Raw genomic sequence first — 50,090 nt, forward strand, 5'->3', positions numbered from 1 at the left:
TGCTCATTATAGGGCAATTTCTTACACGCGCAAGTGCTTTTCACTCACAAAGAACACGAGTGTTTTATTTTTATGCACCATTATGGTTCAAAAAACACACTTTACACACATAAATACATGATATTTATTACAAATATCATGTAAAATATTTTTCCTATTTTGTGCGCTTAGTTTTTTACAGGTGCTGCTTTAATCACCACACTCTGTATAACTACTGGGTTTACAGGGACATTCTGATGCATTCCATAGTTCGCAGTTGGAACTTTTACGATTTTATCGACGATGTCCATACCTTTAGTGACCTTACCAAAAACAGCATATCCCGCATTCATTGCACTTTTATTGAGAAAGTCATTGTCTGCAACATTAATAAAGAACTGACTACTTGCTGAATCAGGATGATTCATCCGTGCCATTGCCAATGTGCCGCGTTTATTGCTCAAGCCATTACTTGATTCATTCTTAATCGCCGCTTTTGTTGGCTTCTCCTGCATTTTGACATCCATGCCCCCACCCTGAACCATAAATCCAGGAATCACGCGATGAAAGATTGTACCGTTATAAAATTTTTCTTTTGCATAGCTTTCAAAGTTTTTTGCTGAGATAGGTGCCTTGTCATTGAATAGTTCAATTTCAATATTGCCTTGAGAGGTTTTCATTTCGACAATAGTATTGGCAGCAAAACTGCTTAAGCTCACACAGCCAAGTGCTACAGTAAATAAAATCTGTTTTAACATTTGCTAACTCTTCTGATTGATCTCGTACTTGTTATTGACTGTATATTAGTCTTTGATGATTAAAAAGTAATTATTCTGCCATTATTAAAACGAGAACAATGATGACGCAAATAATACCGTCGGACACTCCATTAACACATTTACCACCTTGGCAACTGCGTGGCGATGCTTTTATTTTAAATTATTGGCTCTCTCCGAGTTTTATCCAACAAGCGCAAATGTTCCGTTTAGCGACATCAGCTTTGGGTCGTGTGGTTCAGGTGTTATTGGTCCGATACCATGATTCGCCTGTGGGTCCTTATGACGAATTGCTGATTTTAGATCACCCTTTATGGAGTAAGAAAAGGTTAAGTTCGATACCTAAGATTTATGTTTCGACAGATATCTCTGTCATTCATGGCCAAAAACTCTGGGGTATTCCTAAAGAGTTGGCAAAGTTTGAATGGCAACAACATGACAATGAAGTAGTCTGTACTATAGAAGTTGAACAACAAAAGATGCAGATCCGTTTAAAAAAATCACGTTTACAGCGTTCTTTCTATATTAATAGTCATCATATCCCAGCAGCGATGTTGCAAATCAGACAAGCGTGGGAAGGTAAGCGCTATCAATTTTCACCGAAGTTTCGTGGACGGCTCTCTAAACTGAAACAGGTAGAATGGCACAACACGCAGGAGATTTTTCCTAATTTTGCCGAAGCACGATTATTGCAAAGCTTTTATGTCCCCGAATTTAGCCTCGTTTTTCCTGCTGCAAAAATCCAAGATAAATAACCCAATAAATAAAAACCCAGTGTTTCACGTGAAACACTGGGTTTACTTTATATAAAGGAATGATTAACTACGTTTATCCCAAAATTTACGGAACTTCGTACTGATCTCAATCACGTATTTTTTAGCTCGGTGCGAAACCGGGGTTAAGTTAATAAAGCCATGGGTTTGATCGGTATATTCTTGATAAAACACTTTTACCCCTTGCTGACGGAGTTTATGCGAATAAATTTCACCTTCGTCATGTAAAACGTCATGCCTTGCCGTCACGATATACGCAGGTGCGATACCTGCCAATTTTCCATAGGTTGGTGAAATTAATGGATCATCTAAGGCCACTGCATGTTGTTTCGCATATAAAGCCGTTACGACATCAATATCTTTTTCAGTCAGAACTAGACCATCTTTATAAGCATAGAAAGATGGGTGGCGACTCTTGAAATCCACTACTGGGTAAATTAATAGTTGAGCTTGCGGGGCAAAAACTTTTTGAGCACTGCGCTGTGCAACCGCAGTAGCAATATTGCCGCCTGCACTATCCCCTGCCACCGCAATTCGATTTTTTAGAATTTTAAACTGACGACTATTTTGATAAGTCCAAGCCAAGGCATCTTCACAACTTTGCATTAATTGAGCTGGGCTGGCCTCTGGCGTGAGTGGATAATCAATACTTAAAACTTGTGCTTTGGCATGCACGGCCAATAAACGACAAACTTCATCATGCGTGTCTAGACCACCCACCACAAAACCACCACCGTGATAGAACACGATCATCGGTAATTTTTTATTTGGAGCAGGATGATAATGACGCGCAAACAGCGTAGCACTTTGTAAAGGTAGACGTATATCTTGCACTTGTTTCACAAAGGTCGGATTGGTCTTGATCGACTCCATCTGTAAATCAAATAATTTACGAGACTTCACATAGTCTTCAGTCACAAAGCCTGACTTACCTTGCTTGAGTTGAGCCGCCATCATGCATTTCACCAGCGGATCTAATTCTGGAAAAATAAACGGATAATCGAGACGTTTTGCGAGGCTTTCTTTGGCAAAGTTAGGAAGACGATCAAGTAACCGAGCAGCCGTACCTTGGCCTTTATCTTTCATATTTTTAAGTGATTCATTCAATGCAAACATGCTCTATCCTTCGAATTATGCTCTTCATACTTTCTACATGATCTAGGTCAAATGTGACCATATTCACATATAAGTCTCAACATCGACATACATAGTACAAACCTAGTTAAGCTAATCTTCTTTTATAGAGTTGTCATTGACAATTTACCCAAGTTTTATGGGTTGATTATGCTAACCCATTCTCGATAAAGGATACTCACCATGGCTAAAAAGATCATCCTTCTGTCTTTTGCGACTGCTTTTTTGGCTGTAGGCTGCGTAGCATTCCCTGAAGATGGTTACTACGATGGACGTTATGATCAACGTTATGACCGCCGTTATGATCATAATGATCGACGCTATGACAATCGTTATGATCGCCGTTACGACAGTCGTTATGAACAAGACCGCCGTACATGGGAACGTCAGCAACAACAACGTAATCGTTTAGAGCTCGAACGTAGAAAGCAGCAACTTGACCAGCGTAACTGGGAACAAAATCGTAAAAATCAACAAGAGTGGGATCGTCGTAAAAACGAACTCGAACGTCAACGTCTAGAACAACAGCGTAAATACTCTGAAGCTGAACGTCGTAAACGTGCTGAACAAGATCGTCAAAAAGTCAGCAAAGAGCGTCAGCGCTTAGAAGAACAGCGCCGTAAAGCCAGTCAAGATCGTAGAAAACAAATTGAGCAAGAGCGCAAAAAAAATATTCAAGATTTAAGAAAGGCATCAGATCAACAACGTAAAGCGGCTGAAGAACGTCGTCGCGCGTGGGAAAATCGCCGTTAATTGTTGTTTTTGCAGATCGGTTAAAAGTAGAAAGCTCATCTACATGATGGGCTTTTTTTTCGTTCACTAAAAATAGAAAAGGTAAAAAAAAGCAATAGAAAAGAAAATAGACAGAAGAGGCATCCTATCTTCTGTCTATTCTTGACTGCCTGTTGTTACAGGTCAGAGAGCATTAAACAATCTTATTGCTGAACTGTAGGTTGCGGTGCAGGCGCAGATTGAACTTCAGCACCTTGAGCTGATGGATCTGCTTGAACCACAGCACCCGATTGCTCTGTCGTTACAGATGCTTCAGTTGCAGACGTTACTTGTGCGGTTTCTGGAGATTCTACAGTTTCTTGAGAAGTACAACCTACCGCAGCTAAACCAAAACCTAAAACTGCAACAGCGAATAAACCAATTTTTTTCATCTTCATTATTTCCTTCATTGAATCATTAAAAGCAAAGCTCAACTTTGCCCGAGTCATAATGGAAAATAATTCTGTGAAGTTCCCACCTTCTGAGTTGTACTTTGTACGAGGCACGGTACAGCTTATGAAATGTTTTATTAATTAGGCGGTTTTCTTTCATTTTAAGGCTTTACATCATTTTTTTAACTCAAGTGCTTTGTTTTTTATTAAAAAAATAACTATACATGGTTTTAAATAAAGCGTGATCTCAGCTTTTGAATACAACAAAGTCCAACAAAACTTGCAGCTCAGTTACTTAAGTGGCTGTTTTTATAAATTTCATGCAAAAAAAAGCCTGCTTATGAGAGAAGCAGGCCATGAAAAACACATTTGAAATAAATTAAGAAACTACAGCGATAGAATCTGAAATAAAGAATACTGTGCTGATCATTTTTTGTGAAATATTTAATAAAACTGATACTAAGAGTTTTTATGTATAAATATTAACCACTATTTTTTTGAGGCAAAAAAAATGCTGATTCTTGGGAAATCAGCATGGAAAAGTGTTTCTAAAATCTAGAGGTAGTCACCATATCCCTCTCTCCAGTGGATATGGTCACTTCCGATAGATAAATTATGCAAATTTTCAGGCACAAAGAGAAACCGTTAAAATTTATGATGAAAATCTATAAATCCGATCAAAATATGATTATACATTCAAATCAATAATTTATATTTTCATAGAATTTAATTTTGCAGTCGATATTTGGCTGAAAAACCATTTATTTGAATAAAAAATTGCATTTAATCGCTGACTTCGCTTGAATTTTTATACCCTGCCCCGATTTCTTTTATTAATCATGAATTCAAAACGCATGGCAGTTACGCATCGATGTCGTTTGAACGCACAGCTATAAGGACTGAACATGTTTAAGAACCCATTTAAACGGAGTAAATCAATGGCGACTGAGCAAAACCAAGACGCTCAAGATCTTCAACAAGAGCAAGCAGAACAGCAAACTCAAGCTGAAAACGAGCAAGCTGAAGTTTCAGTTGAAGATTTACAAGCACAAATCACCAATTTAGAAGAAAGCTTAAAACTTGAAAAAGCACGTACTGCAAATGCCGTATATGAAGCGCAAAAAAGTGTAGAGCGCATTCAACGCGAATCTGAAAAGCATAAAGATACTGTGCTGGAAAAATTTGCAAAACAATTACTTGAGTCAGTTGATAACCTTGAACGCGCGATTGCTGCGGCAGGTGATGAAAAATCAGGTTTATCTGAAGGTGTAGAACTTACACTGAAATCATTGCTCAGCACTTTAGAAAAATTTGGTGTGGTTGCTGTGGATACTGCAAATGGTTTCAATGCAGATCTTCATCAGGCTGTGGGCATCGATCCAAATGCCAAATCGAATGAAATTGGGACAGTATTGCAAAAAGGCTATAGTTTAAACGGTCGCCTATTACGCCCTGCTATGGTTATGGTTGGTGCATAAAGACAAATTTTATGAGACGAATTAAAAATTTTAACCAATATTACTTGAAAATTTTTGATTGGCTCTCATATCGGATAACAAGCGAAAACATCGTAAAAGAATTTTAGAGGAAACATCCAAATGGCGAAAATCATTGGTATTGACTTAGGTACTACAAACTCTTGCGTAGCAGTACTTGAAGGCGACAAAGTAAAAGTAATCGACAACGCTGAAGGCGCTCGTACAACCCCATCTATTATTGCGTATAAAGACGGCGAGATCCTTGTCGGTCAATCTGCTAAGCGTCAAGCAGTGACTAACCCTAAAAACACATTATTTGCAATCAAACGTTTGATCGGTCGTAAGTACCAAGACCAAGCTGTGCAAAAAGATATCGGCCTTGTACCTTACAAAATCATCAAAGCTGACAATGGCGATGCTTGGGTTGATGTAAACGACAAGAAACTTGCACCACAACAAATCTCTGCTGAAATCTTGAAAAAGATGAAAAAAACAGCTGAAGACTACCTTGGTGAAACAGTAACTGAAGCGGTAATTACTGTTCCTGCGTACTTTAACGATGCTCAACGTCAAGCGACTAAAGATGCAGGTAAAATTGCTGGTTTAGATGTTAAACGTATCATCAACGAACCAACAGCTGCTGCACTTGCGTTCGGTATGGACAAAAAAGAAGGCGACCGTAAAGTTGCGGTTTACGACTTAGGTGGTGGTACTTTCGACGTATCAATCATTGAAATCGCTGACCTTGATGGCGACCAACAAATCGAAGTGTTGTCTACAAACGGTGATACATTCCTTGGTGGTGAAGACTTCGATAATGCATTAATTGAATACTTGGTTGAAGAGTTCAAGAAAGAACAAAGCGTAAACTTGAAACAAGATCCGCTTGCACTTCAACGTTTAAAAGAAGCTGCTGAAAAAGCAAAAATCGAGCTTTCTTCTTCGAATGCAACAGAAATCAACCTTCCATACATCACAGCAGATGCGACTGGTCCTAAACACTTAGTGATCAACGTGACTCGCTCTAAACTTGAAGGTTTAGTTGCTGAATTGGTTGCTCGTACAATTGAACCATGTAAGATTGCACTTAAAGATGCAGGTCTTTCAACCTCTGACATCTCTGACGTAATCTTGGTGGGTGGTCAGTCTCGTATGCCACTTGTACAACAAAAAGTACAAGAGTTCTTCGGCCGTGAGCCACGTAAAGACGTGAACCCAGATGAAGCTGTAGCGATGGGTGCTGCGATTCAAGGTGCAGTACTTTCAGGTGATAAAACTGACGTACTTCTTCTTGACGTAACTCCGCTTACACTTGGTATTGAAACAATGGGTGGCGTGTTAACAGCGATCATTGAGAAAAACACGACGATTCCTGCGAAGAAATCTCAAGTGTTCTCAACTGCTGCAGACAACCAACCAGCTGTAGACATTTCAGTTTACCAAGGTGAACGTAAAATGGCTCAACAAAACAAATTGTTGGGTAACTTCCAATTGGGCGATATTCCACCTGCTCCACGTGGTGTACCACAAATTGAAGTATCATTTGACATCAACGCTGATGGTATCTTGAAAGTATCTGCAAAAGATAAGAGCACAGGTAAAGAGCAATCAATTCAAATTAAAGCTAACTCTGGTTTGAGCGATGCTGAAATTGAAGCGATGATCAAAGATGCTGAAGCGAATGCTGAAGAAGATCGTAAATTTGAAGAATTAGCGAAAGCACGTAACGAAGCTGATGCACTTGTTTCTTCTGCTCAAAAAGCAGTAAAAGATCTTGGTGAACAGGTAACTGCTGATGAGAAATCTGCAATCGATGCTGCTGTAGCTGAGCTCGAAGCAGCGACTAAAGAAAACGATGTAGATGCAATCAAAGCGAAAACTGAAGCACTTCAAAACATCATTATGCCGATCACTCAACGTGCTTATGAAGCTGCACAAGGTCAAGGCGGTGCTGAAGGTTTTGATCCTAACGCTTTCCAAGGCGCTGAAGGTCAAGCTCAAAAAGCAGATGACGGCGTTGTAGATGCTGAGTTCACTGAAGTAAAAGATGACAAAAAATAATTTGTCGCTTTAACTGAGTTTTTCAAAGCTCAAAAAGACCGCGCGAAAGCGCGGTTTTTTTTGTGGATGATTTTGTCTGCATCAGGCAATATTCAAATAACACGCTTAAGCTCAAACAGCCACATTCTTCTCGACTGCCAATCTGTCTAAACTTAGATTTGCATAGCACTAAATTTCAGTTAAATTAATGCAAAATAATCAAGTTTTGCGACGCTATGCGTTTGATTTTAATTATTGTTGTCATCGTTTTGAGTACTTGGTGGATCTTTCAAACCAAGCAGCATCCTCAACTGAAATTTAATTCAATTTCAGATCGAATTTTACACCCTCTCGATACCCGTTTGCGTTATCGGGTTGCTGATGTCGATCCGCGTTTTGGATTAAGCCAGCAACAAGTCATTCAACTTAGCGAAGAAGCCGCAGAGATATGGCATAAAGGGACACTCAAACCGTTATTTATCTATGACCCAAATGCACAACTGGCGATCCATCTAATTTATGATGATCGCCAAGAACAATACAATGCCTATAAGCAAGTCCAAAAGACCTTAGCCGCAGATAAAGCCCGTAATGATTTATATGCCGAGAACTTAGCAAATTCGAGAAAAGGTCTGGAGATGAATGAGCAACAGCTCCGATCAAAACAAGCCATGATCCGTGCGGAAATCGCACAGCTGTCGCAAGAACGTATGAATTGGAGCCGAATAGAGCATGCACAAGGCCCCAATATGCAACGCGTTGAAAGAGAACTTGAGCAAGTTAAAGCACAAGCGATGCAATTAGACCAAGAAATAGATCGATTTAATCAGCAAAATGATCAATTTAACCAACAAGTCTTAAGCTATAACCAGCAAATCGATCAATATAATGCAGGCGTGATACAAGCCAGTCAGCGCTTTCCTGCTCGAGAGTTTCATAAAGGTGTCTTTATGGGCGATCAGATTCAGATTTATCAATTTGATGCCGAAGATGATTTACGCCTTACCCTTGCCCACGAACTCGGACATGCTCTCGGCTTATCTCACCATAATGACCCTGCTGCATTAATGTACCCAATTTTAGGCGCGCAACAATTAGAAAACTTTAAACTGATGCCAGCAGACCAAGGCTTACTATATTATCGTTAGAACACCCTGAGCAAAAAAACCATACAATCTATAAGGATATTATAGGATTCACCAACAATAATTAGCATTTCATGTTATTGTTGATTTGCAATAATTCCCTTATATCAATGACATCTTACGTGGAGAGCAATGTGAGTTACTACCATATCTTAATTGAAGTGAATGACCACATCAGCACGATTGAACAAACCCGTGATATTGAGATTTTTGATATTACAGACATTCAACCTTATCTCCATGCGGTACTTTTACCCTTTTTTAATGAGCAATTAATTGAGCTCGAAGACGAAAATCTTGAGTTTAAAGATGTCTTGCATTTACAGGTCAAACAAACCCTATTGCCGATCCGTGACCTCATCGAAGAAGAACAACGCCTGCTTCCGAGTGATACCGATGTCACCATTACGGCATATGAAATTTTTAATAATTATCAATTGACTCAAGACGTGACTACCGTAATTTTAGATCTATTAGAAGCACTAAAATTTGAAGCCTAATATCGATTTTAAACATTAAAAAAGCCCTCTAAATGAGGGCTTTTTTATGGCTCAATTCATCATCGCGATTAGATCGAGAATGAAGATCCACATCCACACGTGGTTGTCGCATTCGGGTTTTGAACCACAAATCGAGAACCTTCAAGACCTTCAATATAGTCGACTGTTGAACCAACTAAATATTGATAGCTCAGTGAATCAACCAACATCTTCACATCACCATTGATAAATTCAGCATCATCTTCGTTTTGGCTTTCAGCAAAATTAAACCCATATGAGAAACCTGAACAACCACCACCAGTCACATATACACGTAACATAAGGTCTTGATTACCTTCACTCTCACGCAATTGGCGTACTTTATTGGCAGCATTGTCAGTCAGCACAAGTGCTTGAGCATTCATGATGGATTCCTCTGAGTCATTGGGGTGTCTTTAAAAAGAAAAGACCATATTTCAAGTATAACATACTCAATATATGGTCAGTCTTCACAGTTTAAAGTTAAATCAGAGTATTTTTCTCAAGATTCATTTAAAACTTATTTATAGTTTTCTTCCTGTAATGCGCATTCGAAGTTTTTAGGGTCTTGTTTACAGCGGAATTGCCATAATAATTTCATCATTCGCTTATCGTAGATACCACGTTTAGTCAAATCGATACGCGCTTCACGCATCATTTTTTGATAACCAGCTTTGTCTGCTGTTGGAACATCCATCCAATATTTGGCTGGAATTTCTGACTTCATTTTTCCTAAAATGGTGAATGCACGAGGTAATTGTGTTTTGACCCAATCACGTGATTTTTGTCCATAACCTGCAGGGAATTTATCTGGGCGAATAATGATATTTCCCGTGACTTGTAAAATTGGATAATTGACGATTGCGCCTTTGCTGCCTAAACCTTTATGTAATTCTAATGGTTTGAACACCGCAGCAGGTGCCCCAATTATATCTACCTGACCATTGTTAAATTTGGCGCCAAAATTGGTTACATCAGCACTGACTGCTTGAGCTCCGACCTGCTGCACCATAATTTTCTGTGCTTCATCGTAGTCAAGCACCGCAATTTTTTTACCTGCGGCTTTAGCGACAGTATTAATACTTCGGTCATTCACTAACAGATAGGCATCACCAACAGGTATCACACCTGCCACTTCATATTTACTATTGACCATGCTCTTAGCAAATGTTGGACTTGCAAGGCCTTGCATAACTTTTACGGCCAATTTCAAATCTGGAATCGCACCAATGGCATCTAAAGAACCGGTAAAATTATTGAATTGGCGACCACGCATACCAGTAACACTAATCCCATCACATTTACCGGCTTTAAAATCTTCTGCAATCACCGCTTCATTTTGACCGACGCGGAGCTCAATGTCTGCGCCCCAGTTTTTTGCCGCCAATTGATAATCTTTCATCAGGGTAAAAACATCACCATTTTTACCGACCAAATCAAATACGCATACCACTTGCTTCGCTTGAGCTACGCCATTTACCGCTATTAATGCAGCAGCAACACTCAATGCCTTTGTCCATTGTTTCATACTGACTTTCCTTGTTTTTTACTGTTTTTGTTTTTAACCATTTTTTGAATTTTGGGTCATGCTGAGTTCGATTCAATTGACTCACAGCCCACGATTTGAATTTAGATTACCTGAATATTTTGCTGACTCAATGGCGAGAATGACCTATAAATTTGCAAAAAAAAGCCTGGATAAATCCAGACTTTTTTCTTTAAATATCAACTTATTCGCCGCCAAGTGAACATTCAAAATTGGCTTTATCGACAGAACAACGTGCCTTTTTCAAAACAGACATCATGCCTGCATCATAAATGCCACGCTTCGTCATATCCATACGACCTTCACGCAGTAATTTTTGATATTTGGTTTTATCTTCTGCACTTAGGTTAAGTTTATATTTCGCAGGAATACCCGCTTCTAGACGGTTAATCATCGCGATACTCTTCGGTAAGTGTTTCACAAACCAATCACGAGATTTTTGACCAAAGCCAGCTGGGAACTGATCAGGACGAATAATAAAGTCCGCAGTCACTTGTAAAACTGGGAAGTTAAACATCGCACCATTGGTACCTAAACCTTTATAGATCTCTAATGGTTTGTAGGCATATGCAGGCGCACCCACCATATCCACCTGACCATTATTAAACTTCGCCACAAAGTTAGATACATCTGAAATCACAGCTTGAGCGCCGACACGTTGCACCATAATTTTTTGTGCTTCGTCATAGCCTAATACTGCAAACTTTTTACCTGCTGCTTTTTCAATTGAGTCAATTTTCTTGTCTTTGACAAAGATGAATGCTGAACCCAGTGGGGCAATACCCGCCACTTCGTATTTTTTACCACCTAGATTGCTGACCATTTTTGCAGCATTACGTTGGTCTAATGCAAAGGTAATCGCACGTTGCGCAATCGCATTGCTCGGTGCGCCACCCAGCGCATCAATAGAGCCTGCAAATTTATTGTACTGACGCGCACGCATCGCCGTCATAAATACGCCGTCACATTTACCTGCTTTAAAGTCATTGTCGGCTACTGCTTCATCTTGACGCGGAATTAAGTTAATTTCAGCACCCCAGCCTTTTGCTGCAAGCGCCCATTCCTGAGCCATTTGATATGACTCGCCTGACTTACCCAGTAAGTCAAATACACAGATATCTACTTTTGCTGCCTGAGCTGAACCAGCAAAGCCAATTGCAGCAAATGTAGCCAATGATAGGAGCGTTTTTTTCATTCTATTTTCCTTTCAAATCTTTTTATGGTTCAGAGGTGTCCTTACACAAGCCCGATATTAAGCAAGTTAAATTAAAAAAAATAGAGCATTTACTCCATTTATTTATGTCATTTTGGCATATTCTGTTTTTCTGTGATGCATATCACTTTTTATTCAAAGTTAAATTATAAATATAATCATCATCTTATATTTGCAAAAATGGCTTTTTACATTTACAGCGATTGCATCAAAATTTACAAAGAAATACAGAAAAAAGCTTATTCACCCGCCACTGAACACTCAAAATTGGTGCGCTCAATCGTACAACGGGCTTTTTTCAGTACCGTCATCATAGTGGAGTCATAGATCCCTTGTTTGGTTAAATCCATCCGTCCTTCACGCAATATTTTCTGATACTTCAACTGATCATCTTTGCTGAGATTCATCTTATATTTGGCAGGAATTTCAGCTTCCATACGTTTCACCATGGCAAAACTTTTTGGTAATTGCTTAACAAACCATTGCCGAGAAGGCTCTGCAAAACCTTCTGGGAATTTATTATTACGAATAATCAAGTCTGCCGTGACATTCACCACAGGAAAATTCACCATCGCCCCAGTAGTACCTAAGCCTTTTGAAATTTCGAGTGGTTTAAAGGCATAAGCCGGTGCAGCCACAATTTCAACTTCAGCCTGATTAAACTTGCGAATAAAATTAGAAATTTCTGACATCACTGGCACAGCGCCAACACGGTCTACCATCACTTTTTGCGCATAGTCATAATGTAAAATGGCAAATTTTTTACCTTCAGCTTTTTCTAAATTATTGATATTGCGATCACGGACAAAAATGTAGGCTGAACCAATTTGCCCGATCCCTGCCACTTCATAACTATCTTTGCCTAGATTGCTAATCAGTCGTTTACTGTTCCGTTTATCTAAGACATAGGTAATGGCTTTTTGTGCGATAGTATTATTCGGTACACCGCCAATGGCATCAATCGAACCAGCAAATTTGTTATACGCACGTGCCCGCATCGAGGTCATATAAAATGCGTCACATTTCCATTCTTTAAAATCTTTATCGACTTTGGATTCATCTTGATATGAAATCAGTTGAACTTGTGCTCCCCATGCCTTACTGGCCAGAGACCACTCTTCCATCAGCTTATAAGATTCCCCCGCTTTTCCAAGTAAATCGAACACACAAACCTTCTGATTGGCATAGCTTTGTGCAGACATCACACCTGAAAGAAGCGATAAAATTAAAATTCCTTTTCTCATTTTTTATATTCCCAATATGTTTTATTAATCCATTTAAAACAACAACTTGAAATATTTTTTTAATACTATAGCCCTTTCAATATACCTAAATACGTGGAATCTGTCACATTTTTTCAGATGGTTGCGATGCTTTGTTTTTTCTTTTGCAAAGCCATCCATTAGAATAGCCCCACATTCTTCTTGTTTAGTTAGTTCCATGATTCAGTTAGACCAACTTTCCATTCGTCGCGGTGGGCGTGTTTTATTTCAAAAAGCATCTATGCAATTGCATCCAGGCTGGAAAATCGGCTTAACCGGTGTAAATGGTGCGGGTAAATCCACTCTTTTTTCTGCGCTTTTAGGTGGAATGGAATCTGATGGTGGTTCATTAACTCGTCCTGCGGTATGGACCGTCGCGCATATGGCACAAGAAATCAAAGCACTCGATATGAAAGCGATTGATTTCGTTCTTTCAGGCGATGAAGAATATTGGGAAATACAACATAAACTTGAACATCCAGAACAATTAGACAATGAAGCGTTGGCACACTTATATGGCCGATTTGATGAAATCCATGGCTATACAGCTCCATCCAAAGCCTCACAACTGATGGCCGGCCTGGGTTTCTTTGAACATCAGTCCCAGCTCAATGTTTCAAGCTTTTCAGGTGGTTGGCGTATGCGTTTAAACCTTGCGCGTACCCTGATGAGCCGTTCCGACCTCTTATTACTCGATGAACCAACCAACCACTTAGACTTAGATGCGATTTTGTGGTTAGAAGATTGGTTAAAAGCTTACGAAGGTACACTAATCTTGATTTCACATGACCGTGATTTCTTAGATGCGGTGACTGATCATATTTTACATATCGAAAATCAAGAGCTGACACTTTACACCGGCAACTATTCGACCTTTGAACGCACCCGCTCTGAGCGCTTGGCACAACAACAACAAGCCTATGAAAAGCAGCTTGAAACCCGTGCGCATCTCCAAAAATTTATTGACCGTTTTAAAGCCAAAGCGACTAAAGCTAAGCAGGCTCAAAGCCGTATTAAACAATTAGAACGCATGCAGGAACTTTCTGCGGCGCATGTCGATACACCATTTACCTTTAGTTTCCGTGAACCGACCAAAATGAGTTCACCACTGCTGCAAATGGAACACGCAGATATTGGCTATGGCGACAAACTGATCGTGACCAATGTAAACCTGCAAATTACCCCAACCAGCCGAATTGGTTTACTCGGGATGAATGGTGCGGGTAAATCAACCTTAATTAAATCGTTAGTTGGTGACCTTCCTTTATTACAAGGGACGCGCAAAGCCTCTGAACTGTTGAATATTGGCTATTTTGCTCAGCATCAAATGGATGCTCTAGATGGCAATGCCAGCCCGATGTTGCAACTATCTCGAATTGCTGACAAAAAAATCAGTGAAGCTGCATTACGTTCATTTTTAGGCAGCTTTGGTTTTAGTGGCGAACGCATGGATACACCAAGTGAAGGCTTTTCAGGCGGTGAACGAGCACGATTAGCTTTGGCTTTGATTGTTTGGCAACGTCCCAATGTTTTAATTCTAGATGAACCTACCAACCATTTAGACCTTGATATGCGTCATGCCCTAACTATGGCATTACAAGATTTTGAAGGCGCTGTGGTTTTGGTTTCGCATGAACGTCAATTGATTGCCAGCGTTTGTGACGAATTATTGTTGGTACATCATGGGAAATGTCGCGAATTTGATGGTGACCTCGTGGCTTATGCCGATTGGCTGCGTCAAGCGCGGATCGACATGATGAAAAATAGCCAACAAGCCCCTACTCCCATCAAATCTCAAGTTGAAACTAAACCGACGATTTCCAAAGTCGATAAAGAAGCTCAGCGCAAAGAAGCTGCACGTCAGCGTGAATTGACCCGCCCGATTCGTAAAAACATTGAAAAAAATGAAGCGCAAATCAGCAAAATTCAGCCACGCTTAAACGAAATCGAGGAATTATTAGCAGACAGTGCTTTATATGAAGCCAGTCGTAAAGATGACTTACTCAAACTAATGAATGAGCAAACAGAATTAAAAGCCAAACTTGAATCTGTCGAAGAGCAAATGCTTGAATTAATGATGGAATTAGAAGAAATGGAAAGTAGTTTTGAGGCTTAATTTAAAAAGCAAAACCCTAGATTTCCATTATTAAGAAAACCTAACTTAAGCTCAAAAAATCAATCGCCGCGTAATTTAAATGTTCCACGGCGATTTTTTATTTATACTTCACAATAATAATCACACTATAAATCTAAAAAATATTTAAAAAATCGAATGTTCATATCCAACTGGTTATTACATTGTTAAAGCATTTCTATTCGGAAAGAAACTAAAAATTGAGCGATAGCTTTTACCCCACTCTCACAAATGAATTCAAAAGTCTGCTTCACATCAAATACATTGCCATAGTTATCCACAAAAACTACTTTTAAATTCAAATCTTAGTTTTAAATTCATTTTTTATTTTTTAAATTCAAAACATCGAACCACCTTTTTATGGATAAATATTTTTAAATGATGTTATCCACAATTATAAATGACTTTGATGTTGAACACTATTAAATGTGAAAATTCACAAAACTTATCCACATTTGCAAGATGGATGCATTTTATCTCCACTCACGACATCAATTTAAACTTTTTATTGTTTAAGATAAGGCAGAAGGATGGGCTTTTTTTGCCTTTAAAAAACGTAATTCTTGTATTTTCCAGGTCTGATCAAAATGCCAGATTTCCTGTATTTGCTGCTGTGTTTCGGCTAAACCAATTAAAATTTTGCACTCAGTTTGGTCACGATTAAACTCATAATCTTCAAATTCTACGTCTGGTTTTTGTGGTTTCCAAACCCCATTTTTCACTGCATGTGCAATACGTTCATAGCGGACATAATTACTTTCGACACGCCCGTCTTGCTCATAAACCACCTTAAAGTGCTCATCTTCATATTCGGCTAAAACGGTATAATTTCCGGTAAAAAATGCATTTACCCAGATGTCACGAATGTGTTCAAGTTGATTGTCCATCATATATAGACCTCTTATTTTTAGCTGCTAAGTTCAATTTGATTTGAGCTTAGCATCAGAATAAGTCAATTTTATAAAACACAAATTGGCGATTTAATATTCAATTTTATTTAAGATAGCATAAAAAAAAGCACTCCCAAGAGTGCTTTTTTGAATGATTCTGTAATCAGAATTTAAGCATCAATATCCGCATTTAACGCATTTTCTTCAATGAAAGCACGACGTGGTTCCACATCATCACCCATCAAGCAAGAGAACATACGATCAGCTTCAATCGCATCCTGTACCGTTACTTGCAGCATGTTACGGTTCTCAGGATCCATTGTAGTTTCCCAAAGCTGTTCAGCATTCATCTCACCCAAACCTTTATAGCGCTGAATCATCATGCCACGGCGTGAGTCTTGTAAGATGTTTTGCCAAACCTGATGGAAGCTGCTCACTGGAAGTTTGCGCTCGCCTTTTTGTAGGTAAGCACCTTCTTCCAATAAGGTGAACCAACTCTTCGAATTTTTGAGTAAACGCGCATATTCACCTGAACCCAATAGACCTGAATCTAACAAGTATTGGTGCGGTAAATTATGAACATAGATGGTAATACGCGGGAAATAGGTCGCTGACTTATTGCCTTCAGTATCTTCATGCTCAAAAGTTTCTAAGCTTAATTCAGGACGTAGGCTTGGTTGAGTTTTCTCTATATTGGCACGTAGCTGCTCACCCCAAGTCTGTACATAGTCTTGGTTATTTGCTTGATCTAACTTAAATCCTTCTACTGCCAATAAACCATCCAACACACTTGCAGGATAACGTACAGTCAGACGATGCAAGCTCTTTTGAGAGGTTTGATAATCCGCAATCACACCCGCTAAAGCCTCACCACGTATGGCAGGTGCTTCTGCACTGATGTGTAATTCAAGCTCATCAATTGCATTTGAAATCAGGTAAGTCTCAAGCGCATCATTATCTTTGATGTACTGTTCTTGCTTGCCTTTTTTCAGCTTATACAACGGTGGCTGTGCAATATAAATATAACCACGCTCCACAAGTTCTGGCATTTGACGGAAGAAGAAGGTCAACAGTAGCGTACGAATGTGCGAACCATCGACGTCGGCATCGGTCATGATGATGATTTTGTGATAACGCAGTTTGTCTGGGTTATATTCCTCACGGCCAATACCACAGCCTAAAGCGGTAATCAACGTTCCCACTTCTTGTGAAGAAATCATCTTGTCAAAACGTGCACGTTCCACGTTGAGGATTTTACCTTTCAGCGGCAAAATCGCTTGCATCTTACGGTTACGGCCCTGTTTTGCAGAACCGCCCGCAGAGTCACCTTCGACTAAGTAAAGTTCAGACAATGCAGGATCTTTTTCCTGACAATCGGCCAATTTACCTGGCAGGCCTGCAATATCAAGCGCACTCTTACGACGAGTCATTTCACGTGCTTTACGCGCTGCATCACGCGCACGTGCTGCATCAATAATTTTGCCTGCAATCGATTTAGCAGCTTGTGGATTCTCTAAAAGATATTCAGAGAACGATTTATTCATGGCTTGTTCAACCGCAGTTTTCACTTCGCTCGACACCAATTTTTCTTTGGTTTGCGAAGAGAATTTTGGATCAGGCACTTTCACCGAAACAATTGCAGTTAAGCCTTCACGCGCATCATCACCAGAAACCGCCACTTTCTCTTTTTTGAGTAAGTTTTCGCTTTCCATGTAGCTGTTTAAGCCACGGGTTAATGCAGCACGGAAACCCGCTAAATGCGTACCGCCATCTTTTTGTGGAATGTTATTGGTAAAGCAACGAACATTTTCCTGATAAGAATCGTTCCACTGCAATGCAACTTCTACACCAATGCCATTATCGGCTTGAGTAGTGAAGTGGAAGATATCATTCAGATGGGTTTTGCCTTGGTTAATATATTTTACAAACTCAGACAAACCACCTTCATAGTCATAAACGTGTTCTAAATTGATACGTTCGTCACGTAGTACAATTCGCACACCTGCATTCAGGAAAGATAATTCACGTAAACGACGCGCCAAAATATCGACATTAAAAATCGTTTGACTGAAGGTTTCAGCACTTGGCCAGAAACGTATACGTGTACCTGTACGATCTGTCTCACCCACCACTTTTAATGGATACACGGAATCACCGTGTTTATATTCTTGCTGGTGGATTTGACCCGCACGATGAATGGTTAATTCGAGCTTACTTGAAAGCGCATTCACCACGGATACACCTACACCGTGTAGACCGCCTGAAACTTTATAGCTGTTATCGTCAAATTTACCGCCCGCATGCAGAATCGTCAAAATCACTTCTGCTGCAGAAACACCTTCTTCTGGGTGAATGTCGGTAGGAATACCACGACCGTTATCCGATACGCTTACAGATTCATCTTCATGAATGGTGACTTGAATTTCGTCACAATGACCTGCCAACGCTTCATCAATTGAGTTATCGACAACTTCAAACACCATGTGGTGTAGGCCAGTACCATCGTCAGTATCACCAATATACATGCCCGGACGCTTACGTACAGCGTCTAGACCACGTAATACTTTGATGCTAGAGGAATCATAAGCTTTTTCTATGGTTTGTTCTGTTTGAGAAGCAGCTTGATCTTCTGAACTCATGGTTTCTCCCTAGTGAAAAATAGGTCTATCCAAAGGTGGTATTTCATTGCACAACAGCCTGCACCGTACCATTTTCAACTTTGAATAATTGATAAGAAATAGATAAATCATGTAAGTGTTTTTGCACTGAATCATGGTCTAAAGTGGTAATAAAAACTTGACTACCAAGATGGCTTAAACGCTCAATTAAACGCTGTTGTGCGGTTAAATCTAATTCTGCTGTCAGATCATCTAATAATACCACAGTTTCCTTATTACAAGCATGTAGCATTGCAATCTGTGACAGTTTTAACGCCATGATCAATAACTTTTTTTGCCCACGAGAGAGCACAACATCTGCATCACCCATAGTGGTTTTTAACCTTAAATCTGCACGGTGCGGACCATACTCAGTATAGCCACGTTCGCAGTCTTTAAAGTGCTGATTGGTCAGATCATTCAGCAGTCCTGTTTCAGCATGAAAGCCTGCACTATATTCCAATGTCACTGTTAAATCAGGCAATAATGCTTCAAGATCTTGTTGGAAATATCGAGTCCACTGTTCCACCACATTGCTGCGTAGACTATGTAATATCTCACCATAGTCACTGAGCATTTTGTTCCACGGTTCTAAGTCAGACAGACTCAAATGACGTCGTGATTTCAGTAAACTATTCCGCTGTTTTAATGCCCGTGCATAATATTGCCATGCATGGTAAAACTCCGGTTCCACGTGGAACATCAACCAATCTAAAAGTTGACGTCGTGGCTTCGCACCATGATCAATGATATCGGTACTTTGTGGATCGATGAGTTGTAGCGGTAAAATCTTAGCCAACTGCCCTTGTGTCCCCACTAGGTCGCCATTGACTTTAATCACTTGCTCGCCCGACTGCATTTTTTGCATACCAATGCGGTCTGTTGCAGACTGCGCAAAGACAACAGCGTCAGGGCTATTATTTTGAATATAGTTTTTCGGAATATGGGTTCGAAAAGAACGTCCCGTTGCCAGCAAATGTACTGCTTCTAATACAGACGTTTTACCTGAACCATTTTGCCCATAAAAGACATTAAACGGCTGCAACCCAGAGAGTGCAACCGTCTTTAAATTTCGAACACGTTCTACATGTAAACGCGTGATATGCATAATAATTGAGACGTCAGTCCGAATTAAACACGCATTGGCATCACAACATAGGTTTGATCTTGTTGCTGTGGATCTTGTACCAATACCGACTGGTTCGCTTCTGTCATGGTCATTGCAACATCATCACCATCCAATACATTCAGAACTTCCAATAAGTACTGTGCATTAAACGACATTTCCATCGGTGCATCTGCATATTGAATCGCAAGATCTTCGATTGCTTCATCTTGCTCAGGGTTATTGGCACGAAGTTGTAAAGTGTCCGCATCAAACTTCAAGAATACGCCGCGCAATTTTTCATTACTCAAAATTGCAACACGTTGTAGCGATTGCTTGAAAACATCATGTGCAATGCGCACGTTTTTATCGCCACCACGTGGAATCACACGGCGGTAGTCTGGGAATTTACCATCGATCAATTTTGTGGTGAAACGTACGGTAATATCACCCTGCTCTTTATCACGGCTGGCAATGGTAATTGTTACATTTAATAATTCACGACCAATCAACAACGATAATTGCTCATCTTCAACACTCAATAAACGCTGCAATTCCCCTACGGCTTTACGTGGAACAATCGCTTGCATTGCTTGTGTCGCATTCGAGCTTGCCGCTGTTTCACACATCGCCAAACGGTGACCATCGGTCGTTACTGCACGCAATTGATTTTCATCAATTTCAAGCAAAGTACCCGTCAAATAAAAACGTACATCTTGAACCGCCATGGCAAAAGATGTTTTTTCAAATAAACGCTTTAACTCACGCTGAGTCACACCAACTTGAGTGCCGTGAGTATTTTCAGTGGTTAATAATGGATAGTCTTCAGCAGGCAAAGTACCCAATACAAAACGACTGTTTCCAGATTTTAAAATACAACGTTGGTCTTCAGTAATTTGCAAATCAATCAATGCCGCTGACGGTAATGATTTACAGATATCCATCAGTTTACGCGCAGGAACTGTCGTTACCCCTGCTTGTAAACAAGCACCGTCTGCCAGCGGTGTACTCGCAACCAATTCTACTTCAAGGTCAGAACCTGTAATGGTCAATGCTTGCTCAGTAACCTGTACTTTGACATTGGATAAGATATTTAAGGTATGGCGACGCTCAACCGCTCCTACGACATGTGACAGAACATTCAGTAAGCTTTCTTTCGCGATTTTTAAACGCACAATACATTCCTCTAAAAACTGAAGACAGACAAAATAAATTAATTTTTTAGCAGTGTACTATGCGGCAGAATATACCGCATTGCAAGAACAGAATTTGAACAAAAAGACTTAACTTTGCAGCAGACGTTGCAAGTTTTTATAGTCCTCATTGAAGATTGGATCTTCTTCACGTAGGCTTTGTACTTTTTCACAGGCATGCATCACAGTACTGTGGTCACGATTACCAAAAGCCATACCAATTTCAGGGAAACTATCCCCTGTCAGCTCACGTGCTAACCCCATAGCCAACTGACGTGGACGTGCATAAATACGTGTACGTTTTGGGCCAACCAATTCTTTGAGTGGAATACGGAAATATTCACTCACTACACGCTGAATATTTTCAGTACTAATGGTACGTGCACGAATCGCCAACACATCTTTTAATGATTCACGCACCACATCAAGATCGATAGGGGTACCTTTAAAACGAGAAATGGCTACAACTTTATTCAGCGCACCTTCTAGTTCACGAACATTGGCAACCACTTGTTGAGCAATAAACAGCGCACAATTACGTGGAAGTTCCACGCCATTGCTTTCCGCTTTTTTCAGTAAAATTTCAATACGGGTTTCAATATCAGGCGGTTCAACACCCACCGATAAGCCCCACGAAAAACGTGAAACCAAACGTGGATCCAACTCAGTCAGTTCTTTTGGATAACGATCCGAAGTTAAAATGATTTGCTTAGATTCATCTAATAACGCGTTGAAGGTATAGAAAAACTCAACCAAGCTGGCCTCTTTACCCGCTAACAAATGAATATCATCCACCAATAACAAATCTAACGAACGACAATTTTTCTTGAATTCTTCGACCTTACCTTGCTGTAGAGAGCTCACAAAGTCTTGTACAAAACTTTCAGCCGTCATGTACATCACACGTGCATTCGGCTTCGCTTGTAATAATGCATTACCTACGGCTTGCATTAAATGGGTTTTACCTAAACCAGTCGGTCCATATAAAAATAAGGGGTTATGCTGTGAAGCACCGGGCTGCGTCAAGACTTTACGACAGGTTTCTGCCGCCATCTGATTGGAACGGCCTTCAACAAACAAGGAAAAGGTAAATAATGGGTTAAGCTGACGCTTACGGTTATTTTTTGAAGACGTCTCTTCTTTTTCTTTTTTAGGACGAGTCGGTGCCGACACTTGTGGCGTTGACTCTAATGCTGCGGTGGTTGTTGCTGGTTGCTCAGCTGCAGATAAAATTGCACCAGGCCGTGAATCAACCAAAATCTCGACTTTACGTACCCGACCTTCAGACAACTGTTCCGCTAAAATTGAAATCAGTTCTAAATGATGCTCTTGAATATAGCGTGTCCAATACGGATTCGGTGCATAGAGTTTTAGACTATCACCTGCATCTTCTGCCACTAGTGGGCGTATCCACATTGTATAGACATTTCCTGAAAGCTCTTGTCGCAAGCGAGTTAAGCAGTCTGTCCAAAGCATGTGAAACCCCTATTTCAGTCCATTGTACGTAAAAAAATAATTCAACCCCGCCTAAGCGGGCAGCCATTCTAACCATCTTATCCACATCTGTCATGAACAAATCAGTCGAAATCGATCAAAAAAACGCAAATTGAGTTTAAATTTAAATTTAAATCACATGTGGATAAGTTTATCCGCAAGCTGTGGATAAATTATAACACAAAGTTATCCACAAACTATCAAAATTATAAAAACATCATTATCCACAATATAATTATTTGTTTTTTAAAAGTAAAAATGCGTTTTCCACAGAAAATATCAACACTAATAGTAATAAATTTAAATTTTAAAATTTGAATTTATTTATAAGATCGACCCATTCTGGGGATAACTTGATGGTTGGTTTAAATTCAAATTTAAATTCATAAAAACCAATTCACAAATTTGAGATTGTGGATAAATCTGTGAGTAAACTTGAAGATAACTTAAATAATTAACATATACAATGATTTAGTTTGTGAATATTTTAATTTAAAACTTTCTGACTGATTTCTAATCCTTATATTATCTTGATATATCACAGCCTAGATTTTGAAAGAAAGCGTGTTTTTCATTGACAGCTCAAGCAATGAGCACTAAAATCGCGAACCTTTACTGAAAGATCATTTTTGGAGTTTCGATATGAAACGTACTTTCCAACCTTCTGAGTTGAAACGTAAACGCGTTCATGGTTTCCGTGCTCGCATGGCTACTAAAGCTGGCCGTCAAGTATTAGCGCGTCGTCGTGCAAAAGGTCGTCACAGCTTAACTGTTTAATTTCAGTTAAGACTGTCAAGACTTGGGTGTTATGACAACACTTTACGGCTTTAGCACAGATGTGCGAATACACTGTGCTGCCGATTATAAAAGTGTGTTCGATGGTGCGCTTTTTAAAGTGCATCAACCCCATTTCTTATTTCTAGCAAAAATCTCCGAACAGCCGAATAGCCGTTTGGGTATTGTTGTTGCTAAGAAAAAAGTGCGCCGCGCACATGAAAGAAATCGAGTAAAACGACTTGCACGCGAAAGTTTTCGCCTGCATCAACAGCAGTCTAATGTATTAGATATTGTCGTTATGCCAAAAATGGGCATAGAGGCGGTACCGAATGCAGAGTTGCATCAGCAATTACAATTTGCTTGGCAAAAATTGCAGCGCCTTGCAAATAAGCATAAAAAAATAGCTACCTCCCCACAAGCGTAGAGATGACCAATGGTTCGTTTACTGCATTGGCTCATTCGTTTCTATCAGATTGCGATTAGTCCTTTATTGGGACCACGCTGTCGTTATATTCCAACATGTTCTCAATATTCTTTGGAAGCAGTCCATCAACATGGTGCTGTACGTGGAGTGTGTCTAGCTGTTCAGCGTATTTGCCGTTGTCATCCTTGGGGCGGTTCAGGCTATGATCCTGTTCCATCAAAAGCAATTCGTTTTATTTCATTTCAGCAAATAGATTCTCAAACGCTTCACGTTGCTGTACCCTTTCGTGAACGTTTATTGAACCAAAATCACTCTAACCACTTGGGGTAATACCTATGCAACAATGGGCCAGGATTGCAATTCTAGGGGCCATGTTTGTTGTCGCATATTTGCTCATTTTGGCTTGGCAGAAAGATTATGGACATGCGGAACAAAAATCTCAGCAAAATGCTGCGGTGGTAACGCATGAAGTATCTGCCGATTTGCCAAATGGCCAGACAGCTACGGCTGCTACTGATGTGCCGCAAGCAAATAATGCTGCTACACAACAAACAACAGATGCCACTGCACCTGTTAGTCAACAGTTAATTTCAGTACAAACTGACCTTTACCATCTTTGGATTAATCCAAAGGGTGGCGATATTGTTCGTATTGAATTACTCAATCATGACAAAAATAAAGACAGCGACGAACCGTTTGTAATGCTTGAAAGCGATGCAAAACGTACTTATGTTGCTCAGTCTGGCTTAATTGGTCTTAATGGCCCTGACAGCAATCCGAAAGGACGTCCAACCTATGAAATTGAAAAATCTTCATATACGTTAAATGACGCAAAAGCTGTGAAGGGTAAAGATGGCCAAACAGCAAAAGTTTTGTCAGTACCAATGGTTTATAAAACAGCAGATGGTGTAGAGGTTATTAAAACCTTTAACTTCACTGAAGGTGAATACCCTGTTGTTGTGAATCATAAAATCGTGAACCGCAGTGCTCAGAACTGGCAAGGTCAGATGTTTGGTCAGCTTAAACGCGACAACTCTGAAGATCCAGGTAAATCTGATCAAGGTATTTTCACTTTAGGTACATTCCTTGGTGGTGCATGGGGTACGCCTGAAGAACATTACAACAAACTTAAATTTGCCAACTTCAATGAAGAAAAATTGAATGTTGAAGCAACTGGCGGTTGGGTTGCAATGGTTCAGCATTACTTCGTGAGTGCGTGGATTCCTGGACAGATCAAATTAACGCAAGCCAATGGTCAGCCTTATGCTGCGAAACTTGAGTCACGTAAATCTACTGATGATATGAACATTATTCAGTTCACTTCACCTGCAATCAATGTTCCTGCAGGAACTGTGGCAGAAGTAGATGCAACGTTCTATTCAGGTCCAAAAATCCAATCTGAATTAAAAGAATTGGCAGTTGGTTTAAACCAAACAGTAGACTATGGTTGGTTATGGCCAATTGCGAAATTATTGTTCGTCGGTCTTGAGTTTTTCCACGGTTTAGTGGGTAACTGGGGTTGGTCAATTATTCTATTGACGATTCTGGTGAAACTGATCTTGTGGCCTTTGTCATCGAAGAGTTACCGCTCTATGGCGAAAATGCGTGTGATTGCACCTGAAATGCAACGCATGAAAGAAGAGTTCGGTGAAGACCGTATGCGCTTCTCGCAAGAAATGATGGCATTGTATAAACGTGAACAAGTAAACCCACTGTCAGGTTGCTTGCCGTTATTGCTCCAAATGCCGATCTTCCTTGCTTTGTACTGGGTGTTGATGGAGTCCGTTGAACTACGTCATGCGCCGTGGTTAGGTTGGATTCAAGATTTATCTGCGATGGATCCATGGTTTATTTTGCCGCTATTAATGGGCTTAACCATGTTTATTCAGCAAAGTTTGAACCCACAACCGGCTGATCCAATGCAGGCAAAAGTCTTCAAAATCATGCCAGTGATTTTTACGGTATTTATGTTGTTCTTCCCTGCGGGCCTTGTGCTTTACTGGATCTGTAACAACAGTATTACTATTCTTCAACAAGGTTTGATTAACAAATCTGTTGAAAAAGAACGTTTAAAACGTGAAGCGGCTGACTCAGCAAACTAAGCATTGCTGATGGGCTGAATAAATCCGCTTAAGATGGTAATCTTAGGCGGATTTTTCTTTATCTGTAGTTTGAAAATTTTTAGGTGAATTTTATGTTAAACCGAACCACCATCGCAGCAATTGCCACACCGCCGGGTCGTGGTGGTGTCGGCGTGATTCGCCTGTCTGGTCCCAAATCTTATGCCATTGCAGAAGCATTAACGCAGCAATCCCTGCCTGAAGCACGTTTTGCTGGTTTCCGTAAGTTTTATGATGCATCGAATGAAATCATGGATGAAGGTTTGGTGATTTGCTTTCCAAATCCGCACTCTTTTACGGGTGAAGATGTGGTGGAGCTTCAAGGTCATGGCGGCCCCGTTATTCAAAATGCATTATTGGCGCGGTTACTTGAATTGGGCGCTATTGCTGCAAAAGCGGGCGAATTTTCAATGCGCGCCTTTGAAAATGGCAAAATGGACTTGGTGCAAGCCGAGGCGATTGCTGATCTGATTGATGCCACCTCACAAGCAGCGGCACGTTCAGCGGTACGTTCATTACAAGGTGCCTTTTCGAGCAAGGTCAATACGGTGTTAGAAAAACTTATCCATTTGCGTTTGCATGTGGAAGCAGCGATTGATTTTCCTGAAGAAGAAATCGACTTTTTGGCGGATGGTAAGATTTTGGGCTTATTGGATGAAGTGGCAAGCTCGGTCCATGCTGTGCAGCAATCTGCTCGTCAAGGTCAGCTACTGCGTGAAGGTCTACAAGTGGTGATTGCCGGTAAACCCAATGCAGGTAAGTCTTCTCTACTTAATGCTTTGGCAGGTGTTGAACGTGCGATTGTGACGGATATTGCCGGTACGACACGAGATGTTTTACATGAAAAAATCAGCCTCAATGGTTTGCCGATTACCTTGACCGATACCGCAGGTTTACGTGAAACCGGTGATATCGTCGAAAAAGAAGGGATTCGCCGCGCAATTAAAGAAATTGAGCAAGCTGACTTGTTACTTTTGGTCTATGACTTGAGTCAGGGCGAAGATCCACTACAATTGGCTCAAGCGTACTTTGCCGATCATATTGAACCGAAGCGGTTGATGTTAATTGGTAATAAATGCGATTTGACGGGATCTACCGCGGAAATTACCGATTTAAACGGTTTTCGACATATTCGGGTTTCGGCTAAACAAGAAACTGGCGTTCAAGCGCTTATTGATGCGATTACAGCGCATGCAGGCTTTCAACCAGAGGAAGATACCTTTATTGCTCGAACACGCCATTTAGACGCAATGAAGCGCACTCAGCGCTATCTTGCAGAAGCACGTGAGCAGTTGGTGGTTTATCATGCGGGTGAGTTGGTAGCCGAGTCTCTACGGTTGGCGCAAAATGCTTTAGGTGAAATTACGGGTGACTTTAGTGCGGATGATTTGCTAGGGAAGATCTTCGGATCGTTTTGTATTGGTAAATAAATGCGCTAAAAATATGAAAAAAATCATGATTTGTTTTGCATGGATGCTTGCCGCTTGTTCTCAGGAGGAAGCGGCTTTAACTTCTGTTGATGATGTTGCAACATCAACACAGATACAAACTCAGCATCAAATGGATATAGATCCTAATCTTGCTAACGCTACTAAAGATACAAATTCTGAATTTAAAGCATATTTTATTCATGTCAAAATTTTATCTTTAGATGGCAACCATGATCCACAAACATCTGATGGTGGTGTGGTTTATTTTCATGAAACAACCGAACAGAATCCCAAAGAATCCTTTTTAAAACAATGGGAAGAAGATCCTGAAATGCAGGTTGACTATAAAAAAATGACAGCAATATCAAAAACTAAAAATTTGATTTTTTACATTCAGGATCAAATAGATGAAATTCCTCCTGAACAGGCATGGATGTATAGAGAAGAAAATTAATCGTATCTAAGGGTTTCATACTGTAAATTTCTTCATCGATAAATTTTGATACAGTAAATATAAACACAGCAAGCCGACACCAATACAAAAGCCCAGTATCCCTGTGATTAAACCAAAATGATCAGATAAATAGCCGGCTGCAATAATTGGAATAATGGTGCCTAGATATCCAATAAATAAATAGGTCGAGATCACTGCAGCACGGTTTTGATTGTTGGTCATTTGATGAACTAAGCCAAATGCGCCTAAAAGCCCCAGACCATGCCCGACACCGACTAAAACATCGCTAATAAAAAACAATGCACTCCAGTGTTGGGTCATACATAGCGCAAGGAGCGCATAGCTCAGTATTAACACCATTAAGCCGGCATTGACACATTTTGCAGAAGGAATCGATTTCGCCATAAATTGCACGACAGCGGAAACCAGCAAGATATTTGCAATGGCACTACCACTGACCAAAGGGCCATGCCATGGGATTGCATCTTTAACGAAAGAGGGTGCGAGTGATGCAAATAAGCTGAAGGAGCCAAAGGCACAAAAGGCAGTCAGTCCGGCGATATAAAATCGTGAATGATCACGCTTTTCAGGCAATTCCAAATGTGGTGCCACTGAAAAAGGCTGTGGCTCAAAGTTCGGTGTGCGAATAAAAAACAACCCCATTAAACACGCCGAACCACCAAAGATCACAGGAATATAAGGGGTGACTAAAGGTTGTTCCGAAAATTGGGCAATCACCCCACCAATAAATGGGCCAAGACCAAAACCAATCACGGTTATGATTGAACTTAGCTGCGGAGCATTATTTTTATGCTGTTCAGGGATGGTATAGACCAAGCCAAGCATGGCTGAGGTGCTAATTAAACCCGAGGCAATACCGATAATAAAACGCCCGATAGATAACCACACTGCATTACTGGCAAACACCGACAAGCTTAAACCTAAGATGATGCACGCCATACCGATTTGCAGGGTTCTTAAAAAACCAAAACTGTTACTGGTACGACCTAAAAACAGCAATGTCGCTAGGCAACCAAACATGTAGGCAACAAAGATATAGGTGATATGACTCGGCAGCAGTCCCCAAAGTTGCTGATAAATGGGATACAGAGGACTAGCTAGCGCTGTACCAATAGTGCCCATACAGAGTGCAAGGCTCACCATGATGAACGGTCGCCAAGAGGGAGATGTGGTCATTTTAAAGTCGCAGAGGTACAGCCAATAGGGTCAATATTGTGCTGCATGAGAAAGAAGGAAATATGGGCTCAGTTTAATGCCGATTGTTTTCCATGGTCAAATCACAGATGTAACTTTATCCATAGCGTTTAAGCAGTTTTACAAATTCTTCCAGTTCTACTTCATTGATTTCAACATCTTGAGGCAATACATGATGGCGTAAATGTGCTTCGATGAGTTCATTCATTAATCCATTTACAGCACCTTTGATGGCCGCAACCTGTTGTAAAACCTCGATACACCCTGCTTCGGGTTGCTGTAAAGCCAGTTCGACCGCATTGACCTGACCTTGTAGACGTTTAACCCGATTTAAAATCTTTTTGTCCTGATGTAAATGACTCAACACTTTCTCCCGAAAATAAATATACTATGGGGGAGTATATTTAAGCATAGAACCTAATGAAAACTTCCCCATCCATCCGAATTCATCATCATCAATTTGATGAAGGTAATCCACTCGCACAAAAACGGATCTTAATTGCCACCATTTTAACGGCAGTCATGATGTTGTTAGAAGTCATTGGCGGTTGGATTTTTAATTCGATGGCATTATTGGCAGATGGTTGGCATATGAGTTCACATATGTTGGCATTAGGCTTGGCCTATTTTGCCTATCGTGCGGCACGCCACTATGCCCAAGATGCTCGTTTTAGTTTTGGGACTTGGAAAATTGAAATTTTAGCGGGCTATAGCAGCGCGATATTATTGATGGTCGTTGCTGCATTTATGGCCTTTCATTCGGTGGAACGCTTATTCAACCCGGTCCAAATTCATTATAACGAAGCAATCCCTATTGCGATTTTAGGTCTAATGGTGAACTTGATCTGTGCTTGGTTATTGCATGATGACCATCACCATCACCATCACCATCACCATCACCATCACCATCACCATCATAGCCATGAGGAGCAGCATGATCATCATCACGACCTCAATCAGAAAGCAGCCTTCATGCATGTAGTTGCTGATGCGGTGACTTCAGTGTTGGCCATTGTGGCTTTATTTGCTGGAAAATGGATGGGCTGGGGATTTTTAGATGCGCTATTGGGGATTGTTGGTGCAGTGCTGGTCGGTAAGTGGGCTATTGGCTTGATGAAAGAAACAGGACAAACATTACTGGATGCGGAAATGGATCACCCTGTCGTTGATGAGATTCGAGAGGTTTTAATGCAATTGCCTGTCGACGTCGATGTGACCGATTTACATGTGTGGAAAGTGGGTAAAGGTCAGTTTTCATGTATTGTTGCTTTAGAAACCAGTCAGGCATTGAGCGCCGATGAAGTCCGCCAAGCGTTGTCGATTCATGAAGAAATTGTGCATGTGTCTGTTGAAATTAATTCACCTGATGCAGCGTAATATGTTCCACGTGAAACGGCATGTAGCTATTGCGTAATGAACTGAAAAAAGCCCAAGACTTTCACCTGTTAAGGCTTAGAATGCTGAATCAATTAAATGTTGAAGTTGTTCGGTCTATGTTGAAAAAAATATGTGCGTTGGCGTTGAGTACCACCCTTTCGACTTTTGTTTTGGCGGATGTAGCACAGGTTCAAAAGCTCTTGGCAGAAAAGCACCCTAGTTTAAAAATTGAAAATATTCAAAGTACCGAAATGCCGGGCATATATAGTGGCTTTGTTGAAGATCAAGTTTTGTATTTGAGTGAAAATGCGGATTATGTGATCGCAGGTTCTATGATTCGTTTAAAAGATCAAAAAAATCTGACCAAACAATTGATCCTCAGTCAGCAAAAAACTGAGTGGTATAAACTTCCATTACAAGATGCGATTAAAACAGTCAGGGGGAATGGGAAGCGCCAAATCGCGATCTTTTCTGACCCAAATTGCCCATATTGTAAGAAGCTTGAAGTAGAACTGGCAAAACTCAATGATGTGACCATTTATACTTTTGTCACAGCGATAAAACCGCAGTCGTTGGCGCCATCGAAGCAGATTTTTTGTGAGTCAAACCCTGCTATGGCCTGGGATAATTTAATCAATAAGGGAATTCAACCGAAGTCAGCGAAAAGTTGTGCAAACCCGATTGATCGAAATTTAATATTAGCTAAAAGCTTAAAACTAGGTGGTACACCGGGAATCGTTTTTGCCAACGGTTCGATCTTAACTGGTGCTTACCCTGCTGCTGAATTAGAATCGATGTTAAAAGAGATCAAATAATTTCAGCTGTACGGCATGAATAAAATATAAAAAAAATACCCGTCTATAGGCGGGTATTTTAATGGTGCTATAAAAATTAGACGCGGGTTTTTTTCGTTACAAGGTTATAGATAAACAACACGATGATCGCACCAATGACGGAAGCGATAAATCCTGCAGCAGAATTTTCTCCATACAGACCTAATAAACGTCCGCCATAGGTCGCAAGTAAAGAACCTGCAATCCCGAGAATGGTGGTCATGATGAAACCGGCTTTGTCATCTCCAGGATGGATCGCACGTGCAATTAAACCAGCAATAAAACCAACAACAATCGCAACAATGAGTGACCACATAGTAACTCTCCTTTTGTTATCATGTATTTGTTTTTTACGACATGTTCAATCTTTATCTTTAATCAAAACTGCGCTGAGCTATAGCCTAAACATGCAAAAAACTGTTGTTTTTTTGTTCAAAACAAACCAAAAAATAAAAAAAAAGTGGCCTTCGGCCACTCTTAAGTATCTGATTTTACTTAGAGACCAATTTCGCCAATAAATGGAATATGACGATATTTTTGATCATAGTCCAGACCATAACCCACGATAAATTTATCTTCGACTTCAAAACCTAAAAATTTCACTTCGAGTTCAATCTCACGACGTGAAGGCTTGCTAACCAAAGTACAAAGCTCGATTGAGTTTGGATTACGCGTCTGTAAAATTTCTAAGACTTTGCTTAAGGTATTGCCTGAGTCAATAATATCTTCAACCACCAAGACATCTTTATCTTTAATGTCGCCGTCTAAATCTTTTAAGATTTTAACATCACGAGTAGATACGGTCCCACCGCCATAACTTGAAACGGTCATGAAGTCGAGTTCATGCGGTTTTGAAATTGCGCGGCAAAGGTCAGCCATAAAAATAACAGAACCGCGTAAAAGACCGATTAACACCAACTCTTTGTCGCTGTTAGCATAGTGTGCATCAATTTTTGCGCCAAGCTCTTTCACTTTAGCTTGAATTTCTTCAGTGGAAATCAGTACGCTCATTTGAACAGACATGGGTAGATACCTAAAAAAGCAAATCAAAAAAATAAAAAAGGTGTTGACTTGCAACACCTCTAAAGATGAACCAATTTTAATACATCTGGCTCGCAGATGCATCTTTTTTGCCGTTGAAAATGTAATCAGTTTTTCTTGGAAGTGCTGTCACGCTTGAGTAAGCACAAACAAGCGACGGCAATCAGTCCAATTTTCAACGCTGTTTTTCGTCTCGGTCGAGCCGTTTTATGCTTTGACATACGCACATTGTCCAAACACATAGGTGGCATGGATATTACGATCATCACCCATCAGCATCAGAGCAAATAAAGCATCTTCCAGATTTTTGGCACGTTGTTGACGTAGGGCTTGTAAAGCCGTGGCATTTAAATCGAGCACCACAAAATCTGCTTCTTTGCCCAAATCAAAGTTTCCAAGTTTGTCCTCTAGATCTAAGGCTTTTGCCCCCCCTAAAGTGGCATGGTACATCGCTTCAAATGCGGACAGTTTATCGCCTTGAAGTTGTTGAACTTTGTAGGCTTCATTGATGGTTTGTAGTTGGTTAAATGAGGTGCCTGCGCCAATGTCTGTGCCTAAGCCGACTTTCACCTGTTTTTCCCATGTTTTCTTTAATGGAAATAAACCACTGCCTAGGAATAAGTTCGAGGTTGGACAAAACGCGATTGCAGAGTTGGTCTGATGCATACACTCCCACTCGGCATCTTCCAAATGCACGCAGTGCGCAAACACGGAACGTGATCCGGTCAGACCATAATGATGATAAACGTCTAAATAGCCGTTTTGCTCAGGGAATAATGATTTGACCCACGCTATTTCATTTTTATTTTCACTCAAATGCGTATGTACATAGACATCAGGATACTCGGCTTTTAGCTCCCCTGCCCGTGTCAATTGCTCAGGCGTTGAGGTTGGGGCAAAGCGAGGCGTGATGGCATACAGGTTACGGCCCTTGCCATGCCACTTTTCGATGAGTGCTTTGGAGTCGTTGTAGCCACTCTCAGCTGTGTCACATAATGCTTCAGGGGCATGTCGATCCATCATGACCTTACCGGCAATTAAGCGCATCTGATGCTGTTCTGCAGCTTTAAATAAAGCATCGACCGATTGTGGATGAACGGTACAAAAAACAAGAGCTGTTGTGGTTCCGTTTTTGAGTAACTCGTTTACAAAGAACTGTGCAATTTGCTCTGCATAAGCCGGATCTTCAAATTGGATTTCAGTTGGAAAGGTATAGGTATCGAGCCATTCCAGTAGCTGTTCACCATAAGCCCCCATCATTTCCGTTTGTGGATAATGAATATGGGTATCGATGAAACCCGGAACAATCAATTGATCGGAATAATGCTGTACTTCAACCTGATCTGGGAGATGGTGTTGGCCCTCAGACCATGGACCGAACCATTGAATTTTTCCGGCTTGCGTAATCAGCAAACCATCTTCAAAATAGCGCACTTGGTCGTGAATTTCACGTGCTTGGGCAACTGTATTCTGAATATCTAGAAAGCGACCACGGATCGCGGTAGATGCGATAACAGAAGACATGACATACCTGCAGTTTAGAATTTTTTCGGTTGATTGTAGCTTAATTTGGCTAGAAAAGGCGTTGTTGTAATTAGAGGATCATGTTCTAAAACATCGAACAGCCATTAATGTATGTCGAGAGCATGGCATATTTTCAAAGCGATTGATTAAATCAATGCGCTTGTGTCAGGCTAAATCGAATCAAAGAATAGAATTCAACCGTGTATCTATGTCCCATCCAATGCATCCTGTGAATCAATCACAGCTTGAAGCCACTTATGTTGAGCGCTTGCAGCAACTGATTCAGCAACATGACGGCATCATGTCTATTTTAAAGCAGCTTTATTTGGTGGATGCCAGTGCGTATATTGCCGCAGGTGTCATTCGAAATATGCTGTGGTCAGTGCTACACCAACACAGCTATACACTGTCCCATACTGAGGTGGATATTATATTTTATGATGCTGAGGATAACGGTGCTCATAGTGATCAGATCCAAAAAGAAATGCAGTCTTTCTTTCCATTGATACAGTGGGATGTGACCAACCAAGCTTTGGTGCATCATTGGTATCGTTTAGACAATGGTGATTCTATTTTGCCCATAACATCGATTTCCCATGCCCTTTCTTTGTGGGTTGAAACTGCAACGGCTGTTGCAGTCCGTTTAAATGAGCTTGATCAAGTAGAAATCGTGGCACCATTTGGACTGGCTGATTTATTTGAATTAAAACTGCGTTGGAATTCAACCTTAGTTAGTCGAGCGACTTTTTTGCAACGTATAGAAGAGAAACAATTTTTACAACGCTGGCCCAAACTCAAACTCTTGATGACGCCTGAAGCTTAGTTCATGGCTTTGTTACAAAATAAAAAAAAGCCTTCTCGAAAGAAGGCTTTTATTTATATAAGCGTTTTATAACGTGGTTTGATGGTACTTCTTACTGTGTCGGATTGATAACCATGCAGTAATGGTTAAGGTCACCACAATAAAACCGAGTGAAATCCAAATTGGCATGTGGAACACATCGAGCAATAGCATCTTAGCGCCAATAAACACCAGAATAATGCCCAGACCATATGGTAAGTAATGCATTTTCGATGCAGCACCGGATAAGAGGAAGAACATTGCACGTAGACCTAAAATCGCCATTAAGTTTGCCGTCAGTACAATGAAGGGGTCAGAGGTAACCGCAAAGATCGCTGGGATTGAGTCCACCGCAAAAATGACGTCCGATGCTTCAACCAAGATCAACACTAAAAAGAGCGGCGTTGCCCATAAGACACCATTTTGACGAACAAAGAATTTATCTTCATGCATCTGAGGGGTAATACGCATGTGTTTACGTAGCCACTTCAAAATCGCCATATCTTCGATATCTTTATCTTCTTCGTCTTGGCCTTTAAGGAATTTAAAGCCGGTATACACTAGGAATGCACCGAAGATGTACAGTACCCAAGAGAATTCTTGAACGAACCATGCCCCAATAAAAATAAAGATGGTACGCAGCACAATTGCGCCGAGTACACCGTAGAGTAACAGTTTGCGCTGCAAAGCAGGTGGAATGGCAAAGGCAGCAAAGATCATGAGCCAGACAAAAACGTTATCAATTGCGAGTGATTTCTCGAGCAGATAACCAGCGAAATATTCCATGACTTTGGTGTTTGCAACAGCGACACCAGCGGTTTGCTGTAAGTAGAGCCACAATGCACCACCGAATAAGGTAGCCACAGAGACCCATGCAATACTCCAATAGGCAGCGGTTTTGACTTTGATTTCTTGGCCTTTGTTATTTTTAAAGCCTAAAAAGTCGATGAGTAGCATGATGGTGACTAAACCGAAAAATGCCAGATATAGCCATAAAGAGCCAATCGTTTCCATGTGTATTCTCCACATCTAACAACCAGCCATAAAAAAACCTCGACCAGTTGCCAGACGAAATAAAACGCCTGAGACAACATGATCAAGGTCTTGCCTACATCGTACTGTAATGATTTGCAGCTGCGATGCTCAGATACCGACTTTTTGCAAAGTGTAATGACGATATTCTGACACGTAAAACAAGGTTTACGTTTGGAGGAGGCTACTCCCCTTGTTCAAATTTTGTTTTGGACATTGTCCAAATATGCGGCAAAGCATGACAGTTTTTAGTACAAAGTGCAATCGGCAATTTACGAATTCATTTAATGTGCCACAGGAGGATTAAAATCACCACGTTGTACCAACGCTAAGGCTAAAAGTGTGCCGATCACTGCGATGATTCCTCCGATCACACCAATATAACTCAAACCGAAATGAACGCTGACGATACCGCCCAAGAGTGCACCACCGCCAATCCCGACATTATAAAGTCCTGAATAAATGGCCATGGCGACATCGGTGGCATCGGATGCGAGATGCAGCGTCTTTGACTGTAATGCAAGGCTAAATCCAATGATACTCATGCCCCATAGTAGGCACACCGCACTCACACCTGCAAAACTCAGAGAAACAGGCAGCAACAGCAGCATGGATAAAGCAAGTGTGGCTGTACTCAAAGGAATCGCAACTTTAGGATATTTCCCACCAAATTTCCCGAACAGATAAGAACCTAGAAAGCCTGCAGCACCAAAGATTAATAACAACGTGGTAGTTTGCATGGAACTGAATGCAGCAATGTTGAGTGAGAACGGTTCGATATAGCTATATGCGGTAAATTGCGCGCTAATGATGATAATGGTTAATGCAAAGACCATCATTAAGCTTGGACGGCGAATAAACTGTTTTAAGCTGCTTAGCGAGCCAGAGTTCAAACTCGGCAGTATTGGCAGCGTTTTGGCTAAAATCAGGCAAACGATACTGGCGCCAATGCCAATCAGAGCAAAGGTATTTCGCCAACCATAGGCTTCTCCGACCATACGCCCAAACGGAATACCGAGAACCATCGCCAAAGCTGTGCCTGTGGCCAAAAGCCCCAAGGCTTGAAATTCTTTGCCTTTCGGTGCAACACGAACTGCCAGCGACGCAGTAATGGACCAAAAAAGTGCATGCGAGAAAGCAATGCCAATTCGACTGAGCAATAAAGTATTAAAGCTCCATGCGAAATACGACAGAACATGGCTGACAATAAACACTATAAATAAGCAAATCAGGAGTGATCGACGTTCAATATTTTTGGTCAATAACATGATCGGCAATGAAATCGGCGCAACCACCCATGCATAGAGCGTAATCATGATGCCGACATCGGTCGCGGCTAAGCTAAAGGTTTTGCCAATATCGCTGAGTAAAGCGACAGGTACAAATTCAGTGGTATTAAAAATAAATGCTGCGAAAGCCAAAGCAATCACAGCCGTCCAAGAGCCAGAAGAAGCCGTTTCGGAGGGAGAGGCAGACATGAGTGTCTTCAAATAAATAAAGTGGCTTATTTTACTATGCTCTATACACAAGCAGGAACCGATTAAAGCCCTGTGCATGCGCTTTAAATTAATACAAAAACAACAGAGTTGACCTGCATTACATGCCAATTTATAAAAAAATGGAGGAAATTTAAGATGTTTGTACAACAAGATGATGATCAAAAAAAAGGAGCTTTCTTTGTTGAGCAAGATGGGGAGCGTTTGGCAGAGATGACTTACTCATGGGCAGGCGATGATAAATTTATTATTGATCATACCGACGTCAGTGACAGCTTGCGAGGACAAGGTGTTGGACGACATCTCCTCGATGCAGCAGTGAATTTTGCTCGGGAAAAGAACGTGAAAATTATTCCACTCTGCCCTTTTGCAAAATCTGTATTTGATAAAGATGAATCGATTCGTGATGTTCTACGCTAAATTGTATAGCGTGATGTAGATTAATCATTTGGATAAATAAAAATAGCCTGATCGTATTGCAATCAGGCTGTTTTTTATTTGAAATCTAGTTGTGAAATTGAATTAAGATCGTGATTTATACAGCGATACAACCAAGCATGCTGCAGCAATCAGTAATACAAAGATAGCGACAAGATAAAGGTCCATAATAAAAATATCCAGCAAGTGTGATTTAATTGTTTTTTAATTAATGTGAAAGGTGTACGGATTTATTATCACCTACAGTTGAGTATAGGTCGTTTAAGTTCTGTACCAATCACTTTCTCGTTTGTTACACGGTGTATTTTTTCATAAAAAGGAAGAAAAAACAGTGACTATACAACATCAAGATAATGGTCAAAAAGGTGAATTTTTTCAGTTAAATGCTGAGGGTGAACGGCTCGCAGAAATTAGTTATCTATGGCGTGATGAACATACCATTGTGGCAAATCACACGTGGGTAGATGATTCCTTACGTGGGCAAGGGGTTGCTCGTGTACTATTGGATCATTTGGTGGAATTCGCTCGTGAGAAACACTTAATAATTATTCCAACCTGTTCTTATGTAGAGGTGATGTTTCGCCGAGACAAGACATTAGCCGATGTTCAAGCCTAAAAAAGCCCGCGATGCGGGCTTTTCTATCATTATGAAATTTTTAAAAAAAACTTACTTAAAAGCTAATTTGTATTTAATTGAGCTTTAATTTTAACAGCGTAGAAGGTGCTTTGAAAAGATTTGGCCAAAACTGCAATAAGATCGAGCAGCTTGATATCCCTAAAAATAAGCTTAAACACATGATATTTAATAATGCAAAGTCATTCAGTACAAAATAAATACTGCCAATAGTCATCATCATTAGTAAATAAATGAGATAGTGAGGAATCGCAGTACGCAGTGTTATTCCTAAAATAAATGAGCAAATAACGACATTAAAAAAATCTGAAACGCCAAAATTATTCAGTATGATCAAGGCAGCAAAATATACACAAGTGATCGATAAAAAAATGAGTAAATTTTTAAGCATGGTCGGCCTCTTTATTCATCTTCAAATGGAAATAATTTCATTGTTTTAATATGTATAAGTTTAAAAAAATGAAGGTGATATCGGTATACGTGATCTTGGTTTTCTGTTGTAAGTTAAAAAGCACATTTGATTAAAAAATATACAAATATTTACTCATCCTGTAGAACTTTCTACGTTAAAATCGTGCAAATACTTTAAGAATAAACACAATGATACAACTCTGTTATGCCAGTACACGTGTAGAACAACAATTTGATTTAATACAAGATTTAAGTGATATTTTGGTGAGAGCCCGCAGCTTCAATACCGAACAGCGTATTTTTGGCGTGCTGTACTATGCCGAAGGCCGGTTCTTCCAATGCTTGCAAGGTGAGCAAGCGGCTCTCGAACAGCTTTTTCAGCATATTGCGAAAGATACTCGCCATCGGGATATTGTGCGTTATCCTGATCAAAATATTGATCAAATCGATTTTTCAAAATGGTCGATGAAATATGTCAACCGACATAGTGAAATTGCTAGTTTGTTTCAGCGCTTTGGACATTCAAGCTTTCAACCCGACGTGCTCAATCTAGAACAAATTCAGGCGTTTTTAACGACCTTGTTAAGATTAGAGAATGTTGAACAGCCGGTTAAGCTGGATTTAGGCTATAAAAACCGAGGCTATCAGAATTATTTTTAAGCTGAGTGTGAATAAAAAAAAGCCCGCGCATCGGGCTTTTTTTATTTTATTTAGTGGGTTTAGGCTTTTAATGCACTGATCAGCTTCTGATGTAAACCACCAAAACCGCCATTCGACATAATCACCACGGCATCGCCCTCGCCTGCCTCGCTTACGATGGTTTGAATGATGTCATCCAGTGAACGCGCCACCACAGCTTTATTCGTAGCAGCTTCAATCACAGGTTGTAAATCCCAATCCAGACCTTCCGGCTGATACCAAATCACTTCATCGGCTAAACGCGCAGAATGTGCAAGGCCATCTTTGTGGCTACCCATACGCATAGTGTTCGAACGCGGTTCAATTACTGCCCACAATTTACGCTCACCGAGACGCTTACGCGCACCTTCTAACGTGGTATCAATCGCCGTTGGGTGATGTGCAAAGTCGTCATAAACTTCAACGCCACGTACGGTGCCCAAAAGCTCCATACGACGTTTTACACCACCAAAGTTCGAAAGCGCCTCACACGCCGTTTCAATCGAAACACCGACATGTTCAGCCGCAGCAATGGTTGCCAAAGCATTGGCTACACTGTGTTGCCCAGTCATATTCCATTTGACTTCGCCTTTCACGACACCATGCTGTAGCACTTTGAAATGTGAACCGTCAGCAGACAATTGTTCTGCATACAATTCAGATTTGTCATTGGCATCTAAAGATGTACGCACCACAGGTGTCCAGCAGCCCATTTCCAAGACTTCATCAATATTTGTTTCAGTGATGGGCGCAATGATACGGCCTTCACTTGGAATAGTACGCACTAGATGATGGAATTGCTTTTGAATCGCAGCCAAGTCTTCGAAGATATCGGCATGGTCAAATTCAAGGTTATTTAAAATCGCTGTTTTAGGATGGTAATGCACAAACTTAGAACGTTTGTCGAAGAATGCCGAATCATATTCATCGGCTTCTACACAGAAATATTCACCACCGCCTAAACGTGCGCTTTCACTAAAGCCTAAAGGTACTCCGCCAATCAAGAAACCTGGGTTTAAACCCGCTTGATCGAGCACCCATGCCAACATGGTTGTGGTTGTGGTTTTACCATGCGTGCCTGCAACGCCTAAGACATGTTTGCCTTGTAGGACGTGGTCTGCAAGGAACTGTGGGCCAGAAATATAAGGCAGGCCTTCGTTCAGCATGTATTCCACTGCATCAATACCACGTTTCATGGCATTGCCGACAATCACGAGATCTGGGTGTGGTTGAAGGTGGCTACGGTCATAGCCTTGCATTAAGGTAATGCCTGCATTTTCCAATTGGGTAGACATTGGTGGGTAAACGTTTTGGTCTGAACCCGTCACCTTATGTCCTAAATCACGAGCCAAGAGCGCCAATGAACCCATAAAGGTGCCACAAATACCCAAGATATGCAGATGCATTCGTTCTAACTCCACTGCTTTTATCGACACATCACTTTGTTATTGTGGTGTTGTCATTATAGATTTGGTTGAAAAGGTTAATTTCATTTGAGAGCAACCATAGCAAGGGTCTTAGCGAAAAGATAGATTTTTTTGTATGAGATCGTGCAAAAAGATTAAGCTCGCAACTGATCAAATGTGCGCAATTTTCTTGAGGATAAAAACACGGAAAATAGGCGCGAAATCCTGATGAAAAACGTACAATATGCGCAATTTTTTGCGATCTTGATTGCTTATGTCACTTGCCCTGTTTTTATTGATTATTTCCAACTGTTTTATGACTTTGGCCTGGTATGGACATCTGAAGTTTTTACATGATGCACCGCTTTGGCAAGCGATTTTATTTGGATGGGCGATCGCGTTACTCGAATACAGTTTTATGATCCCAGCAACGCGACTGTTGGCCAAACATGGGTGGTCTTTGGGTCAAATGAAAATCACACAAGAAGTCGTGACGCTATTGGTCTTCGTTCCATTTATGATTTTCCTTTTTAAACAACCCTTTAAGTTGGACTATTTGTGGGCAGGTTTATGCCTTTTTGGATGTGTCTATTTTGTATTTCGCAGTGCTTAACTGATCCAATGCTGCATGGCTCTGATCATTTAAGTGAGGCGTGTTTGCAGGCATTTTTGAGGACTTTACTAAACTCACGGTCTCGTGGAGTGGGATCTTCATAGTCAAAGGCATAATCACTCTCACTGGTCAGTACAGTCATTTGACCGTCTGCTTCAAAGTTCATGAGAGCAAAACCATAGCTTTGGTCATCGCAATACACACGATATTCTGAAATTGAATACATTTTATCGCGGCCATCATCTGCTTTGTAATAGCCTGTCATCTTGACCGACTCATGTTCATCAATGATCGATTTTCCGGTGACTAAAAATTTTTCGTGGATGTAGCCATTACTCTTAATTTGGCCGTTATAGTCTTTTTGTTGCTGTAAAAGGTTAAATTCTTTCACAAATTGGTTCGTATTGAGTTGAACGAGTTGGGCAAAACTTTGAGAGCTTAGGGCTAGAGTAAGTAGGATAAACATCTGTTTCATATTTAAAGTGTTGTTATAAATATTGATTTAATAAAAGTTTTTATAAAATTGAAAAAAATAAAAATATTTTCATCAAAATATTATGGAGTTTTCTTTTAAAGACAACCGTTAAATTTTATTGAGATGAATTTTCAGTCTATAATATGGGGCTCTTATTAAAGCTTGGCTCTAGTCGAGATTTACTCTCTCTTACTTTAATCTCTGGAAACATTGCAATGAATGCGGCCGCTTCACAAGACACTCCTCTCGTTGGAATTATCATGGGTTCTCAATCGGATTGGGCAACGCTAGAAAACACTGCCAATATGCTGAAACAGCTTGGCGTCCCATTTGAAGCGGAAGTTGTATCTGCACACCGAACTCCAGATCGATTATTCGAATATGCTGAAACCGCACGTGATCGTGGTATTCAAGTGATTATTGCCGGTGCTGGCGGTGCAGCGCATTTACCAGGTATGTGTGCAGCCAAGACTGACCTACCTGTACTTGGTGTACCGGTAAAATCATCAATTTTAAACGGCGTGGATTCATTGCTGTCTATCGTGCAAATGCCAGCAGGTATTGCAGTTGGTACTTTGGCGATTGGCCCAGCGGGTGCGACCAATGCAGCGATCATGGCGGCACAAATTTTAGGTTTAACGCGTCCTGAAATCGCAAAAAATGTTGCAGATTTCCGCGCTGCGCAAACCGATAAAGTGGCGAGTAAAAATATTCCGGGTCAAGCTTAATTAAGGGGCATTTCTCATGGATAAAACCATTGGTATTTTTGGTGGTGGCCAGTTGGGTCGCATGATGGCGCAAGCGGCATTGCCTTTAAACATTCAATGCACCTTCTTTGAAGCGAGTACTGAGTGCCCTTCTGCAGCGCTGGGTCCGGTGATTTCGACTCAAGCTGAAAATGGTTTGCAAGATTTCATTCAGAGCGCAGATGTTTTCAGCTTAGAGTTTGAAAATACTCCGTTAGCAGATGTTGATGTGTTGACCAAGAACAAAGCATTGCACCCACCGCGCCAAGCTTTAGCGATTGCACAGCATCGTTTGTCCGAAAAGGCTTTGTTTGATGAATTGGCTATCCCAGTTGCACCTTATAAGGCCGTGACATCTTTCGAGGGTTTACAAGCTGCTGTTGCTGAGTTGGGTTTACCCATCGTACTGAAAACATCGCGTGGCGGTTATGACGGTAAAGGTCAATTTGTGCTACGTAGCGCTGAGCAAATGGATCAAGCATGGGCTGAACTGGGCCCTGCTGGTGAATTGATTGCGGAAAGCTTTGTAACCTTCTCACGTGAAGTCTCAATCATTGCGGTGCGTGGTCAAGATGGCGATGTGAAAACATGGCCATTGGCGGAAAACCACCACCACAACGGCATTTTGTCGCATTCGATTGTGCCTGCACCAAACAGTGCAGACTTACAACCAGTTGCGCAAGATTATATTACTCGCCTGCTCAATCATTTGAATTATGTCGGTGTTTTGACGCTAGAGCTGTTTGTGACGGATAAAGGCTTATATGCCAATGAGATGGCGCCACGTGTGCATAACTCGGGGCATTGGTCGATTGAAGGCGCAGTGTGTTCACAATTTGAAAACCACATTCGTGCTGTAGCAGGTCTACCTTTGGGTTCAACTGAAGTTGTTCGTCCAACGGTCATGGTAAACATCATTGGTCAACATCCGAAATCTGAAGATGTATTGGCACTGAATGGCGCGCATTTGCATCTGTATAACAAAACAGAGCGTGAAGGTCGCAAAATTGGTCACATCACTTTAATGCCGAACGATACCGCTGAATTAACAGCTTTATGCCGCGCATTGGCGAAAATTTTGCCGAATCCACTGGCACTTAGCGAAGATATGACCATTTAAACCATAGTTTGAATGATAAAAAAGCGGTCATGCACATGGCCGCTTTTTTTATCGCTATAGTTCGGGCATCATTGCGCCTCTTTGCAAAATCACACCGCTTATCGGTGAAACGATAAGAAATTATTGATCATAAAGTGTTCGTTCGTTTATAAATATTCTGCGTTAATCTTCGTATGATTTTTTGTGTATCAATAGCCTGTGATGTGTGAATCAAAATCAAAAATAACCAAAGCGTTTTGAATTTAAATTGTGTTTTTGAATTCAAACTATGAATTTGAATTCAAAAAATCCTATACAAAAAAAATGAATTCAAAGTTTATGAATTTAAATTTGAAAAATGAATTCATTTCGCCGTGTTTAAATTTAAAATTTGAATTTAAAAGTTGCTCAGACTTATTGGATCTATAGGGAGTATATTTTAAAACCTATAATATTTTGATTATTAATAATAAAAATGAATTTTTACCCCATTTTGCATTTGTGGATAATTTTTTATGCACCTAATTTATCTTTAAATTTAAAAGTTTTGAATTTAAATTGGTGTTTGGTTTGTAATGAATTTAAAGTTGGGTTGTGGATAACTACTTTTGAATTTAAATTTTAAAAATGAATTTAAATGAGTAGAAAATATGAATTTAAATTTACGTTTTGAACCTTTAACTTTTGCTTTGAGCTGCTATTGTTAAAGCAACAATTTAAATTCAAAAAAGATCTAGGGTATGAAGCATCACTTAGGATTTGTTTTCGGGACTGCTTTATTGGCAATAACTCAGGCAAATGCCGAGTTGATTATTAATGGTCAGTCTGTCAATTCGTCGAGCATGCCTGCAACAAGTAGCATTTCACCACAAAATAACTTTCAAGGTTGTTTAGCCAATTTGCGCTCGCAAGCAATGAATGCTGGTGTGAGTGCATCCACTTATGATCGCTATACACAAAATTTAACACCTGATTATTCTGTGATTGAAAAGCTCAACTATCAGCCTGAGTTTTCAACTCCGATTTGGGACTATCTGTCCGGTCTGGTAGATGAAGAGCGTGTACAACTGGGTCAGCAGAAATTGGCGCAGCATCGTGATGTATTAAACCGTGTCGCAGCGGCTTATGGTGTGCCTGCTGAAACCGTGGTCGCGGTTTGGGGTGTGGAGAGTAATTTTGGTGATATTGCGGGTAGCTATCCTTTATTACAGTCATTGGGCACTTTAAGTTGTGAAGGACGCCGTCAAAGCTATTTCCGTGGCGAGTTTTTTGCAGCCATGCGGATTTTGCAGCGTGGTGATTTAAATGAATCTCAATTGAAAGGTTCATGGGCAGGTGCATTTGGTCATACCCAATTTATGCCGAGTACCTATGAAGAACTGGCCGTGGATTTTGATGGTGATGGCCGCCGTGATTTGGTGTCGAGTACCACGGATGCGTTGGCATCTACAGCCAACTTCCTGAAAAAGCGTGGTTGGCAAACTGGTCAGCCGTGGGGCTTTGAAGTAAAAATTCCCGAAGGAATGTCGATCAGTGGTGAAAGTCGCCGTAATAAAAAATCCTTGGACAGCTGGATGAATCGTGGTTTGCAGCGTGCCGATGGTACACCGTTAATACAAGGTAACCTTTCTGGATCGAGTCAAGCAGGTTTAATGGCACCGGCTGGGGCAAGTGGGCCTGTGTTCTTGGTGTTTAAAAATTTCGATGCAATCTATAGCTACAATGCCGCAGAGAGTTATGCATTAGCGATTGCGCATTTATCCGATCGCTTGCAAGGCAAGGGTGGCTTTAGTACGACATGGCCAACCGATGATCCTGGGACTTCACGTGCGGAACGACGTGAGATTCAACAATTTTTACTTAACCGCGGCTATGACATCGGTAAAGTTGATGGATTAATTGGAGATAAAACCCGTCAAGCAATTCGACAAGAGCAAAATCGACTGGGTTTAAGTCCAACAGGTCGGGCGGGACAGCAGATTTTACGGGCATTTCGTAATGAGTATGCCAAGGCAATGATGAATTAAGTTTGAGCTATGCTTTTTATATAGTAGTCAATATATATAAAAGCTTGTCTATATAAAAAAGGTCTGCAATTGCAGACCTTTTTTATATGTTTTTGACTCTTAAACCGCAGTGATTGTACCTAAGATACGATAGCCAGCAGCACCAGTCACACTTGGTAAATTTGCACTAAGCTGATTGACAAAGCGCATCGCCAACCAAGCAAAGGCTGTGGCTTCCACCCATGTTGGGCTTAAGCCTAAATCTGCGGTACTTTGTACCGTCCATTCATGTTTACGTAAACGCCAGCGCAGTTGCTCTAATAGGTGCGAATTGTATGCACCACCACCGCATACATAGACTTCACCAGTATCCATATCAGAGCGGTAAATGGCTTTTTTAATGGCACGTGTGGTGAGTTTCATTAAGGTTGCTTGAATGTTTTCTGGCGTATCTTCAAGTTCGTCATATTCGAGATCTCCACGCCAATCGAGAATCTGTTCATCTAACCATTCAAGATTGAAGTCTTCACGACCTGTGCTTTTAGGTGGTTCTTTAGAGAAAAACTCATGTGCTTGTAAGCGGTCGAGCAGACTGCGAATAGGTTGACCATAAGCTGCCCAGTTTCCATTTTCATCATAGGGCTGACCAGTATAACGTTCGCACCAAGCATCCATTAAAATGTTAGCTGGACCTGTATCAAAGCCATACACGGCTTCAGGTTGACCTGCAGGCAACATGCTAACATTGGCAATTCCGCCCAAGTTCAAAATCACACGGTGAATGGTGTCATGTTGGAAAAGCGCTTGATGAAACGCAGGAACTAAAGGTGCGCCTTGACCACCTGCAGCCATATCACGGCGGCGGAAGTCTGAAATCACAGGGATTTTAGTGAGTTCGGTAATAATATTGGGGTCGCCAATTTGCAGGGTAAAACCATGTTCAGGACGGTGGCGGATGGTTTGACCATGTGAGCCAATCGCCTTGATTTGACTACGATCTAGCTCATTCTTCTCGATCAACTCATTGATGCCATGACCGATCATTTGAGCTAAAGCAACGTCTGCCTTACCCATGCGATCAATTTCGTTATCATCAGGCAAGGTGAGGGCCATCAGTTCATCACGAAGGTCTGGGTCAAAGGGAAGTGTGAGCGTCGCATGAATCTCTAAAGGATCAAAAGAAGCAGCAACAATATCGACACCATCCATGCTCGTGCCGGTCATTACCCCAATGTAGATCGCTGTCATGATGATTCTTAAGCCTGCAATGTGCTGAAAAAGTGTTAGTATATCGCACAAATTGTATAACTGATCTATTTGGATTTTGTGATGTCAAATTTCCTGCCGGCTGAAGAACAACTTGCCCTCATCCAACGAGGCACACATGAGATTATTTCTGAAGAAGATCTTCTTAAGAAATTAAAGCAGAATCGCCCATTAAAAATTAAAGCGGGTTTTGACCCGACTGCACCTGATTTACATTTAGGTCATACGGTTCTGATTAATAAATTAAAAGTTTTCCAAGATTTAGGTCATGAAGTTTACTTCCTGATTGGTGACTATACAGCCATGATCGGTGACCCAACGGGTAAGAGCGCTACACGTCCACCGTTGTCTCGTGAAAAAGTTTTAGAAAATGCTAAAACGTATCAAGAACAAGTATTTAAGATTCTTGACCCTGCGAAAACTAAAGTTGTGTTCAACTCAGAGTGGTTTGGTCAAAAAACTGCTGCTGACTTGATTCAGTTAGCTTCACAGCAAACTGTGGCACGTATGTTGGAACGTGATGACTTCACTAAACGTTATAACAGCCATCAACCGATTGCGATTCACGAATTTTTATATCCATTGGTGCAAGGTTATGACTCAGTTGCGCTAGAAGCGGATGTAGAGTTGGGGGGTACAGACCAAACCTTTAACTTGCTGATGGGTCGTACATTACAAAGCCGTTATGACCAAGAATCTCAAGTGTGCATTACTGTGCCGATTCTTGAAGGTTTAGACGGCGTAAATAAAATGTCTAAATCTTTGGGTAACTATATTGCTGTATTTGATGCACCGGGTGCGATGTACCAAAAAGTGCTTTCAATGCCGGATGATTTGATCGAACGTTACTTTGACTTATTGAGCTTTAAATCGATTGAAGAAATTCAACAGTTGCTTAAAGAAGTGGCTGAAGGTCGTAACCCACAAGAAGTGAAGAAAATTCTTGCACTTGAATTGGTTGAGCGTTTCCATGGAGCAGAAGCTGCAGCAAATGCGCACAAAGGCGCAGGTAACTTGATTACTGAAGGTGAACTTCCAGAAGGTACACCAGAAGTGACGATTTCTCGTGGCGCATTTGGTGGTGAGATTTTCATTACTTCTATTTTGCGTGAAGCGGGCTTGACTAAAAATGCAGCTCAAGCAAAAGATGCAATTGGTCGTGGCGCGGTGAAAGTGGATTGGGAAGTGGTTGATGCAGGTTATGCTGTGTCAGAAAACAAAACTTTGATCATCCAAGCGAGCAAAAAAGCGATCGCAAAAGTAACTTTTACCGACTAATAAATTCTTGAATTTTTAGTTAAGTTATTGAATTAAAAGCAGGCTTCGGCCTGCTTTTTTTTACCAATTAATATATTAATAATATAAATAAGCAAATTCAAAAAAAACCTTATAAAAACAACACTTAAATTTTGCCAAATGTGTTGCATTTCTTGAATTTTATGTATAAGATTTATTCATCTAGAGAGATATATATACCATCTAGAGGGTACATAACGATAACTCCACTTTTTATAAGTCTCTTCCCCAAGGGACTCTTTTTTTAGTGAGTTAACAAATAACTATAATAACTACACGATGGATCGACTAAAGATTCAATTCTAAGGGAAAGATTTTGGGAGAGATCTTTCCCTTTTTTATTTGTAAAATTGAGCTATTCCTTTCAAAAATCACATTCATTTCTGTATTAAAGACTTTAATTGTGCTAGAAAAAAAGCCCGATTCAATCGAGCTTTAAAATGTCTTTACTCAGATAGATGTTCATTGAGTTTTATTTTAGGGCTTAGGGCCAAATTGAATGAAGCTTAATTTAGATAAAATCCGCTTGACTAAAGTCCCGACTAAAAGTGCGGTAATAATGGTGCCTTCACGTACTCCGATGACTTGATGTAAGACTAGCCAGCTACTGATAACCGCAATACTGACCAAGAGAATGTCGCCATAGGTTTTACAGTTGCCAAAATCAAGGCGATAACGAACAGCAATGGCTTGATAGAGACCTTCTGCGGCTAAGAGGACTAGACTGGCTTTGACCACTAAGCTCACACCTAAAGCGGTAATCAGGCAACTTGCCAAGCAAGCCAGGAGTTGAAGTGGGTAACTTTCTATGCTCCAGCCTTGGGTGAGCCACATTAAACCGTCAATAAATGCACCAAACAAAATTCCCACGGGTAATTGCAACCACTGTATCCACTGAAAGCGTGATTTTAAGATCAGCATTTGCAGCAGGATCATGACGATATGCATTAATACTGTTAATGTGCCGACGGTGAGAGGAAAGATATAGCTAAAGCTGTAGGGCACCGAAGAAATAGGGGATGTCCCTAAATTTGAATGTATAGAGAGTACGACACCAAAAGCCAATAATCCTAATCCGCTTAATAGTAAGAATAAGCGTGGAAAAAACTGTGTTGGCATCCTGCACCTAAAAAATAAAAAGAGTGTACGTGAAATGCAGCCTGCGCTCTATGCGTCTAAAGCCCAAAAATAGTGGCTTTTTATGACTGTGATCGTTAATAGTGATTATTCAAATAAATAGGCTGTATTTTTATCAGCAAAAATGACTAAGCATGTAATTAAAATGATTTTTGCAAAAACAGGCCTTATGGAACAATGGTCAAAAATCAAAAAAGAGCAACAACATGGCGTATTACAATACCGATAATCATGATGAACAGATCGATCGAATCTTGAGATATTTATTTGACTACCAAACTAAACAGCATAAACGAGCATTATTTTGTGAGGCGCAGCAACAATTACATGATTTGGATATCGCGGCACAGTACCAACTATTTGCATTGGTGCGAGAACAACTCCCTCGACGTGCCAAGCTTTTATTTTCTGCCGAGGATTTCAGTGGAAAACAACAAGTCATCTTGGAAGTCATACAACATTTAGCATATGAACGTTAAAAAAATGCTGGGAAATATAAAAATTCACGCTAAAAAATGTCTATGAAGCTTGAATCGGTGTGATGACAGAAAAAAATGATGTGCTTTGAGGAAGAAAAGTAGACTAATGATTAATAAATAATCAAATTCACTTTTATTAGACTTAAAAGCTCTGAAAAAGATTTGCTAGATATAAGAAATTTACTTAATTAAATATCGACTATTTGCTAAATATTTATAAAAAATGCTTAAAAAATAGGTAAAAGTGCAATTTTTTTAGCAAAAACGCTTATAAAAAATACATACGTGAAAAATATAGTGAATTGGGGGTTGCAATGATTCTGAAATGCTCTAGAATGCACC

48 protein-coding genes are annotated in these 50,090 nt (G+C 40.5%); 25 read left to right on the forward strand and 23 right to left on the reverse strand.

Annotated features, from left to right (window positions below):
• Positions 1-167: 167 nt before the first annotated feature.
• Entirely contained in the window at positions 168-737 is a 570-nt protein-coding gene (locus FTU75_RS17045) for a peptidylprolyl isomerase (protein WP_168379531.1), read from the reverse strand.
• A gap of 101 nt (positions 738-838) precedes the next feature.
• Between FTU75_RS17045 and FTU75_RS17050 the strand changes: the two genes are divergently transcribed.
• Positions 839-1,510, forward strand: a complete 672-nt coding sequence (locus FTU75_RS17050; RefSeq protein ID WP_180116556.1) for an acetoacetate decarboxylase family protein — start codon at positions 839-841, stop codon at positions 1,508-1,510.
• A gap of 63 nt (positions 1,511-1,573) precedes the next feature.
• Here the strand turns inward: FTU75_RS17050 and FTU75_RS17055 are convergent, their stop codons facing one another.
• On the reverse strand, positions 1,574-2,644 hold the full coding sequence (locus FTU75_RS17055; protein ID WP_180116538.1) for an alpha/beta hydrolase: 1,071 nt from the start codon (positions 2,642-2,644) through the stop codon (positions 1,574-1,576).
• 201 nt (positions 2,645-2,845) lie between these two features.
• Here FTU75_RS17055 and FTU75_RS17060 point away from each other — a divergent pair, with 201 nt between their 5' ends.
• On the forward strand, positions 2,846-3,415 hold the full coding sequence (locus tag FTU75_RS17060) for a hypothetical protein (RefSeq protein WP_078194437.1): 570 nt from the start codon (positions 2,846-2,848) through the stop codon (positions 3,413-3,415).
• A gap of 182 nt (positions 3,416-3,597) precedes the next feature.
• Here FTU75_RS17060 and FTU75_RS17065 read toward each other — a convergent pair whose 3' ends face one another.
• On the reverse strand, positions 3,598-3,825 hold the full coding sequence (locus tag FTU75_RS17065) for a hypothetical protein (RefSeq protein WP_228144800.1): 228 nt from the start codon (positions 3,823-3,825) through the stop codon (positions 3,598-3,600).
• A gap of 938 nt (positions 3,826-4,763) precedes the next feature.
• Between FTU75_RS17065 and grpE the strand changes: the two genes are divergently transcribed.
• From grpE to FTU75_RS17085, 4 genes are all read left to right on the forward strand, one after another.
• Positions 4,764-5,303 (forward strand): nucleotide exchange factor GrpE, encoded by a 540-nt coding sequence (grpE, locus tag FTU75_RS17070; RefSeq protein ID WP_111885723.1) that lies wholly within the window; start codon positions 4,764-4,766, stop codon positions 5,301-5,303.
• A 120-nt stretch (positions 5,304-5,423) separates the two neighbouring features.
• The gene (dnaK, locus tag FTU75_RS17075; protein ID WP_078194438.1) at positions 5,424-7,364 is read left to right on the forward strand and encodes a molecular chaperone DnaK; all 1,941 of its coding nucleotides are present in this window, start codon (positions 5,424-5,426) and stop codon (positions 7,362-7,364) included.
• A gap of 215 nt (positions 7,365-7,579) precedes the next feature.
• The gene (locus FTU75_RS17080; protein ID WP_180116539.1) at positions 7,580-8,491 is read left to right on the forward strand and encodes a matrixin family metalloprotease; all 912 of its coding nucleotides are present in this window, start codon (positions 7,580-7,582) and stop codon (positions 8,489-8,491) included.
• A gap of 119 nt (positions 8,492-8,610) precedes the next feature.
• On the forward strand, positions 8,611-8,988 hold the full coding sequence (locus tag FTU75_RS17085) for a hypothetical protein (RefSeq protein ID WP_171263823.1): 378 nt from the start codon (positions 8,611-8,613) through the stop codon (positions 8,986-8,988).
• 68 nt (positions 8,989-9,056) lie between these two features.
• On the opposite strand, the gene erpA is transcribed toward FTU75_RS17085, so the two are convergent.
• The 4 genes from erpA to FTU75_RS17105 all read right to left on the reverse strand — a co-directional run bounded on the left by erpA (position 9,057) and on the right by FTU75_RS17105 (position 13,009).
• Positions 9,057-9,392, reverse strand: a complete 336-nt coding sequence (gene erpA, locus FTU75_RS17090; protein ID WP_078194440.1) for an iron-sulfur cluster insertion protein ErpA — start codon at positions 9,390-9,392, stop codon at positions 9,057-9,059.
• A gap of 134 nt (positions 9,393-9,526) precedes the next feature.
• Positions 9,527-10,534 (reverse strand): putative solute-binding protein, encoded by a 1,008-nt coding sequence (locus FTU75_RS17095; protein WP_180024958.1) that lies wholly within the window; start codon positions 10,532-10,534, stop codon positions 9,527-9,529.
• 202 nt (positions 10,535-10,736) lie between these two features.
• Positions 10,737-11,747: a putative solute-binding protein gene (locus FTU75_RS17100; protein WP_078194442.1), complete on the reverse strand. Its 1,011-nt coding sequence runs from the start codon at positions 11,745-11,747 to the stop codon at positions 10,737-10,739.
• A 257-nt stretch (positions 11,748-12,004) separates the two neighbouring features.
• On the reverse strand, positions 12,005-13,009 hold the full coding sequence (locus FTU75_RS17105) for a putative solute-binding protein (RefSeq protein ID WP_180116540.1): 1,005 nt from the start codon (positions 13,007-13,009) through the stop codon (positions 12,005-12,007).
• A 196-nt stretch (positions 13,010-13,205) separates the two neighbouring features.
• Between FTU75_RS17105 and FTU75_RS17110 the strand changes: the two genes are divergently transcribed.
• On the forward strand, positions 13,206-15,143 hold the full coding sequence (locus FTU75_RS17110; protein WP_180116541.1) for an ATP-binding cassette domain-containing protein: 1,938 nt from the start codon (positions 13,206-13,208) through the stop codon (positions 15,141-15,143).
• A 530-nt stretch (positions 15,144-15,673) separates the two neighbouring features.
• Here the strand turns inward: FTU75_RS17110 and FTU75_RS17115 are convergent.
• From FTU75_RS17115 to dnaA, 5 genes are all read right to left on the reverse strand, one after another.
• Complete coding sequence (locus tag FTU75_RS17115) at positions 15,674-16,051, reverse strand: hypothetical protein (protein WP_078194445.1); 378 nt, start codon at positions 16,049-16,051, stop codon at positions 15,674-15,676.
• A gap of 170 nt (positions 16,052-16,221) precedes the next feature.
• A complete protein-coding gene (gene gyrB, locus FTU75_RS17120) occupies positions 16,222-18,690 on the reverse strand; it encodes a DNA topoisomerase (ATP-hydrolyzing) subunit B (RefSeq protein WP_180116542.1) in 2,469 nt (822 codons plus the stop codon).
• A 43-nt stretch (positions 18,691-18,733) separates the two neighbouring features.
• Positions 18,734-19,816, reverse strand: a complete 1,083-nt coding sequence (recF, locus tag FTU75_RS17125) for a DNA replication/repair protein RecF (protein WP_180116543.1) — start codon at positions 19,814-19,816, stop codon at positions 18,734-18,736.
• 23 nt (positions 19,817-19,839) lie between these two features.
• Positions 19,840-20,988, reverse strand: coding sequence for a DNA polymerase III subunit beta (gene dnaN / locus FTU75_RS17130; protein WP_180116544.1), 1,149 nt, complete (start codon positions 20,986-20,988; stop codon positions 19,840-19,842).
• A gap of 108 nt (positions 20,989-21,096) precedes the next feature.
• Positions 21,097-22,482 (reverse strand): chromosomal replication initiator protein DnaA, encoded by a 1,386-nt coding sequence (gene dnaA / locus FTU75_RS17135; RefSeq protein ID WP_180005504.1) that lies wholly within the window; start codon positions 22,480-22,482, stop codon positions 21,097-21,099.
• Positions 22,483-23,142: 660 nt separating this feature from the next.
• Between dnaA and rpmH the strand changes: the two genes are divergently transcribed.
• The 6 genes from rpmH to FTU75_RS17165 all read left to right on the forward strand — a co-directional run bounded on the left by rpmH (position 23,143) and on the right by FTU75_RS17165 (position 27,705).
• Positions 23,143-23,277 carry a 50S ribosomal protein L34 gene (gene rpmH / locus FTU75_RS17140; protein ID WP_000831329.1) on the forward strand — a complete coding sequence of 45 codons (135 nt, stop codon included), beginning with the start codon at positions 23,143-23,145 and terminating at the stop codon, positions 23,275-23,277.
• A 31-nt stretch (positions 23,278-23,308) separates the two neighbouring features.
• Positions 23,309-23,701: a ribonuclease P protein component gene (gene rnpA / locus FTU75_RS17145; protein WP_078189509.1), complete on the forward strand. Its 393-nt coding sequence runs from the start codon at positions 23,309-23,311 to the stop codon at positions 23,699-23,701.
• A 9-nt stretch (positions 23,702-23,710) separates the two neighbouring features.
• Complete coding sequence (gene yidD, locus FTU75_RS17150; RefSeq protein ID WP_078189510.1) at positions 23,711-24,031, forward strand: membrane protein insertion efficiency factor YidD; 321 nt, start codon at positions 23,711-23,713, stop codon at positions 24,029-24,031.
• A 5-nt stretch (positions 24,032-24,036) separates the two neighbouring features.
• Positions 24,037-25,803 carry a membrane protein insertase YidC gene (yidC, locus tag FTU75_RS17155; RefSeq protein ID WP_180079201.1) on the forward strand — a complete coding sequence of 589 codons (1,767 nt, stop codon included), beginning with the start codon at positions 24,037-24,039 and terminating at the stop codon, positions 25,801-25,803.
• Positions 25,804-25,895: 92 nt separating this feature from the next.
• On the forward strand, positions 25,896-27,251 hold the full coding sequence (gene mnmE / locus FTU75_RS17160; protein WP_180036053.1) for a tRNA uridine-5-carboxymethylaminomethyl(34) synthesis GTPase MnmE: 1,356 nt from the start codon (positions 25,896-25,898) through the stop codon (positions 27,249-27,251).
• Positions 27,252-27,264: 13 nt separating this feature from the next.
• Positions 27,265-27,705: a hypothetical protein gene (locus FTU75_RS17165; protein WP_180116545.1), complete on the forward strand. Its 441-nt coding sequence runs from the start codon at positions 27,265-27,267 to the stop codon at positions 27,703-27,705.
• A gap of 15 nt (positions 27,706-27,720) precedes the next feature.
• On the opposite strand, the gene FTU75_RS17170 is transcribed toward FTU75_RS17165, so the two are convergent.
• A complete protein-coding gene (locus FTU75_RS17170) occupies positions 27,721-28,902 on the reverse strand; it encodes an MFS transporter (RefSeq protein WP_257223832.1) in 1,182 nt (393 codons plus the stop codon).
• Between the two features lie 115 nt (positions 28,903-29,017).
• On the reverse strand, positions 29,018-29,284 hold the full coding sequence (locus FTU75_RS17175) for a metal/formaldehyde-sensitive transcriptional repressor (RefSeq protein ID WP_180074179.1): 267 nt from the start codon (positions 29,282-29,284) through the stop codon (positions 29,018-29,020).
• A 56-nt stretch (positions 29,285-29,340) separates the two neighbouring features.
• Here FTU75_RS17175 and dmeF point away from each other — a divergent pair, with 56 nt between their 5' ends.
• Together dmeF and FTU75_RS17185 are read left to right on the forward strand one after the other, a co-directional pair.
• Positions 29,341-30,297 carry a CDF family Co(II)/Ni(II) efflux transporter DmeF gene (dmeF, locus tag FTU75_RS17180; protein WP_180116546.1) on the forward strand — a complete coding sequence of 319 codons (957 nt, stop codon included), beginning with the start codon at positions 29,341-29,343 and terminating at the stop codon, positions 30,295-30,297.
• Between the two features lie 116 nt (positions 30,298-30,413).
• Complete coding sequence (locus FTU75_RS17185) at positions 30,414-31,112, forward strand: DsbC family protein (protein WP_180116558.1); 699 nt, start codon at positions 30,414-30,416, stop codon at positions 31,110-31,112.
• 76 nt (positions 31,113-31,188) lie between these two features.
• On the opposite strand, the gene FTU75_RS17190 is transcribed toward FTU75_RS17185, so the two are convergent.
• The 3 genes from FTU75_RS17190 to guaD form a co-directional block, all read right to left on the reverse strand.
• The gene (locus FTU75_RS17190) at positions 31,189-31,446 is read right to left on the reverse strand and encodes a GlsB/YeaQ/YmgE family stress response membrane protein (protein ID WP_078189516.1); all 258 of its coding nucleotides are present in this window, start codon (positions 31,444-31,446) and stop codon (positions 31,189-31,191) included.
• Between the two features lie 179 nt (positions 31,447-31,625).
• Positions 31,626-32,153, reverse strand: a complete 528-nt coding sequence (hpt, locus tag FTU75_RS17195) for a hypoxanthine phosphoribosyltransferase (RefSeq protein WP_078194457.1) — start codon at positions 32,151-32,153, stop codon at positions 31,626-31,628.
• A gap of 225 nt (positions 32,154-32,378) precedes the next feature.
• Positions 32,379-33,695, reverse strand: coding sequence for a guanine deaminase (gene guaD / locus FTU75_RS17200; protein WP_180116547.1), 1,317 nt, complete (start codon positions 33,693-33,695; stop codon positions 32,379-32,381).
• Between the two features lie 208 nt (positions 33,696-33,903).
• On the opposite strand from guaD, the gene FTU75_RS17205 reads away from it, so the two are divergent.
• Positions 33,904-34,518: a nucleotidyltransferase family protein gene (locus tag FTU75_RS17205; RefSeq protein WP_249748283.1), complete on the forward strand. Its 615-nt coding sequence runs from the start codon at positions 33,904-33,906 to the stop codon at positions 34,516-34,518.
• Between the two features lie 66 nt (positions 34,519-34,584).
• Here FTU75_RS17205 and FTU75_RS17210 read toward each other — a convergent pair whose 3' ends face one another.
• Both FTU75_RS17210 and FTU75_RS17215 read right to left on the reverse strand, forming a co-directional pair.
• Positions 34,585-35,550 carry a TerC family protein gene (locus tag FTU75_RS17210; RefSeq protein WP_078194460.1) on the reverse strand — a complete coding sequence of 322 codons (966 nt, stop codon included), beginning with the start codon at positions 35,548-35,550 and terminating at the stop codon, positions 34,585-34,587.
• Between the two features lie 302 nt (positions 35,551-35,852).
• Entirely contained in the window at positions 35,853-37,046 is a 1,194-nt protein-coding gene (locus FTU75_RS17215; protein ID WP_180116548.1) for a sugar transporter, read from the reverse strand.
• Positions 37,047-37,178: 132 nt separating this feature from the next.
• Between FTU75_RS17215 and FTU75_RS17220 the strand changes: the two genes are divergently transcribed.
• The 3 genes from FTU75_RS17220 to FTU75_RS17230 all read left to right on the forward strand — a co-directional run bounded on the left by FTU75_RS17220 (position 37,179) and on the right by FTU75_RS17230 (position 39,207).
• Positions 37,179-37,484: a GNAT family N-acetyltransferase gene (locus FTU75_RS17220; RefSeq protein ID WP_347269446.1), complete on the forward strand. Its 306-nt coding sequence runs from the start codon at positions 37,179-37,181 to the stop codon at positions 37,482-37,484.
• 307 nt (positions 37,485-37,791) lie between these two features.
• Positions 37,792-38,118, forward strand: a complete 327-nt coding sequence (locus tag FTU75_RS17225) for a GNAT family N-acetyltransferase (RefSeq protein WP_180116549.1) — start codon at positions 37,792-37,794, stop codon at positions 38,116-38,118.
• A 618-nt stretch (positions 38,119-38,736) separates the two neighbouring features.
• Positions 38,737-39,207, forward strand: a complete 471-nt coding sequence (locus FTU75_RS17230; protein WP_180116550.1) for a BLUF domain-containing protein — start codon at positions 38,737-38,739, stop codon at positions 39,205-39,207.
• Positions 39,208-39,266: 59 nt separating this feature from the next.
• Here FTU75_RS17230 and mpl read toward each other — a convergent pair whose 3' ends face one another.
• The gene (mpl, locus tag FTU75_RS17235; protein WP_180116551.1) at positions 39,267-40,631 is read right to left on the reverse strand and encodes a UDP-N-acetylmuramate:L-alanyl-gamma-D-glutamyl-meso-diaminopimelate ligase; all 1,365 of its coding nucleotides are present in this window, start codon (positions 40,629-40,631) and stop codon (positions 39,267-39,269) included.
• Between the two features lie 274 nt (positions 40,632-40,905).
• Between mpl and FTU75_RS17240 the strand changes: the two genes are divergently transcribed.
• A complete protein-coding gene (locus FTU75_RS17240) occupies positions 40,906-41,244 on the forward strand; it encodes a DMT family protein (protein ID WP_078189529.1) in 339 nt (112 codons plus the stop codon).
• A gap of 25 nt (positions 41,245-41,269) precedes the next feature.
• Here FTU75_RS17240 and FTU75_RS17245 read toward each other — a convergent pair whose 3' ends face one another.
• On the reverse strand, positions 41,270-41,719 hold the full coding sequence (locus FTU75_RS17245; RefSeq protein ID WP_180116552.1) for a hypothetical protein: 450 nt from the start codon (positions 41,717-41,719) through the stop codon (positions 41,270-41,272).
• Positions 41,720-41,934: 215 nt separating this feature from the next.
• Between FTU75_RS17245 and purE the strand changes: the two genes are divergently transcribed.
• From purE to FTU75_RS17260, 3 genes are all read left to right on the forward strand, one after another.
• The gene (gene purE / locus FTU75_RS17250; protein WP_078189531.1) at positions 41,935-42,447 is read left to right on the forward strand and encodes a 5-(carboxyamino)imidazole ribonucleotide mutase; all 513 of its coding nucleotides are present in this window, start codon (positions 41,935-41,937) and stop codon (positions 42,445-42,447) included.
• Positions 42,448-42,463: 16 nt separating this feature from the next.
• A complete protein-coding gene (locus FTU75_RS17255) occupies positions 42,464-43,585 on the forward strand; it encodes a 5-(carboxyamino)imidazole ribonucleotide synthase (protein ID WP_078194467.1) in 1,122 nt (373 codons plus the stop codon).
• A 719-nt stretch (positions 43,586-44,304) separates the two neighbouring features.
• Entirely contained in the window at positions 44,305-45,591 is a 1,287-nt protein-coding gene (locus FTU75_RS17260) for a lytic murein transglycosylase (protein ID WP_180116553.1), read from the forward strand.
• Positions 45,592-45,690: 99 nt separating this feature from the next.
• Here FTU75_RS17260 and FTU75_RS17265 read toward each other — a convergent pair whose 3' ends face one another.
• Positions 45,691-46,818 (reverse strand): anhydro-N-acetylmuramic acid kinase, encoded by a 1,128-nt coding sequence (locus FTU75_RS17265; RefSeq protein WP_180079211.1) that lies wholly within the window; start codon positions 46,816-46,818, stop codon positions 45,691-45,693.
• A 63-nt stretch (positions 46,819-46,881) separates the two neighbouring features.
• Between FTU75_RS17265 and tyrS the strand changes: the two genes are divergently transcribed.
• Positions 46,882-48,114 (forward strand): tyrosine--tRNA ligase, encoded by a 1,233-nt coding sequence (gene tyrS, locus FTU75_RS17270; protein ID WP_171262600.1) that lies wholly within the window; start codon positions 46,882-46,884, stop codon positions 48,112-48,114.
• 495 nt (positions 48,115-48,609) lie between these two features.
• Here the strand turns inward: tyrS and FTU75_RS17275 are convergent, their stop codons facing one another.
• A complete protein-coding gene (locus FTU75_RS17275; RefSeq protein WP_180116554.1) occupies positions 48,610-49,251 on the reverse strand; it encodes a YitT family protein in 642 nt (213 codons plus the stop codon).
• A 224-nt stretch (positions 49,252-49,475) separates the two neighbouring features.
• Between FTU75_RS17275 and FTU75_RS17280 the strand changes: the two genes are divergently transcribed.
• Positions 49,476-49,748 carry a hypothetical protein gene (locus tag FTU75_RS17280; protein ID WP_180116555.1) on the forward strand — a complete coding sequence of 91 codons (273 nt, stop codon included), beginning with the start codon at positions 49,476-49,478 and terminating at the stop codon, positions 49,746-49,748.
• The last annotated feature ends 342 nt before the right edge of the window (positions 49,749-50,090 follow it).

It is taken from the genome of Acinetobacter sp. YH12140, assembly GCF_013418475.1.
Lineage (GTDB): Bacteria > Pseudomonadota > Gammaproteobacteria > Pseudomonadales > Moraxellaceae > Acinetobacter > Acinetobacter amyesii.

Bases quoted from the DNA above. Each gene is read 5' to 3' on its own strand.
- FTU75_RS17190 (WP_078189516.1), bottom strand. From the start codon at position 31,446: ATGTGGTCACTCATTGTTGCGATTGTTGTTGGTTTTATTGCTGGTTTA.
- FTU75_RS17240 (WP_078189529.1), top strand. From the start codon at position 40,906: ATGTCACTTGCCCTGTTTTTATTGATTATTTCCAACTGTTTTATGACT.
- FTU75_RS17165 (WP_180116545.1), top strand. From the start codon at position 27,265: ATGAAAAAAATCATGATTTGTTTTGCATGGATGCTTGCCGCTTGTTCT.
- purE (WP_078189531.1), top strand. From the start codon at position 41,935: ATGAATGCGGCCGCTTCACAAGACACTCCTCTCGTTGGAATTATCATG.
- rpmH (WP_000831329.1), top strand. From the start codon at position 23,143: ATGAAACGTACTTTCCAACCTTCTGAGTTGAAACGTAAACGCGTTCAT.
- FTU75_RS17245 (WP_180116552.1), bottom strand. From the start codon at position 41,719: ATGAAACAGATGTTTATCCTACTTACTCTAGCCCTAAGCTCTCAAAGT.
- FTU75_RS17115 (WP_078194445.1), bottom strand. From the start codon at position 16,051: ATGATGGACAATCAACTTGAACACATTCGTGACATCTGGGTAAATGCA.
- FTU75_RS17185 (WP_180116558.1), top strand. From the start codon at position 30,414: ATGTTGAAAAAAATATGTGCGTTGGCGTTGAGTACCACCCTTTCGACT.
- dnaK (WP_078194438.1), top strand. From the start codon at position 5,424: ATGGCGAAAATCATTGGTATTGACTTAGGTACTACAAACTCTTGCGTA.
- dnaA (WP_180005504.1), bottom strand. From the start codon at position 22,482: ATGCTTTGGACAGACTGCTTAACTCGCTTGCGACAAGAGCTTTCAGGA.
- FTU75_RS17260 (WP_180116553.1), top strand. From the start codon at position 44,305: ATGAAGCATCACTTAGGATTTGTTTTCGGGACTGCTTTATTGGCAATA.
- FTU75_RS17100 (WP_078194442.1), bottom strand. From the start codon at position 11,747: ATGAAAAAAACGCTCCTATCATTGGCTACATTTGCTGCAATTGGCTTT.
- FTU75_RS17080 (WP_180116539.1), top strand. From the start codon at position 7,580: ATGCGTTTGATTTTAATTATTGTTGTCATCGTTTTGAGTACTTGGTGG.
- FTU75_RS17110 (WP_180116541.1), top strand. From the start codon at position 13,206: ATGATTCAGTTAGACCAACTTTCCATTCGTCGCGGTGGGCGTGTTTTA.
- yidD (WP_078189510.1), top strand. From the start codon at position 23,711: ATGGTTCGTTTACTGCATTGGCTCATTCGTTTCTATCAGATTGCGATT.
- recF (WP_180116543.1), bottom strand. From the start codon at position 19,816: ATGCATATCACGCGTTTACATGTAGAACGTGTTCGAAATTTAAAGACG.
- rnpA (WP_078189509.1), top strand. From the start codon at position 23,309: ATGACAACACTTTACGGCTTTAGCACAGATGTGCGAATACACTGTGCT.
- grpE (WP_111885723.1), top strand. From the start codon at position 4,764: ATGGCGACTGAGCAAAACCAAGACGCTCAAGATCTTCAACAAGAGCAA.
- FTU75_RS17095 (WP_180024958.1), bottom strand. From the start codon at position 10,534: ATGAAACAATGGACAAAGGCATTGAGTGTTGCTGCTGCATTAATAGCG.
- FTU75_RS17065 (WP_228144800.1), bottom strand. From the start codon at position 3,825: ATGAAAAAAATTGGTTTATTCGCTGTTGCAGTTTTAGGTTTTGGTTTA.
- FTU75_RS17205 (WP_249748283.1), top strand. From the start codon at position 33,904: ATGTCCCATCCAATGCATCCTGTGAATCAATCACAGCTTGAAGCCACT.
- FTU75_RS17170 (WP_257223832.1), bottom strand. From the start codon at position 28,902: ATGACCACATCTCCCTCTTGGCGACCGTTCATCATGGTGAGCCTTGCA.
- FTU75_RS17265 (WP_180079211.1), bottom strand. From the start codon at position 46,818: ATGACAGCGATCTACATTGGGGTAATGACCGGCACGAGCATGGATGGT.
- dmeF (WP_180116546.1), top strand. From the start codon at position 29,341: ATGAAAACTTCCCCATCCATCCGAATTCATCATCATCAATTTGATGAA.
- FTU75_RS17055 (WP_180116538.1), bottom strand. From the start codon at position 2,644: ATGTTTGCATTGAATGAATCACTTAAAAATATGAAAGATAAAGGCCAA.
- FTU75_RS17255 (WP_078194467.1), top strand. From the start codon at position 42,464: ATGGATAAAACCATTGGTATTTTTGGTGGTGGCCAGTTGGGTCGCATG.
- FTU75_RS17105 (WP_180116540.1), bottom strand. From the start codon at position 13,009: ATGAGAAAAGGAATTTTAATTTTATCGCTTCTTTCAGGTGTGATGTCT.
- FTU75_RS17210 (WP_078194460.1), bottom strand. From the start codon at position 35,550: ATGGAAACGATTGGCTCTTTATGGCTATATCTGGCATTTTTCGGTTTA.
- guaD (WP_180116547.1), bottom strand. From the start codon at position 33,695: ATGTCTTCTGTTATCGCATCTACCGCGATCCGTGGTCGCTTTCTAGAT.
- hpt (WP_078194457.1), bottom strand. From the start codon at position 32,153: ATGTCTGTTCAAATGAGCGTACTGATTTCCACTGAAGAAATTCAAGCT.
- gyrB (WP_180116542.1), bottom strand. From the start codon at position 18,690: ATGAGTTCAGAAGATCAAGCTGCTTCTCAAACAGAACAAACCATAGAA.
- erpA (WP_078194440.1), bottom strand. From the start codon at position 9,392: ATGAATGCTCAAGCACTTGTGCTGACTGACAATGCTGCCAATAAAGTA.
- yidC (WP_180079201.1), top strand. From the start codon at position 24,037: ATGCAACAATGGGCCAGGATTGCAATTCTAGGGGCCATGTTTGTTGTC.
- FTU75_RS17050 (WP_180116556.1), top strand. From the start codon at position 839: ATGACGCAAATAATACCGTCGGACACTCCATTAACACATTTACCACCT.
- FTU75_RS17045 (WP_168379531.1), bottom strand. From the start codon at position 737: ATGTTAAAACAGATTTTATTTACTGTAGCACTTGGCTGTGTGAGCTTA.
- FTU75_RS17215 (WP_180116548.1), bottom strand. From the start codon at position 37,046: ATGTCTGCCTCTCCCTCCGAAACGGCTTCTTCTGGCTCTTGGACGGCT.
- FTU75_RS17280 (WP_180116555.1), top strand. From the start codon at position 49,476: ATGGCGTATTACAATACCGATAATCATGATGAACAGATCGATCGAATC.
- FTU75_RS17060 (WP_078194437.1), top strand. From the start codon at position 2,846: ATGGCTAAAAAGATCATCCTTCTGTCTTTTGCGACTGCTTTTTTGGCT.
- mpl (WP_180116551.1), bottom strand. From the start codon at position 40,631: ATGCATCTGCATATCTTGGGTATTTGTGGCACCTTTATGGGTTCATTG.
- FTU75_RS17275 (WP_180116554.1), bottom strand. From the start codon at position 49,251: ATGCCAACACAGTTTTTTCCACGCTTATTCTTACTATTAAGCGGATTA.
- FTU75_RS17230 (WP_180116550.1), top strand. From the start codon at position 38,737: ATGATACAACTCTGTTATGCCAGTACACGTGTAGAACAACAATTTGAT.
- mnmE (WP_180036053.1), top strand. From the start codon at position 25,896: ATGTTAAACCGAACCACCATCGCAGCAATTGCCACACCGCCGGGTCGT.